Origin of the sequence: Proteus faecis (genome assembly GCF_030286765.1) — a bacterium.
GTDB lineage: Bacteria > Pseudomonadota > Gammaproteobacteria > Enterobacterales > Enterobacteriaceae > Proteus > Proteus faecis.
Genome location: NZ_JASVWV010000001.1, coordinates 57,672 through 115,342 on the forward strand (window position 1 = coordinate 57,672; position 57,671 = coordinate 115,342).

Consider the following 57,671-nt stretch of genomic DNA (forward strand, 5'->3'; position numbering starts at 1 on the left):
CATCCATGAATAACCATTAACTGAGCCACCAGCACCAGAGCCAAAGGCAAGGCAATCTGCGCCTTGTTTAATTAATAAATTATAGAGATTGCGTTCACGAGTCGTTTTCGCCCAATGACTATTACTGATCTGACGCCAACCCGCATTCGCCATAAAATCACAGCCTTGAAGATAGAGTGAACGCCGTTCTATCGGTGTTGGTACAATTACTCGCTGATTTTCGACTGCTTTACCTAATGGTGTATTGGGTAATAAATTTAATGCATAGAGATCGACCCCATCCAAACCAATATCATGAGCAATAGTGAGATCTTCTTGCCAATTCACCGTATTTTGCCCCGGTAATCCAAATAGCAGGTCACACACTACAGCAGCGCTATCTCGTAAGCAGAGTCTTTTCATAAAATTAGCGGCTTCTTCTCCGGTTGATGCTCTTGCCATTCGTTTACGTATTTTGCTGTTAAATGTTTGAATACCAATAGAAAAACGGTTTACTCCCGCATCTAAACAAGCATCAATTCGATTATCATCAAAATTTAAAACACGGCCTTCAATCGTTATTTCACAATCTGACGCCAAAGGAAGTGATTGGCGCAAATGCGTGATCACACGGTAGAGATCTTTTGCTGATAATGCAGAAGGGGTTCCACCACCAAAGTAAATGGCATGAATTGGTGCTGATTGATAAAGTAAGCTATCTGATTCAGCCGATATCTCACGCAATAATGCGTCGGTATAGCGTTTACAAGCTTCTTCGTGGTAATTATTTTGATAAAAACCACAAAACGTACAATGAGTGGCACAAAAAGGAATATGGATATACAACAAACGTTTACATGCAGGTGTTTTACTTTCTAATAAGACTTGCCATGTTGATTGTTGTTCTTCTTTCGCTATAGGTACAGAGCCTCTCCATGGCATCGTGGCATGTCTATCACGAAAAGGGCTATCACCCTCAAGCGCAAAATGGGGAGTAAGATCGATTTCAGTCAAAGATTGTGTGCTATGTGTTGAGACTAACTCTTTCATTATTAAATCATTCCTACTTATTATTAATAGGATCAGCGGGGTAAAACTGTTGATGCAATAACTCCACGCTCCCATAAAGAAGATGAGCTATATGTTGTAGTAACAACCAATGTTTCTTCTTTAGGTGAAACATTATTAGCAATAGCACATTGATAATATGAGAGTGCTAATTATTATCATTCGCTTTATAGTTTAAGATTTAACATTCATCAACCTAAAAATGGCAAATAGAATACATTTTTGATTTAAATCAAGGTAAGAATTAAGAATGTAATTTTATGCACATTGATTCCTAGGGGAGCAATTGATGAGTTTATAGATACTGAGAACAAGCTTGATATTAGTCAGTATCCGAGCTAATCAATAATCAGAAAACGGTAAAGATCAAAATTTCAACCACTTAGTCTCAATTAATATGTTATTTTAAACATCATCAATACAGACTATTTTCATACTAAATAACAAAGAGAGTGTTGTTATGCCTATATGGGTTGATGCTGATGCATGTCCAAAAGTAATCAAAGAAGTGTTATATCGTGCAGCAGATAGAGAAAAAGTGATGATTACTTTTGTTGCTAATCAACGATTAACCATACCTGCATCGCCTTTCTTACGTACATTACAAGTTTCTGCGGGGTTTGATGTAGCTGATAACGAAATTGTCCGCCGTGCTAATAAAGATGATTTGGTTATTACCGCTGATATTCCATTAGCGGCCGAAGTCATAGAAAAGGGCGCAGTAGCTCTGAATCCAAGAGGTGAACGTTATACTGAAGCAACTATTCGAGAACGTTTAAATATACGTGATTTTATGGATACGATGAGAGCAAGTGGTATCCAAACTGGCGGGCCTGCAAGTTTAAGTCAACGTGATCGCCAACTTTTTGCGAATGAATTAGATAAATGGCTTTTGCAACAAAAGAAACACGCTTAATTAGTCAGAACTAAATGCTTTAAATAAACGATGAACGGACAGAACGGGCATAGTCATTATTGCCCGTTTTTCCTTAAGATAAACTTTATCTTATTTTATAATGCGATCAGACATAACGTTTTGTACCTAAAATACTCGGTTTCTTCCCTTTAAAAACATGAGGACCATCCATCGTTAATTTAAGCTCATCGCCATTACGCGTTAACCAAGGCGTTGCTTCGCTACCAGCCCTTGATGTTACACCTGATGGTTTTAATGTAATGCTATCTTGATCAATTTCAATAATACCAATCACATAGGTATAAATCATATTATTGAAAAAGCCTTTCTTATACTCACAAGAACATTCAACCACTTGATTACCATATTCCATACGCATTGTTGGTTTTAATGAAGCGACAGACACACAACCATTGCTAATAGCAGAATAAACACTACAAACCAACGCAACTTTACCGCCCATTAATTGGGAAATAGCGGGGTTAATTTCAACGGTTTCGCAACCGGGTTGTTCTTGACTCACACTCACTACATCACCGGTATGGAAAACAAAAGGATCTGAATTAAAAGCACCACTTTTATCTGGCGCTTGAATAATAGACATTTGACCATTCGGACGTAAAATGCCTACACGAAGATCTAAATCATCATTATCTTTTCCATCTCCATTATCTATCCATGTTGCACTCACTAAAATACGTTTAGGTGCATCATGACCTTTTTGTAATGAAACACGATGGCTACTATCTGGTTTAGTCAGCTTCACGATGCTTTTTTGTATATTCACGGGAGCTGGTGGAGGCGTAACAACAGGTGCCGACTCTTCAACTTCAACACCATAAAGGTTACATAAACCGGCAAGTCCAGAGGCAAAACCTTGCCAAACAGAACGAACTTTATTTTGACCATTTCGAACATAGAGCTCTAAAACGATAATGCCAGTCTCTTGTGAAAATTGGTTTGGTACTAATTCAATAACTTCATTATTTATTAATACTTGTGCTTTTAATTGCTGAACAACAGCAAAACCGCCAGCACTACCATCTTGCGTTAATGTGATGGCTATTTTGGTAATATTTGCAGGTAAACGAGAAAAATCAAAATCAATACTATGAATAACTGTTGAACCTTGGGTTATCGGTGAAATAAATGAAGCTGCACCAGAGGCATGATGAGGTGCATTAAAGAAAACCATATCGTCGTCATTAACGACTTTTCCTGATCCTGTTACTAAAAATGCAGTCAGATTAATATCAAGATTATCGCCTACTGCATGAGAGACTGTAACTTGTCCTTTATTTTCGCTGAGTGATCTATTTTCACCCGGTTGCAACGCTTTACTCATAAAACCGCTCCTTGATTGATAAGACTAACTGCAAGAAATTTAGGCTGCAATGTAATAATAACTTTAATTAATTATTTATTCGGTGATCTCATTCACTTTCAATTGATATCAAAAGCCAATGAATTTATTTATAATCTTAGGGAAATTTTCCCATCAAGACGAGAGGTAATGATGTCATTTTCTAAATCTATGCTTGCTTTGGCTGTAATGGCAATCTCATTTTCTAGCTACGCGGCAAAACAAGCTGATTTGATGATAGTTGACGGCACAGTTCTGACTATGGATCAGCAAAATAAAATCATTGAACAGGGTACTGTTGTCGTAAAAGAAAATAAAATTATTGCCGTTGGTGGCCCTGAGCTGTCTAAAGAATATCAAGCCAATAAAGTATTAGATGTTGATGGTGATATTGTCATGCCAGGTTTAATTAACACTCACACTCATGGTTCAATGACTGTATTTCGTTCATTAGCTGATGATGTGCCAGATAGACTTCATCGTTATATTTTCCCACTTGAAAGCAAAATGGTTTCTCGCGAAATGGTCAGAGTAGGTGCTGATCTTGCAAATATCGAAATGGTAAAAGGTGGTGTAACAACTTACGTTGATATGTATTATTTTGAAGATGAAGTAGCTAAAACTGTTGATAAAATGGGGAATCGTGCGGTATTAGGAGAGTCTGTAATTAATTTTCCTGTTGCTGATGCCCAAACACCCGAAGAGGGTATCCAGTATGCAGTAAACTTTATTAAAGAATATAAAGATCATCCCCGTATTATCCCAGCATTTGCTCCACATGCTCCTTATACAAATACCACAGAAAACCTTCAGAAAATTGCTAAGTTATCAATAGAACTGGATGTTCCTGTTATGATCCATTTAGCTGAAACCGATCGTGAACAAGAAGAAATCGCTAAACGTACTGGCGGTAAAAGTCCTGTTCAATATATGGCAGATATTGGAGCATTAAATAATAAAGTTATCGCCGCTCACGCTATTATGGTTGATGATAAAGATATTGATTTGCTGAAGAAATATGATGTTGGTGTTGCCCATAATATCAGTGCAAATACTAAATCAGCGAAAGGAGTAGCACCTGTTGTTGCGATGCTAGAAAAAGGTGTTCGTGTAGGTTTAGGAACTGACGGTCCAATGTCAAGTAACACGTTAACAACCATGAATGAGCTAAATCTTGTGGGTAAAATCCATAAATTAGAAAATAAAGATCGTGCTGCTATGCCGCCATTAACCGTTGTAGAGCTAGCAACTATGGGGTCGGCAAAAGCATTACATATGGAAGATAAGCTGGGATCTTTAGAATCAGGTAAACTTGCAGATATCATCGTTGTTGATACTAAATCACCTAATATGGTGCCAATGTATAGTCCTTATGCAGCATTAGTTTATGGTGCTAATGGAAGTAATGTTCGCCATACCATTGTTGATGGAAAAATCTTAATGGAAGATCGCCAATTATTAACCGTAGACGAAAAAGCCATTATTAAAGAAGCGCAAGATTTCTCTAATAAAGTACGTAAAACTGTTATTGACAGCGGTGAAGTTGTTAAATAACAATCGATACCAATATTTTTATACTTGGCAGTTTGATTTTAAACTGCCTTTTTATTGTTTATTACTAATATACTTCTCTTCTTTTTATCTAAATATGAGTATATAAAGATAGCAAAAACCCAATATCTTTCTATCATTAAGATAATCCTTATTATTTAAATACTCATTTAATAAAAAAACTAATGTACTGTTTTGCCTGTCTTTTTTTCTTCACACCATTATATCTTTAAGTTTATTCTGTTATCTAATCAATTACAGATGCAATACTATCTAAATATATTTGAACAACAATACATCTCTATTTTGCAGTTCTCTGCTCATCAACTATGGATAGAATGAAAATGATGATTAAACCCAATAAACGAGCACTATCGCTTTTTGCATTATCGATTGTTAGTGCAACCAATGTTTTTGCTAATGAAATCAGTTCAATAGATCCTGCTAAAACACTTAATTATGATGTGAAACTTAATCAAGCAACTATTTTCTTACGGGGTGCTGAACTCAATAATAACGTAACACTCAATTTACCCGCGGGGCAGAGTGAAGTTGTTTTATCTAATATTGCAAACAATATTGACCCTAAGAGCTTATCAATTAGCATTGATAATGACGATGTGATTATCAACACAATTAACGTTAAAAAAATTCCTATTGCTCCTAGTTATCCTTCTGCAATTACAGTGTTGATGGAAAAGCAGAAAGATATTAACAAGAAAATTGAAGAGCTCAACATCAATATTAAGGTCGGTGATGAACAGATTGTCTTACTAAAAGATCAATCCTTTTTTGGTTATGGCGAAACTCAGTCATTAGAACAATCATCACAAAAATTTGATTTTATTAGCCAAAAAATGACATCTATTTTAAATCAACAAAAAATAGCACGTGAAGAAATCGCTGAACTGACAGAACAACTTGAAGAATTAAACCGACAATTAGAAATTAATATGCCAGTTATTACCAAAGAGAAAACACAAATTGTTCTATCTTTAGACACATCAAAAAACCTAACCAGTAAAATGCATATTTCTTATATAACACCAGATGCTGGGTGGTCTCCTGCTTATGACATTCGAAGTCAAGGAATGGATAAGCCGATATTACTCACCTATAAAGCCGATGTTATTCAAAATACAGGCCTAAATTGGGATAAGGTAAAGCTAGTTTTAACATCGACAAATCCATCCTTAAATATTACTGCACCAACTTTATCCCCTTGGTATCTCGCTCTTTACAATGATAATGCGAAATTTAGAAGTAAAAGTATGAGCATGGAGATGGCTTCAGCACCTTCCCCTACAATGATGAGAGAAGAAAGCCATGAAAAACAATTAAATAAAGGTGTAACGCGATATGTAACAACTAATAATAATGGTATTAATTTAAGCCATGCAATCGCATTACCTTACACCTTAAAAAATAGCACAGAGCCTAATACATTAGTGATTAATCAAAAAGAAGTTGTTGCAGATTATCGCTACTTAACGACGCCAAAATTAGTTGAAGAAGTCTATTTACAAGCTGAAGTAAAAGATTGGGAAAACTTAAATTTACTCAATGGTCGTACGAATATCTACTATATGAATAGCTTTGTTGGCAATAGTTATATTAATACTAACGAATTAACGGAGTTACTTAGCATTCCATTTGGAATAGATAAAAACATTCAAATTAGCCGTATTAATAATGAAAAAATAAGAAAAGAGCCTATCTTTATTGGTACAACGATTGAACAAAAAGAGAGTTATACCATTAAAGTAAGAAATACTTATAATTCACCTGTAAAAGTAACTATTTATGACCAATTACCACTTAGTCAGGAAAACAATATTAATGTAACAGATGCTGTTTATAAAGATGGTGTACTTAATAAAGATACTGGCGAAATAGAATGGAATATCACATTAGGAGCAAAAGAGGAAAAATCATTACCTCTAAATTATACGCTTTCTTATCCAAAAAATAGGCAAATTATGGGATTGTAATTTCTCTTGTCTAAATTAAAAAAGTAAAATAGAAAAGGGTGCAATTGCATCTTTTTCTATTTTTAATAAGTGCTAATTTCTGAAGCGTTTAAATCATTCGCAATTGCCGTTAAACCTGTTAAATGTAAGTCCACACCAAGAGGGTAAATTAACACTAAACAAAAGCTAAAAAGGATATATTTTGTCACCTAGCCACCTCAATTATTCTGATGAAGAGGCATTCTAGTCGTCAAAGAAACGGAAACCTAATGACAAAAAAGCAATCTCTAATTTCCATTTTGGAAATAACATGTTTATTCCATCATCAAGAATAATCATGCTTTCTTAGGAATATACACTAAAATCCGATTATATTTTTCCAAATCAAACGCTAATGATGTGTAATCATAATGCTCTTTTCTATTTTCAAAATTTAGGATCCTTACACCATCACAAGGAGGATATATCTCATGTTTTTCCCACATTCTTTTAAATTCAGGGGATGAGCAATTTAGTGTAGCAATTAATTTACGAATATTTGGGTCGTTCTTTGTTCTTGCATGGTCACGACGAAAGCTAGCTAGCAATCTTTCAGCAATATTTTCCCAATCATCAATACGCGTTTTGTAACGAGGATCCATAAATAACAAGTAAAGATAATTACGATTTTCAACACTGAAGTCTGAAAAATGAAAATAAGCATCGGCCTTTTGATTATAAGCTAAGACATCCCAATGCAGATTTAAAACATAACAGAGATACTCTTGTGGAAAATCAGACAAAATTCGCAAAATAGTTTCTGGAACTTCATGCTCTGTTATTCCTGTTTCTGTTGGTTCCCTCATGTGCGATAACAAATAAAGATGTTGCCTTTCTGCACTATTTAAACGTAAAGCTGTGGCTAAACTATCCAAAAATTGGCTAGACACACCAATATCTCTGCCTTGTTCAAGCCATGTATACCAAGTCAGCCCAACGCCAGAAAGTGCAGCAACTTCCTCTCGGCGTAATCCAGGTGTGCGCCGACGTCTAGTGTTAGGTAGTCCCACAGTTTCAGGTGAAATACTTTGTCTTTTCGTTCGTAAAAAATCAGCTAATTCAGGGCGAGTTCGTTTTCTTTCAGTCATAGCCTATTGCTTTTAGTAATAGTATAAATGGTTAAATTGTATCAGGATAAACAACTCATTATAGTCTCATTTTTTTAATCATTGAGACAAAAATGAATACTCAACAACGCATCGCCTTATTTGTTCTACTATTAGCGGGATTTGTCACAATTTTTGATTTGTTTGTCGTCAATATCGCTATTGTGAATATTGAACAAACACTTAATGCAACGCTAACAGAACTAACGCTAATTATCGTGGGATATGAATTAGCCTTTGGTTTATTATTAATTACAGGAGGCCGACTCGGCGATATTTATGGCCGTCGGACCCTATACCGTATTGGTATGTTTGGTTTCACTTTAACATCTGTATTATGTGCAATTTCTCCTAATGCTATTTGTCTTGTTATTGCTCGTTGTCTGCAAGGATTAACAGCTGCGCTATTATTCCCCCAAGTTTACTCAAGTATTCGTCTAAACTTTGATGATACACAGGCCAAAAAAGTATTTGGTTTATTAGGAATGACACTAGGATTAGCTGCAATAGCAGGGCAAGCATTAGGTGGTTTTTTAATATCACTAAATCTTTTTGGGCTTGAATGGCGTACTATTTTTTTAATTAATCTTATTATTGGTATTGTTGCATTAACACTTTCTCATTATTTAACTCAAAGTGAGACCCTAGATTATATAAGATTGGATATTGGTGGTGTGGTTTTATCGGCTTTTAGCATAACGTTTACATTAATAGGATTTGTTCTTTCATCATTATTAACACCTAAATGGGTAAGAAAGTTTGGTGAACAGATTATTTATTGGGGAGCGGCTTGTTACGCTTTAAGCTATCTCTTTTTAATTGGCACTATTTATTATCTAATATCACCAGAAAATAGCTCTCTTGTTATCCCATTCTTATTCTTAGTGGGATTCACACAAGGCATGATAATGACACCTATGCTGAATTTAGTATTGGCAAAAGTTAAACCCGAATTTGTTGGTATTGCTTCAGGATTAACCGCGACATTACAACAAGTTGGTGCTGCAATAGGGGCAACTTGTGTTTCAATTATTTTACAATTTAGTCTTAGCCATACACTTTCAACAAATATAATTGAGCAATATAAGATAGCATTCCGTTTTAGTATGATTTTTAATTTCTCTATGGCTATATGTGCTACGCTACTATTAAGAAAAATAGTTTTTCAAAAATAAATAGATTAATTGTTAGATATAAAAAATGCCTTATTAAACATTTTTAATAAGGCATTTTTTATGTTAAGTGAATAGTGACTTTAACGTTACTATCTACTTATTATTTTTAAACCACTGCATGACTTCTTCATAACTTCCTTGGTAAATAATTTTATCTTCCTTTTTGCTTAATTGATAACGATACATAGGATCGTAATACTCTTTAAGTAGAGGGGTTAACCAAGAAAAATGCGCCTCTGTGTTGGACTCTTTTTTCTGTATATCTAAGGCATTATCTAGCAACTTAGTTAATTCCATTGCTCTTTGAGAACCCAATCGACGGCGAATAGCAAATAAACCATGATGCAAATAATCACTGTATGCTTGCCAACCTTTTTCTTCGCCATATGCTTCCAGATAATCATGTGTCATGCGATCAAAATATTCTGCCTTCAAACGTTCTATACGTCGCTCGAAGGGATCATCAACAACAACGATTGAAGCCTCAAGCATTTTTACTCGTAAACATTCAGGTAATCCATTAGCACCAATAGCGCGACCTTCATCCTCAAGCACCCATCGTGTATATTTCGGTGCTTTCTGTAACATTTCAACACCAAGATGATTTTCAAAGGTAGCTTGAGGAAATTGATCTTCTACAGTGCGACCAAAAGACGAACCTCGATGGTGCGCAATACCCTCAAGGTCAATACCTTCAGGAAGAGAACGCACTAAAGTCGTTTTTCCATTACCTGTACATCCACCAATTAAGATAATAGGCCGTTGAACTAATTCATTGCTCATTTCAATGATAGTCTGTCTTATTACCTTATATCCACCTTCAATTAAGGGATAATCTATACCTATTTCTTTAAGCCATTGCTGAACTATATGAGAACGCATTCCGCCTCGAGCACAGCAAATATAACCATTGGGAAATTGCTCACAAGCTTCACGCCAAGCTGCGATACGATTATCACGAATTTCACCACTAACCAAATGATGCCCTAAATCAACCGCTTTTTGTGATCCTTGTTGTTTATAACAAGTCCCAACGGCAGCACGCTCTTGATCATTCATTAAAGGTAAATTGATCGCATTAGGGATAGCGCCTTGATTAAATTCAATAGGCGCACGCACATCAATAATAGGTGTGTTATTAGCAAGAATATGTCGAATATTTTGAGCAGAAAACGCTGATTCCATAATAAAAATTGTAATATCTAGTCAGGCTGAAAGATTAGCTACTATACTCTTAAAATCATATAACGCCCATGATTACAGTCATATTGAAAACGATACTCCGCTTTCAATAAGAAAAATTTAAGATAATGCTATAGATTGATGAATGAAAAACATCTAACATCTATTCGATATGATGTTTTTGATTAATTCATTAAACAACTGTAAGTAAAAACACTATAGTGTTTAAACGAATAATAAAATTTATCTAAAAATGACAGGTACATTACCTTGGACATAATAAGAAAATATTATCGTGTTACTAGCTTGAGTATAATTGCATTGCTATTGTCTGGTTGTTCTCAAGGTCATTCTCCTTTTATTACTATGTTAGGTTCCTATTTTCCATATTGGATGTTATGTACCTTTATCGGCTTATTAGGAGCCTTGATCATACGCGTATTACTTATCTATTGGGGTATTGATGATAAATTGCCGTTCCCTTTAATTTTTTATTTTGCGGTATTGTTATCAATTTCTTTAACTATCTCTCTATTTTATTTTTCTTATTAAATTATGGATAAAAAAATCAAAAAAAACTGGCACTTTTAATCACTGTGATTGTTTTTACGATTACATTCATCTTATTGTGGAAAAATATTCAGTTATCAGCGTTAAATCCACTCAGCGAAGATGCAATAATTGATGCTAACAAAATTAATATATCATCAACGGTACCCGGACGAATTAGCGCTATTTATGTTAAAGAGAATAGTAAAGTCAATAAAGGGGACTTATTGTTTACAATCGATCCCACCATGTATGCATTAAGAGTTCAGCAAGCGAAAGAACAACTTATGATTGCTGAAGCAACATTAAGTAATAAACAGCGCATTATTATTGCAGAAACATCAAATTCAGAAGTTGCAGAAGCGCAAATAAAACGAGCTCAAGTCAATTTGTTATTAGCAACTCAATCTCTCAATAGATTAGAGCCGTTATTGGCAAAGGGATTTGTAACGGCACAACAAGTTGATGATGCAAGAACATTAAAACATGATGCAGAAGTTACATTAAAACAGGCACAAAAACAAAATGTCGCCTCAGAAGCCTTAATTAATAATACTGATTCAGAAATAGCATTAGTGAAATCGTTAAAAACCTCACTGGCAATGGCTGAATGGGAATTAAGTAACACTGAAGTAAAAGCACCAAGTAATGGTTATGTTGCTGGATTAGTATTGTCACCTGGTGAATTTGTTCTTTCTGGGCAATCTGTCTTTACCTTAATTAACTCAGACAGTTGGTATGCTTCAGCTTATTTTAAAGAAACAGATTTAAATAATATAAAAATAGGTGACTGCGTGGTTATCTATTCAATGATTGACAATAAACATCCTATTAAAGGTAAAGTAGAAGGCGTTAGCAGGGGGATCATGTCAACTGATCTTATTAATATTCCAAGGGACTTACCTTATGTGCCTAAATCACTGAATTGGGTTAGAGTTCAACAACGGTTTCCTGTTAAAGTGACTATCACTAATCCACCAGAATATCTTATGCGAGTTGGCGCTACAGCAACCGTTAATATAATAGCTAACGACGATGATTGTTAAACCCTCACTAATAGTGAAACAAGTCAAAAAAGACTTGTTACCCTTTGACTTTCGTTTAGCGACGACTTGGCGCATAGCATTGCTTTGCGCCTTAATGGCTGCTATTGCGATGATATATGAAATTCCCGAATCTGCCATAAGTTGCTATTTGATTATTTATTTAATCAAAGCTGATGCAGTACAAAATATATTATTATCTATTGGCGTTATTATTTTATGTTCCATTGTGGTGTGTGTTATTTTTTTACTTTTTAATCTCACCATACAAAACATTATTTTACGATTCTTTTTTATGGCTTTGTTTTCAGCAGTTTTTATGTATTTAGCCTCTGCAAGTAGCCTTGGTGATATTGGTAATTTAGTTGCTTTAGTTATCACCTTTTTAATGACTTTAATTGATGATATTCCCGTTGGAGATGTAGCAACTAGAGCTCTACTTTATGCGTTACTAATGGCAGTTTCTCCAATGTTATTGGTCATTTTATTTAATTATTTTGTTGGCATTAGCCCTAGAAAATTGTTGTTAAACAGAATTGCTACACGCTTTTCTACTGCAAGTGACTTCTTTTTAGGAAGAAAGGAGAGTCAACTCGATATCAGTGAGTTATTGAGTACACAAACAGAATGTAAACGCTATTTGATGTTTATTAAAATATTTTATTTACGAGGAAGAGAAGATATTCACTGGTTGGAGAATATGATTGACAACTCTTATCAAATATTGATTATGTCATTAACTTTTGATAAAAAAACGCCAACTTCTATACGTTTTCTTCTTTCTAAAAAGTGTTTATATCTTTTAGACTGCTTCAAACATCATCAAATAGAAAAAATAAAAGATAAACAACAAACTCAAAATACAATAAGTAAACTACACTTATTAAATACTTTTGATAACATTTTATTTAATAAGAGAGAATTTAAACCTGTAAAGAAAAAAACACCGTTTTTTGTCAGTGATGCGTTTACAAATCCTAACCATAAGTACTTTGCTATTAAAACCACGATAGCCGCAATTCTATGTTATATTTTTTATGATTATTTTAAATGGCAAGGTATTCATACTGCAATGATCACTTGTTATGTTGTGGCATTAACATCTGTCGGCGAAACTGTCCATAAATTAACATTGCGGATCACGGGATGTCTAATTGGGGCGCTAATTGGTATAATTTCACTGCTCTATATTATTCCTAATCTATCTGATATTTTTGAATTAATGGTCTTGATCTTTTTCTGCCTACTGCCCGCAGCTTGGGTTGCTGTAGGTAATGAGCGTATCTCTTATGCTGGTGTACAAGTCGGGTTAGCATTTTTATTAACAACATTACATGGATTTAAGCCTAGCTTTGATATGGATGTCGTATCTGATCGTATTCTAGGAATTTTGTTGGGTAATATTGTGATGTACATCATTTTTACAAAAGTGTGGCCAACGAGCATTATTAATACAATATATAAACAAATTAGCTCTATTCTAGATAATTACACTGAGTTAAGATATTCAACAAATAAAAATGATATGTTGGATTTAGTTTCATCCGTGAATGAAGCGATTACACAATCAAAAGACAATATAGACTTACTCATCTTCGAAAAAGAAGATAGAGAAAGAAATAAAAATATAATGTTTTTTTTCAGAGAATCATTAAATAAGATTTCTTACATTAGCTACCATAATTACGCTCATAAATTTATTTTTGAAGATAAGCGCTCTTATTTAGATATCAATAAAGAGCCAAAAGATGTATTTAAAAAATCCATTCTTAATAATGAAATGGAAACATTACCAACAAATGAAAGAGAGCTTGTGTTTAAACATTTAATAAGAGAAAAATCATAATGGTAAATTTAATCATTAATAATAAGAAAAATATTCTGTCATCTCTGTTAAGTCTATTACTTGTTGGTTGTATCGACACAAGCAGTTCATTTAAACACTATTCTCAACAACCTATTAATTATGATAATACAAAATATATTGCTTCATCCACTGAGCAATATTTATCGCCAACTCAAGAAAAAACGATTAAATCTAGTTATTCGTTGGCCGACCTTATCGATTTAGGACAACAAAATAACCCAGATACACGTATTGCATGGGAATTAGCAAAAAAGTCAGCGACTGATATTGGTATGGTAGAGAGTACATATTTGCCAATTATCACAGCAACGGTACTGGCAGGGTATCAACACGGAAAAATCGATTTACCTAAAAATCCTATCCTTGATGAGATAAAAACGTCTAATAGTGCTTTTATTCCCGCACTCACATTCAGATGGCTTATTTTTGATTTTGGTAAAAGAGGGGCATTAGTTGATGCAGCCAAACATACTTCCTTAGCAACAAGCCTTAATTTTAATCTAATGCATCAGAAAATTATTCATGATGTCTCTGTTGCATATTTTAGTTATGGTGCAGCAAGAAAAAAGGTGAATATCACCCAAAATGCCCTTCAGAGAAGTAAAGACATTTTATATGCTGTTGAACAAAAACGAATCAAGGGATTAGCAACAGTATTAGATGTAGCATTAGCTAAACAGCAGGTAGCACAAGTTGAATTACAAAATGTGTTAGCCAAAGGTCATGAAAAAGATCAATATCAAATTTTACTGTCTGCTATTGGAACATCGCCTTTTGAAAAAATAGCTGTTGATTATGCCGATGATAATTCTCTTCCTGATGATATATCCCCATTAACCCATGATGTAATTAAAAAAGCGCTTGCACAGCGTCCAGATGTTTTAGCGCAATATGAATTACAACAAGCCGCAATCAAGGCGGCTAATTCCGTCGAATCTGACTATTTTCCTAAAGTATATCTTGCTGGCGCACTTGCTGGAGGAACAGGTAGCTTTGATGTTCAGGGACTTCCTGAAATTAGCCAAAGAACTTCATCTTCCAATATACTGATTGGCGTCAGTATTCCATTATATGAAGGCGGAATGCGCCAATCGCGGATGGTAAATGCACAGTCAGAAATTAGGCTAGCACAAGAAAACTTACGCAAAAGCCAAGATATGGCGATAAAAGAGATCTCAATTAGTGAAAATGCTCTGAAATCAGCACTTGAGGCAAATAAAGCATCTAAAAACTTAGTAGAGACAACACAATTAACCTATACCGCAAGTGTGGAATTTTATCATAATGGGTTAGGAACCGTAACCGACATAAATACCGCAGAGATTGCATTATTAAATGCACAAATGTCTCAGATTGATGCTTATACCGGATCACAAATTGCGGCGGTTGATTTAGCATTTGCATTAGGTGAAATAGATAAAGCATTATCTAATTCGGTATCACGCTAAACTATTTATTCAAATTAAGTGACAAATATTTTTAGAGAATCGGAGATTGTGTGATATTTGAAATCATCAGAACAATTTTGCATTACGGCTTACACTTTTTAGCACCTATTTTATTAGGCTATCTTTTCTGGCGTAAAAATTGGAAGTTAGCCTCACTTCTTATGATAGGAACAATGGTGATTGATATTGACCATTTGCTAGCAACACCTATTTTTGATCCCAATCGTTGTAGTGTCGGTTTTCACCCATTACATACCGTTTGGGCTGCTTTGATTTATTTAGGTATATGGTTTTTACCATCATGGAAATTAAAAGCCGTTGCGGTAGGGTGTTTGTTTCATTTATTTACCGACTCGGTTGACTGCTATTTAGGCGGATTAAAACCAAATTTAACACTAACGATGAGTTGTGATAAAAATGAATTTTTATCTGATTTAAATGAGGATCTCCCTATAAATAGTGGCTACCAGCGCAGTATTGAACGAAAATTATTACAATAAACGGTTATTATCACTGAAAAAATTAGCAACTAACCACTGTGTTTGCGTTACGGTTTTAGTATTCATTTGGTTACTCATGCACTAGATTAATTCGCTTATTTTCTCTCTTTTAAGCCCCATAATCTGATGGTAATTGCAAAAAGCTTGATGTAGAGTGCTCAGTCTTTTTTTAATGAAAGTCTACTGGGGAGGCTAAATTGTTTATTGGCTTTGACTACGGAACATCAAATTGTTCTGTTGCAATTATGAAAGAGGGAAAACCCACTCTTTTGCCTTTAGAAGGTAATGATGTCTATATTCCATCAACCCTTTGTGCGCCAACCCGTGAATCTGTTTCTGAGCACTTATTTCGCCATTTAAATATTAAACCTTCCAGTGAAATTGGCGAACAATTACTAAGAAAGTCGATTGCGTTTAATCGAGAAGAAGATATTGAATTAGTTCCTGAAGATATTCTTTTCGGACAATCTGCGCTAAGTTTATACCTACGTGATCCTCGTGATGTCTATTACGTTAAATCACCCAAATCCTTTTTAGGTGCTTCAGGCTTACATGATATACAAATTAGCTTCTTTGAAGATTTAGTTTGCGCCATGATGGCAAATATTAAGCACCAAGCAGAAAAAAGCACACAAGAAGCGATCACAGATACCGTTATTGGCAAACCTATTAACTTTAATGGGTTAGGTGGCGAAGCTTCAAATAGACAAGCTGAAAACATTCTTATCCGTGCAGCTAAAAGAGCTGGCTTTAAGAATATTATGTTTGAATTTGAACCTGTTGCAGCCGGACTTGAATATGAATCGACGTTGACTAAAGACCAAACAGTATTAGTCGTTGATATTGGTGGGGGGACAACTGACTGCTCATTAATTCAAATGGGGCCAAGTTACCAAGGCAAAACTGACCGTTCAAACACATTACTTGCCCATAGTGGACAACGTGTTGGTGGTAATGATCTTGATATTTACCTCGCTTTTAAACAACTTATGCCACTATTTGGTATGACAGGATTAACGTCTTCTGGTATTAAATTACCTCTGAAACAGTTCTGGGATCCTATTGCGATTAATAATGTAGAAGCCCAAAAAGATTTTTATTCTCGTCAAAACCTTGCTGTGTTAAATCAGCTAAGACGGGACGCAAAAGAGCCCGAAAAAATAACGCGCCTTATTGAAGTCTATAATGAAACATTGGGTTACAGCATTGTTCGACGAGCTGAAGAAGCTAAAATCGCTTTATCAGATTCTCCTGAGTATATTGCTAATATCGCATTATTAAGTGAAACCTTAGAATTAACGATTGAACGCGAACAAATGGTTGAATCTATCGAATCACCAAAAAGTAAAATGATTGAGTTAGTTAATGATGCAGTGAAACAAGGGGGGATCAAACCCGACGCTGTTTTTATGACTGGGGGCTCTGCGCGTTCACCTATTTTATGCCAAGCCATTGAACAACAATTGCCAAATATTCCGATTGTTAAAGGTAATGATTTTGGATCGGTTACCGCAGGATTGGCACGTTGGGGCGAAGTCTGTTTTAAATAATCGGTTTTAAATAACTGATATTTTCAATATATTAAAGCGCTTTACATTTAATCTTTGTATTGATTAGATGTAAGGCGTTTTTCTTTATCAAACACGATAAAAACTCAATAAAAACACAACATTCGACAGGAGAACACATGTACCGCTTCCAAAATGATTATAATGAAATTGCACACCCTGCGGTCATGAAGGCAATCACTGATACGGTGGGGCAACGCTATGATGGATATGGCATGGATAAGCTTTGTCATCAAGCAGCTCAAACAATAAAACAGCGTATTCAACAACCTGATGCGGATATTCACTTTTTTAATGGTGGTACCATTACTAATTTAACTGCTATCTCTCATTTTTTACGTCCATACCAAGCGGTTATTTCTGTCAGTACTGGGCATATTGCCACACATGAAACCGGTGCTATTGAAGCAACAGGGCATAAAGTTATTACAACATTTTCCACCGATGGAAAATTAACACCCGCGTTATTAAAACCTATTCTTGCTGAGCATAATGATGAACATTGGGTTCAACCAAAGCTTGTTTATATAACAAATGCCACAGAGATTGGTACGGTTTATCGTAAAGCTGAATTACAGGCACTGCGTGATTTCTGTAATGAACATAATTTATGGTTATATCTTGATGGTGCACGTTTAGCAGCAGGATTAATGTCTGCACAAAGCGATCTGACTATCGAAGATATCGCCAGTTTAACCGATGCTTTCTATATTGGAGGCACTAAAATTGGTGCAATGTCAGCTGAAACGCTAGTGATTTGTCATCCGGCATTAAAATCTGATTTTCGTTTTAGCTTAAAACAAAAGGGTGGATTACAAGCGAAAGGCTGGTTATTAGGTGCGCAATTTGAAGCCTTATTTAAAGATGAACTCTATTTTAAATTAGGCAAACACCTAAATGACATGGCATCACAATTAACTGCGTTCTTTACTGAACAAGGTTTTGAATTTTTAGCTCCCCCAGAATCTAACCAGGTTTTTGTTATTTTGCCAAATACACTTGCAGAAAAACTAACACAACAATTTGTTTTCCATCGTGTTTTACTTGAAGATCCTAACTTAAGTTGTTTACGCCTTTGTACTTCTTGGGCAACAACACAGCAAGACATTGATGGATTTAAAACAGCATTTCTGCAATTAGTTTAAATTTTCTGTTTTAACTTATCTTTTATTTAATGCATTACACACTTATTAAGTGCGTAATGCATTTTTGATATAATCAGAATTTAATTACCTTAAATCTAAATATAATGCTGGAGAGACCCATTAATAATGTTATATTAATATCTCCGCTCTCAATATAAGTAGGGTAAAAGAATGAAGAAATTGACACTCCAAGAGATGACAGACGCCCAACAAATGCGAGTAAAAACCAGAATAGGTCAAGAGAGAAAGAAATTAGGGCGTGAATTAACCAATGCTGAAATGAACAAAGTCAAAGACTCCATTATTACCGAAATCTCCCTCGAAGTTGAAAAAGCTACCAAAAAAGCACAAGCCCTCAAGAAGAAGCAAAAACTAGCCCCAAGTGATGAAACCTATAGTTGGTCAGCTAAAAACCATACTCGGGGATATCGTTAATTACTTATAAAATAGCGCTAACTTTATAAATAAAAAATTAGCGCTATTAATTTACCCTGATATTGACGCAATGCAGTTATATTTCCATTGAATCAATTAATGAATATAACTTTTTAAAGGCGTGATATTTTTTGTTGTATGTTTTATGTTTTTCTAAATTGGGTGTATGACGTTTTTCTAGCTTAGGTTGAGAAAGAATAACCTGCGATGAATAAGCCGGGTTTACTGCTAATTGTGCAAGTCTTGCCGCGCCAAGTGCAGGACCAACATCACCACCTTGACGATAATCGAGATTTTTTCCAGTAATATCTGCAAGAAGTTGTCGCCAATATTCACTTCTGGCACCACCACCAATTAATGTAATATTATCAGCTGATTGGCCTGCATTTTCAGCAACTTCTATCCCTTGTCGTAATGCAAAACTCACACCTTCAAGAACAGCTTGGCACAAGTCAGCACGTTGATGCTCATGGGTTAATCCCCAAAAAACACCTTTCGCATTAGGGTTGTTATAAGGTGTCCGTTCACCAGAAAGATAAGGTAAAAACAACAGGGGACTCTTAGCAAAAGTAGCCTGTTCAACTTCGTCAAACATTGCACCTACACTCTCAATTCCTGTTAATTGACACACCCAATCAAGACATGATGCTGCACTTAGCATGACAGACATTAAATGCCAAGTATTAGGTAATGCATGACAAAAACTGTGTACTGCATTGTCACTATTTTGGAGAAATTTTTCGCTAACAACAAAATAAACACCTGAAGTCCCTAAAGAGAGCATTGCTTGGCCTGGTTGATAAACACCAACACCAATTGCTCCCGCCGCATTATCGCCAGCACCTGCAATAATAGGCACTTGTTTCATCTGCCATTTTTTAGCAATATCAGCCAATAGATACCCCGTTATTTGATTACCTTCAAACAATGTAGGCATTTGACGACGCGTTAATCCTGTCGCATTTAAAAGTTCATCACTCCAATCTCGCTTTTGCATATCTAACCAAAGCGTACCGGCTGAATCTGACATATCACTAGCAAAATTACCGCTCATCTTCCAACGTAAAAAATCTTTAGGTAATAAAACATGTGCAATACGTTGAAAGATTTCAGGTTCATGTTCAGCAACCCATTGTAGTTTTGGTGCAGTAAAGCCGGGCATAACTAAGTTACCAGTGATTTTTTTAAACTGAGGATATTGCGTCTCAAGCATTTGGCACTGTTTAAAACTACGACCATCGTTCCATAGGATGGCGGGACGTAGCACCGATTGTTGTGCATCAAGCAAAACGGCGCCATGCATTTGTCCGCTTAATCCAATCGCTTCGATTTTATCCATTGGATAACTGCGCCCAAGCTGAAGAATGGCTTCTTCCGTTGCTTGCCACCATTGCAGAGGATCTTGTTCTGACCATTGAGGGTGAGGGCGTGATATTGCTAAAGAAACAGAATGACTGGCAACAACGTCACCTTGCTCATTCATGATGATCGCTTTAACGCTTGAAGTACCTAAATCTAGCCCTAAATACATAAAGTTACCTCATGATCTGTATTTAATTAATAAACACAGCGGAAACTCCGCTGTGTTATTACGTTTTATGCCATTAACCAAAAATATAGCGATTGACTAAACTTTCTAACATTTCTTGGCGGCCACTTTGTAACTGTGGTGCTAAGGTATTGCTTTGTGCATATTTCGCCACTTCTTCAAGAGTTAATTTGCCTTGTAAGATATTTTGACCAAACTCCGCACTCCAACCTGAATAACGTTGTGCCGTAAATTTATCAAGGCCGCCATCTTGGATCATTCTTGCTGCAATGCGTAATGCCATTGCCATTGTATCCATTCCTGAAATGTGTCCATAGAAAAGGTCATATTTATCATTACTTTGACGACGAACTTTAGCATCAAAGTTTAAACCACCCGTTGTAAATCCACCTGATTTAAGAATTTCATACATCACAAGTGCATTTTCTTCTACGCTATTTGGAAATTGGTCTGTATCCCAACCTAATTGTGGATCGCCACGGTTAGCATCAACAGAGCCTAAAATCCCTAATGCAATAGCCGTCGCAATTTCATGATGGAAACTATGTCCTGCCAATGTTGCATGATTGGCTTCAATGTTGACTTTAACTTCTTTTTCAAGACCAAACTGTTTTAAGAAGCCATAAACAGTCGCAGTATCATAATCATATTGATGTTTTGTTGGCTCTTGTGGTTTTGGTTCAATCAGTAATGTACCTTGGAAACCAATTTTATGTTTGTGTTCAACAACCATCTGCATAAAACGGCCAATTTGCTCTCTTTCTTGGCGTAAATCTGTGTTTAACAGAGTTTCATAGCCTTCACGTCCACCCCATAAGACATAGTTTTCACCACCTAGCGCTTTTGTCGCTTTCATCGCTTCACAAACTTGTGTCGCAGCCCATGCAAAAACGTCAGGATCAGGGTTAGTTGCCGCGCCAGCACCATAACGAGGATGAGTGAAGCAGTTTGCCGTTCCCCATAATAACTTAACGTTAGTTTCTTCTTGTTTTTTCGCTAATACATCAGTAATAGCTGCCATATTAGAGATATATTCATTGATGTTATTACCTTCAGAAATCACATCTACATCATGAAAACAGTAGAAAGGAACATTGAGCTTATGAAAGAACTCAAAGGCAACATCGGCTTTGCGTTTTGCTTGCTCTAAAGCTTCACCCGGTGTTTGCCACGGTCTATCAAAAGTACCGATACCGAACATATCAGAACCATTCCAGCAGAAGTTATGCCAATAACAAGCCGCAAATCTTAGGTGATCTTCCATTCGTTTACCTAAAATAATCTCATTAGGGTTATAGTAACGAAACGCTAATGGGTTATCGCTTGTTGTGCCTTCATATTGAATTTGTTCAATTTTATCAAAGTAAGACATGGAACCGTCCTTATTTAGTATCAAGTTGTAATTCTGAATGTGATCCAAGCTCAGCAGTCATCTCTTCCTGCTCTTCTGGTGTTAATTTGGCAATGCCAAAGCCCGTGAAACCCCACAGCATGGCAAAGAAGATGCCACTCCAGCACAATACAGCCCAAGGTAAGTAACTTAAGGTTGCAACACCTAAGGTACCTGCCATATAAGCCCCTGCGGCTGTCCACGGTAAAATGGGTTCAAAAATAGTGGCGGAGTCTTCTACGGTACGAGCGAGGTTTTTAGGGTGTAAGCCTCGTTCGATGTAGGCACCGCGTAACATTTCGATAGGAATAAGAATTGAGATTTGTCCATTACAAGTCACGCCAATCATGGTTAACCCGCAAACAATCGTGGCTAAGATCATTGAACCTGTTGAGTGAACCATTTTTAACAATGCATGGACAATCACTTCTAATGCGCCGCTTAATGATAAGGTACCGGCAAAAGAGAGGGCACAGAAACAGATAAGCAGGGTGCTCATCATCGAGTTCATGCCACCACGATTTAATAAGTTACCTAATAATTCAGGAACCTCTTTCCCTTGGATCATTGAAACATTAAAACCATCAACTGCACTTTTTACGATGTCATGTAATCCAAAGCCTTGAATAAGATAAGCGTTAAACATCGCAATTGCGGCAGAGGCTAACATTACTGGGATAGTGGGCTTTTTCGTTACTGAACCATATAAAATGACTAATACAGGAATGAGAAGAATTAAATTGAAGTTATAAACATTCTCCAGACCATTTGTAATTAAGGTCACTTTTTCTGGTACACCTTGACCTGCTAAATCACCATTCATGCCATAAACAATCATCACAATTGCCGTTAAAATCAGTGAAGGCAGTGTGGTGTAAAGTAAGTGCCAAATATGTTGATAGAGGTCGATCCTCGCAGCCATGGCGGCAAGGTTGGTATCACCAGATAATGGTGAAAGTTTGTCACCAAAATAGGCACCCGCGACGACAGCACCAGCTGTTGCTGCAAGGTTTGCATCCATACCAACGGCAACCCCCATAAAAGCAACACCAATGGTTCCTGCTGAGCCCCATGAAGTTCCCGTACAGACTGACACTAATGATGTAACCAATAATGCAGTAACATAAAGCATTTCTGGGCTGATCATTTTTAATCCGTAATAGATCATCAGAGGAATGGTACCGCCAATCATCCATGTGCCTATTAACAAGCCCACACTGATTAAAATCAGCAATGCGGGCATAGTCTTAGCAATTTTTTGTGAGATAGCCGTTAAGATCTCGTCATAGCGATATCCTAATCGTTTTACTAATAGCGCAGCTACAACTGTAGACAGCACCATTAACGGCTCTGGTGGTAAATCAAAAGTGGCGTAGCCTCCTCCTAATAGCACCACCATGGTGAATATCGGAAAGAGAGATTCGAGTAATGTAGGTGTTCTCGGACTGTTTATCGTTTGCGTTTTCATTGTAATTTATTCCAAACTGGCGTGAGGTAAGGTACGAATAAGCCGAGTGAAAACGGTTTCTAATATTGAACGAGGTGTCGCGATATTAATGCGGAAAAAACCATCCCCAACCGCACCAAAACCACGCCCCCAACTCATTTCCACTTCAGCTAATGAAACAAACCAATGTCTTAGTTGTTCTTCAGATAACTGCATTTTTTGGTAGTTGATCCATAGCATGTAGGTGCCATGACTTTGAGTGATAACCCAATCAGGAAAATAACGTTCACATTGTTCTTTTACCCAACGACGATTATCAGCAAGGTACGTTTTTAATTCACCAATCCACTGTTGGCCTTGTAAGGTATAAGCTTGTAAAAAAGCGGGAACTGAAAAATAGCCAGGATTATGAATACCCGCAGCAATTAAGCATTGCTTGAATTTTTCACGATATTCAGGATTGGCAATAACGATATTGGCAACTTCAAGACCCGCTAAATTGAATGTTTTAGCGGGAGAAGTACACATAAAGGAGTGTTGTTCTACATAAGTATTTACTGATGAAATAGGGTGGTAACTTGCACCATCGAAAACAAAATCTGCATGCACATCATCAGAAATAATAAAAACCTGATATTTTTGTGCAAGTTCCGCTATTTTTATTAAATCACTTTTTTGCCATACCGTTCCAGTTGGGTTATGTGGCGATAGTAAAATAAAACAGACAGACTGTTTAAACTTACTTTCTAAGTCATCAAAATCAATTTCATAATAGCCGTCATGATAAATCAACGGGCTTTCTAATAGTTCACGTTGATTGACACAAACAGCATTACTAATAGGATGATAAGCTGGTGATAAGGTTGTGACTTTATCACCAATGGATGTGAAGTTTTGAATATAAAGCGAAACCGCTTGAATAATACGGGGGCAAAAAACAATAGAACTAGGCTCTACAATCCACTGATATTGCGTTTTAAACCAGTTTGCAGCAACGTTATTCCAATCTTCACTAAGGTCGGTATAGCCATAAATTCCTTTAAGATTAAATTGTGTCAATGCATTGACAATAAAATCTGGCGCAGGAATATCCATATCTGCAACAGATAACGGAATAACATTAGCGTTACTATTACACCATTTTGCACTATAGGTATTTTGCCTAGAAATTAATTTATTAAAGTTATTCTGATACATGAAAAATCTCCTCGGCAAGCGTGTTTAAAAACAAAATACTCGTTGTTAGTAGCATTGGTTATTCCTATTTTTTACTTTGCTATTACGAAATTTGGCTTGTGTGATAGTAATCACATAGCGATGAAAGCAAGTTCTAGCAAAATTAAAGCTGTGGTTTAATGCGTAGCTGGGGGATTAGGTAGAGTAAAATGAAAAAAGATAAATACTTTCGTATTGTGCTGTTATTCAACGCTAATAAAGTCTATGACCGACAAGTGGTTGAGGGTGTTGGAGAATATCTTCAAGCATCACAGTGCCATTGGGATGTATTTATTGAAGAAGATTTTCGTACTCGACTTGATAATATTAATCATTGGGTTTGTGATGGTATTATCGCTGATTTTGATGATCCGATTATTGCGAAACATTTAAGCCAATCATCGTTAGCAGTCATTGGCGTAGGGGGTTCTTATCATCAAGAGGAAAATTATCCCCTCGTACCTTATATCGCCACGGATAATTACGCATTAGTTCAACAAGCCTTTTTACATTTAAAACAAAAAGGGCTGAAACACTTTGCTTTTTATGGCCTACCAGCAAAAAATCATCCTCATTGGTCTAATGAACGTGAGCATGCCTTTCGTCAATTAGTCACCCGCGAAAAATATCCAGGCATTGTTTATAACGGTATGGATATTACCCAAGAAAATTGGCAACACGCGCAAAACCGTTTATCAGATTGGATACAAACTTTACCACCACAAACTGGGATTATTGCTGTCACCGATGCAAGAGCACGACATTTACTGCAAGTTTGCGATAATTTAAATATTAATGTGCCTGAAGAAATCAGTATTATTGGTATTGATGACGAAGATATGACACGTTATTTATCGCGTATTGCATTATCTTCTGTTGTGCAAGGCTCACGACGAATGGGATATTTAGCCGCGAAGTTACTACATCAAACGCTAGAAGGGCATGTAACAGAGAAACAGCAAAGAATATTAGTTCCTCCCGTTAAAATCGTCGAACGTCGTTCAACCGATTTTCATTCTTTTAATGATCCCACCGTTGTTCAAGCAATGCATTATATTTATTACAATGCCTGTAAAGGGATAAAAACAGAGCAAGTTTTAGATGCCGTTAATATGTCGCGTTCCAATTTAGAACAACGTTTTAAAAAGGAGATTGGCAAAACAATTCATACCGTTATTTATGAAGAAAAGCTCAAACGCGCTCAAAACTTATTAGCCACAACAACACTAGCAATCCAAGAAATATCTGTGATGTGTGGCTATCCGTCTTTGCAATATTTTTACTCTATCTTTAAAAAAGAATTGGGGATGACGCCAAAAGAGTTTAGAGATGAATAAGAAAATATAACAATAAAATAAAACACTTATCGCTTTCTACTATTTGCCCACGGATCACAATCTGGGTGATCGATAACTTCAATCACATCATCAATATCTGCTTCAAGAGAATCAAGATAAAGCGCTTCTACTTCAGCACGTGCCCACGGTGTTCTGCGCAAAAACTTTAAACTTGATTTCACGCTAGGATCACTTCTAAAGCAGTTAATTTTGATGAGTTGTCCTAATTTAGCCCAACCATATTTTGCTACTAGCGCATTTACTTGCATTTCAAGAGTAACGCCATGTAACGGATCTTTAGAACGATGTCCTGTCATGATTTTCTCAAATACGTTTTAGTTATTTCAAAGGTAAGAAGCGGTGCAGAGTACAAGAAAGCCATAGCAGTATCAATAAAAGGAACCGAATAAAATAAATATGGCATGTATTCTAAAGCCAAGCCATTAAACTAATCTATTTAATAAGCGTTAATGGCTTGGTTACTGCTAATTACTTCTTACGTGAAAAAGCAGAAAAAGAGTGAATCACTTTTTTAGCGCTAATTATTTTATCTAGTTGTTGTTGCAACTGTTTATCATCCATTGTTGCGCGATCATGTTGACGAAGATGTTCAGCCCAAGAAGCCACCATAAAAGTTTCCATATAGGTTTGAACGTTATTTTCTGTAATCGCATCAGATGAAACAAATAGCCCCCATGAATAACCGCCATCTCTTAAACGAACCATTTTTAATCGATTCATCAAACTTAGGAATTGCTCACGGTGATTGACTTCAATTTGATAATTCACGGTAATTAACACAGGACCTTTATCTGTTGTAATATCAATCAGTCCATCATCCAAAATAAAGTGTTCTGAGTGCTGTAAGTTGATGTTGTCATGTTCCAATTTGACACGCAAAACACATAACCAAACTAAAATAATCCCAACGGTTGCACACAACAAAGCTACCGTCACTGACGTATGTGACGCAATTTGTCCCCAGATAAGGGAACCTAACGCCATTGAGCCAGAAAATACGGTTAAATAGAGCGCAAGACCTCTCGCACGAACCCAATTAGGCAATGCTGTTTGTGCTGAGACCATTAATGTGGAAAGGGTGATTATCCAGCTAAATCCAGCAAGCATACTGGCAAAAATAGCTAAATATTTTGAAGTCGCACTAGCGAAAATAAATAACACCAATGCAGTCCCCACAGTGCCAACAGCAATTAGTGTGCTGGTACTCCATTTTTCACGCAATGTTGATAAGCTAAATGCACCAACCACTGCACCAATACCAATGCTGGTGGTAAGTAAACCGTATAATGTTGCATCGCCATGTAGTGATACCCGAGCGACTAGCGGTAACATTGCCCAATAAGCACTCGCAAAAATAAAAAAGCTGGCGGCTCTTATAATCGTTTTGATTAATGCAGGACTATAACGTGCATAGCGTAAACCGGAGATCATCGCAGCCACAACAGATTCAGCAGGGAGTTTTTCCTCTTCTTTTTTCTCACCTTCCCACCACCAGACAGCAAGAATAATGGCGATAAAACTCAATGCATTTAGTAAAAATGGTAAATAAAGGCCAACTTGAGAAATCAAAATACCTGCAAGTGCAGGGCCTATTGCACGGCTAATATTAATTCCCATACTGTTTAAGGCAATACCCGATTTTAATTCTTGTGGCTCAACAATACTTGGCACAATCGCTTGCCATGCAGGGCCTAAAAATGCCGCACCAGAGCCCAAAATAAAGGTAATTAATAATAACCAGCCAATGCTGATAACATCGAAATACACCAAAACAGCCAATAATGAAGCTGCACAGAGCATTAAGATATTGACGAAAATAAGCAATTTTCGTTTATCAAAAATATCAGCAATGGCTCCTGCTGGAAGTGCCAATAAGAAAACAGGTAATGTGGTCATGGCTTGAATAGCGGCAATCATTACGGGATCAGGGCTTAGGTTTGTCATCAACCAACCGGCACCCACATCATTCATCCAAGTACCAATATTAGAAAATAGCGTTGCCATCCATAATACGAAAAAAATACGATTACGTAAGGGCGACCATGCAGAGGCGCGTTGCGTTGCCATCGTCTTATCTCTCTTTGTTTGAAATGGCTGGCAAATATTCACCAACCATCGTTATGATAAAAATTAGAATGCAAAGCAAGAACAGCCTAAAGCGCCCCAAAATGCATTATCATCTGAAATAGGAATGGATGATTGGCGAGCGATATCATGTTGATGCCCATGAACATGACAGGCACCACAGCATTGATGTAGCTGATTTAACACCGCTGTTTTTGTCTCTTGTTGTAAGTAAGAATAATGACCTGGTACTTTGATCACCGGTGACCAATCAGGTAATACAGGAATAGAAGGCGGTGTTAATGATGAAAAATCACCATTTGCATATACAATTTTGCCATCTACGACGGTTAAAAGTGATTCAATTGCTTTGATCTCGTTTTCCGGCACTCGAAAATAATCAGCAGAAAGGGCAATAAAGTCGGCAAGTTGGCCTGCTTTAATTTGGCCTTTTTTACCTTGTTCATTGGAGAACCATGAACTCCCCATCGTCCATAACATAAGCGCGGTATCTTTGTCTAAACGATTATCGCCGTCATACATTTGCATGCCACCTACAGTACGCCCTGACACTAACCAATAAAGCGCTGTCCACGGATTGTAACTAGCAACACGAGTTGCATCTGTACCTAATCCAACAGGAACTTGTGCATTTAACATTTTGGCGACAGGGGGTGTTTGTTTCAGTGCTTTTGTACCATAACGTTGTGCAAAATATTCGCCTTGAAATGCCATGCGATGTTGAATTGCTAATCCACCGCCAAGTGCTTTAACGCGTTCAATATTTTTCTCACTGATGGTTTCAGCATGATCGAAAAACCAATGTAATCCATCAAAAGGGATCTCTTTATTAACTTTTTCAAAGACATTTAGCATACGGCTAATGGATTCGTTATAAGTGGCATGTAAACGAAATGGCCAGCGATGTTCGACTAAATGACGGATTACTTTTTCTAATTCAGCTTCCATGTTTTCAGGAAGATCCGGTCTTGGCTGTAAGAAGTCTTCAAAATCTGCCGCAGAAAAAACCAACATTTCACCCGCACCATTATGACGATAAAAATCACTGCCATCACCGGGTGATACCATTGATGTCCATTGTTGGAAATCTTCAAACTCTTGCTTTGGTCTTTGGGTAAATAAATTATAAGCAATACGAATCGTTAATTGGTTATTTTTGGCAAGCTCATCAACAACTTGATAATCTTCAGGATAATTTTGAAAACCACCACCCGCATCAATAGCGCTAGTTACACCAAGACGATTTAATTCTCTCATAAATTGGCGGGTTGAATTGACTTGATATTCAAGCGGTAATTTAGGGCTTTTTGCTAATGCAGAATAGAGCAACATCGCGTTAGGTTTTGCTATCAATAATCCGGTCGGGTTGCCATGTTCATCACGCTGAATTTCACCACCAGGAGGATTTGGGGTCTCTTTGGTATAACCAATCGCACGCAATGCAGCTTTGTTTAGCAATGCGCTATCATAGAGGTGTAATACAAAAACAGGCGTATCAGGAGAAACCGCATTAATTTCGTCTAGCGTTGGCATACGGCGCTCTGCGAATTGAAACTCGCTCCAACCACCAACAACACGTACCCATTGCGGTGACGGTGTCACTTGGGCTTGAGCCTTTAACATATCAAGAGCAATAGAAAGAGAAGGGACGCCTTCCCACCGTAATTCTAGGTTGTAGTTTAATCCACCGCGGATCAGATGAAGATGTGAGTCATTAAGCCCAGGAATAATAACGTGGTTTTTTAGATCGATGATTTTTGTTTCTGCATTTTGAAACTGCATCACTTCATCATTTGAGCCAATAAAAAGAAATTTACCTTGATAGACAGCTATCGCTTGAGCGAGAGGATTTTCTTTATCAAGAGTATGGATCTCGCCATTGATAAATATTTCGGTCGCGAAAGTTTTATTCATGATTTTTGATTTCCTATTTAAAAGGAATTAACCCTTTATTAAATAAAAGGTGTGATCGTACCGAGCTGTATTAGTAATACAGCTAACTATTTATTTTTAATAATAAATTAAAGATAAGAAGGTCAGTTTTTTATATTTATTCCAGCAGGTTTATTAAATTGTAGCTTAAGTTTATTTCATTGCCATTTAAAACATTTGCTTTAAGGGAACAAAAAAAATGAATAAGATAAAGATGAAGTAATTAATTGATATTTAATTGAATTATAAGTTTTTCACCCGAACATGTTTCACAAGCGAGGATCACAACACCCAAAAACTTAAGAAAAATACAAACTCAAAAATAGAGAAGTAACTATCAGTGAGAAAGAATATAAAGCGTTGGTTCAATATTTTAATATAGAAAATAATCATATTAGTAGGGCTTAGAGATGATGATACATATACTTGGAATAAAGTTATTAGTCATATATCTAATTTAACATAATATACATTATGCGAACCTTGATATCTAAATACAGGTAGGGACTAAAATATCTGTTTTTGTCTGGTTGATTATGTTACTTCTTTTTAAACTAAAGCTCATTCGCCAATGCTTTTTCTAGATCTTGAATATAGTTTTTTTGTCTTTTCTTCAAACACCACTTTACAAAAGGTTTTAATAAAACCTTTATATAGACTCATCCAGTTTATCCAGTGATGAATGTGTCTCGCGAATCATCGAAGCTCTTTCCCAATGCGCGACACCTGATGGAGGGAATTTTAACAACCTCTACATCTTGCACGAAGCAATAAACATTCCCCTGACAGTTATTAACTACCATTTGACGCCAAACAAAAATATCACCGTGTATTACTTCTATAATTACCCACTTATTCATTGATACAGACGTGATCACATGGTTAACAAATTGAATCTTAACTGGCCTGAATTTTTAGAAAAATACTGGCAAAAAAAACCTGTTGTACTGAAAAATGCATTTCCTAATTTTGTCGATCCAATCACTCCAGATGAACTAGCAGGTCTGGCAATGGAACCGGAAATCGACAGCCGCCTTGTCAGCCTCACTGGCAACAAATGGCAGGCAAGTCATGGGCCATTTGAAGACTTCAGCGAATTGGGCGAAGAAGGATGGTCACTACTGGTACAAGCAGTTAACCATTGGCATATGCCAGCAGCTGAACTGGTGAAACCGTTTCGAGTGCTACCAGAATGGCGTCTTGACGATCTGATGATCTCCTATTCCGTACCGGGAGGTGGTGTCGGACCTCATATTGATAACTATGATGTTTTTATCATTCAAGGAATGGGACGCCGTCGTTGGCGCGTAGGTGACGCCCTACCAATGCGTCAATTCTGTCCGCATCCCGCATTACTACATGTTGATCCGTTTGAGCCAATTATTGATGTGGAAATGGCACCAGGCGATATTTTGTATATTCCACCTGGATTTCCTCACGATGGCTTCACCTTTGAAGATACCATGAATTATTCCGTCGGTTTTCGTGGACCAAATGGTCGTGATTTGCTGAGTAGCTTTGCAGACTACGCACTAGAACAAGATCTAGGTGGAATAAATTATGGCGATCCAAACCTAACGATACGCGATAATGCAGGAAAAATGGAGACTTATGAAGTTGAACGCCTGCGCGCTATGATGATTGAAATGATCAATAAGCCAGGTGATTTTGAACAGTGGTTAGGCCGTTTTGCAACCACTCCGCGCCATGAGCTAGATGTTGCACCTGCAGAACCGCCATATCAGCCAGAAGAAGTATTAAGCTCATTGAATGCTGGCGAAAAACTAATCCGACTAAGCGGACTGCGTGTCCTACGCATCGAAGATAATTTCTTTGTGAATACAGAATATTGGGCGACCAAAGAAACGAAGGGAGCAGATGCATTGTGCCAGTTTACAGAAGTTGGCGTAGATGAACTCGGTGAAGCATTGAAGAACCCAGCCTTTGTTGCGGAATTAACCGAATTTATCAACCAAGGATATTGGTACTTCGAAGAGTAAGTGATATTGGTTGGATACAATAAAGCACCTACACCTGCTTGGGGTGCTTTATTTTTTCGTTTCCGCCCTTCTTACTTAAGTCAGATGATGCCGATAATTACAACAAAAAACCTCACCTTAGTGAGGCTTCTATTACCCTAAAAATAGTTAATAAACTCTTTTATATCAGCCTATTCCCTTTTTCATCGACAACATTTTGTCCATCTTCTTTTGAAAAGGCACCTTTCTGTGCTTTTGGAAGAATATCTAAGACGACTTCTGAAGGACGGCATAACCGAGTTCCTAAGGGGGTCACAACAATAGGTCTATTGATTAATATTGGATATTTCAACATATAATCAATAAGTTGTTTATCAGTAACATTAACATGATCAAGATCTAATTTATCATAAGGTTCAACATTCTTTCGTAATAGTGCTTTAACCGAAATTCCCATATCAGCAATCAGTTTCTCTAAAACATGCTTAGAGGGTGGCGTCTCAAGATAATGGATAATTTCAGGCTCTACACCACTGTTTCGTATCATTTCAAGCGTGTTTCGTGATGTGCCACAATTTGGATTGTGATAAATTACAATGCGATTCATTTTTTCACCACTAATTCATTAATGTAAGTCTAAGTGCTAATGCAATCAGTGTTACCGTAAGTACGGGAATAGTCATAACAATACCTGTTTTAAAATAATATCCCCATGTAATGGTCATATTTTTTTGCGACAAAACATGCAACCACAATAATGTCGCTAAACTTCCTATTGGCGTAATTTTAGGGCCTAAATCTGCACCAATAACATTCGCATAAATCATCGCTTCTTTAATTAAACCAGAGGCATTACTACCTTCAATCGATAAGGCTCCGATAAGAACTGTTGGCATATTATTCATAATTGATGATAAAAATGCGGTGATATATCCCGTTCCGAGTGTTGCAGTCCACACACCTTTGCTTGATAAGAAGTCAAAAACTTCAGATAGATATTGAGTCAAACCAGCATTACGTAATCCATAAACAACAAGGTACATGCCAAGGGAGAAAATCACGATTTGCCAAGGTGCTCCACGTAAAACTTTTCGAGTATTAATCGTCTTTCCTCGTGCCGCAATAAACCACAAAATTACAGCACCAACAGCGGCAATAGCACTAATTGGAATACCCAAAGGTTCCAGTATGAAAAAACCAAGTAATAAAAGAAGTAATACCAACCAACCAGCTTTAAATGTTTTCACATCTTTGATCACTGTCGCAGGCATCGCTAACTTAGAGGTGTCATATTGCTGAGGAATATCTTTGCGAAAAAACCAATGTAACATAATTAATGTTGCAATAATTGCAGCGATATCAACGGGAAGCATCACTGACGCATATTTCGTAAATCCGATATTAAAGAAATCAGCAGAGACGATATTAACTAAATTTGAAACAATTAAAGGCAAGCTTGCTGTATCTGCAATAAATCCTGCTGCCATAACAAAAGCTAATGTTGTTCCTTTACTAAACCCAAGCGCTAACAACATTGCAATCACAATGGGCGTTAGAATAAGTGCGGCACCATCATTGGCAAAAAGTGCCGCAACGGATGCGCCTAACAGGATAATATAGCTAAATAAAAGACGGCCTTTACCACCGCCCCATTTTGCAACATGGAGTGCGGCCCATTCAAAGAAGCCACTTTCATCAAGAATAAGGCTAATGATAATAACAGCAACAAATGTAGCGGTTGCATTCCATACAATATTCCAAACCACGGGAATATCTTGGAGATTAATGACGCCTAGTAATAATGCGATTAATGCACCAATTGTTGCACTCCAACCGATCCCCAATCCTTTTGGTTGCCAAATAACAAAAGTGATTGTCAAAACAAATATTAATACTGCAATAAACATACAAACCTCTTTCAGAAAACTCATTAAAAGCTTTCTACTAGAAAAAATTAATCAGCCAGTTTGCTCAATGCATCAACACCGAGTGCCACACCTCTCCCGTGCTACAACATAATGCGGGATCAAAGACTTCTAGCTTTTTCATATCGACACTTCATATCTGCTTTTTCATATCGACACTTCATATCTGCTTTTTCATATATATTAATTTAAAATTTTTTATTCAGAACAACAACTCACTGACCCCTTCTTTTCAATAGATTGAAGTAAATCTGCTATTTTGCTTTTCTCTGTTTCATAGGTGACTTCAATAATATTTTTCACCCACGGTAATAAGGTAGGAGACAAACGATAATGAACCCATTTCCCGTGTTTAGAATCAAGTAATAGTCCACTTTCTCGCAACATAGCTAGGTGGCGAGAAGTTTTCGGCTGGGATAAATTTAGTGCTGTATAGATGTCACAAACACACAATTCACCAGATGCTTTAAGTAACAACACAATATCTAGCCTTGTTTGATCACTTAATACCTTAAATAATTGCAACGGTTCCATATTTGCTCCTTTCTTTAAGAAATTCTAACCTACTCTCGGAATACAAATCTGTCAAACCATATATGTTAAAATAGTTATTTTCTTAATCTCACATCATCAAATAAGCATATCCCGTTGACTTATATCAAATGAACCAAAGTTAAATGAATCGATTCATCTCATTGATGAGCTACTTCCTTGACTTAATAATCAACGAGGTGAGAATGCACTAATACTTTAATTTATTTTAATAATAATCTGATATTGGAAGGTTTATCATGAGCTATCGTATATTTGATTACTTGGTACCGAATGTTAACTTTTTTGGTCCTGGTGCTATCTCTGTTGTTGGTGAACGTTGTAAATTATTAGGCGGTAAAAAAGCCCTGTTGGTAACAGATAAAGGCCTGCGAGCGATAAAAGATGGTGCCGTAGATAAAACTATCGGTTATCTAAAAGAAGCGGGTATTGATGTTGCCGTATTTGATGGCACTGAACCTAACCCCAAAGACACGAATGTGCTTGAAGGTCTTGCAATGTTCCGCAAAGAACAATGCGACATGATAATTACAGTGGGAGGTGGTAGTCCACACGACTGTGGTAAAGGTATCGGTATTGCAGCCACTCATGAAGGTGACCTTTATAATTATGCTGGTATTGAAACACTAACAAATCCACTTCCACCGATTATTGCTGTGAATACGACTGCCGGTACAGCAAGTGAAGTCACTCGCCACTGTGTTCTGACCAATACAAAAACTAAAGTTAAATTTGTTATTGTAAGTTGGCGTAACCTCCCTTCTGTTTCTATTAACGATCCATTGTTAATGATTGGCAAACCCGCTGGACTCACTGCCGCAACAGGTATGGATGCGTTAACTCACGCAGTTGAAGCTTATATTTCTAAAGATGCTAACCCTGTTACAGATGCTTCAGCTATTCAAGCAATTCGTTTAATTTCTCGTAACTTGCGTCAAGCTGTAGCCTTGGGAACAAATCTGAAAGCCCGTGAAAATATGGCTTATGCTTCACTTTTAGCTGGAATGGCATTTAATAACGCAAACCTTGGTTACGTGCATGCAATGGCTCACCAATTAGGTGGTTTATATGATATGCCTCATGGTGTCGCTAATGCAGTGCTGTTACCACATGTACTACGTTATAATCTGATTGCTAACCCAGAGAAATTTGCAGATATTGCTGAGTTTATGGGGGAAAACGTCGCAGGATTATCCGTGATGGACGCAGCAGAACGTGCTATTACAGCTATCGCACGCCTTTCTGCGGATATTGGTATTCCGCAACATTTAGGTGAATTAGGTGTGAAAGAATCTGATTTCCCATATATGGCGGAAATGGCTCTTAAAGACGGTAATGCATTCTCTAATCCTCGTAAAGGTAATGAAAAAGAGATCATTGAAATTTTCCGTCAAGCATTCTAATAATGCGCTAATAAACATTAACCCACTATAATGTGGGTTAATTTAAGAATTTTCTCTCCATTGTTCCCGAATATTCCGATCCTAGTATAAATACGATAAGTTTATTTTTATATTGTCCTTTATATCGGAGTTTATAAAAATGAATATCACGTTAAAAAAGATTGGAACACTGTGTGTCGCTTCTGTTCTGCTTTTTTCACTTGCGGGTTGTTCTAGCATGACAAAACGCGACCGTAATACAGCAATTGGCGCCGGTGCAGGTGCTATCGGTGGCGCTATTTTAACAGATGGTAGCGCATTAGGTACCATTGGCGGTGGTGTCTTAGGTGGTGTTATTGGCCATCAAGTCGGTAAAAAATAACTGACATTGCCTTATTCAACTAAGCTGGGTTTTCTCAATAAACCCAGCTTCTGGGTTGTTAATTGTTCTATCTTTCCCTTCTTATCTTGCAGTTAAAAACAAAAATCTTATTTATTATTAAAGATAAAAATCTTTCATATAAGAAAAGGATATGATTTTTAGCCTGATTTATCTCAAAGCCGTGTTTTAAACTTGACTCTTTCTAGTGATAGTCTTTTACTTTCAATTACTATGACTATTGAGGGGAAATTAAATGATTATTTTTATCACAGGTGCTTCTGCTGGCTTTGGTGAAGCCATTGCTCGTCATTTTATCAGCCATGGACATAAAGTTATTGGTACTGCTCGTCGTTTGGATAAACTTAATAGCTTACATAAAGAGCTAGGTGAACAATTTTATCCATTGCAACTCGATGTTACAGATAAAAAAGCAGTCAGTGAAATTTTCAAACAATTACCCGAAAAATGGAGTGAAATTGATGTGTTAGTCAATAATGCTGGCTTAGCCTTAGGTTTAAATACCGCGGATAAAGCAAGCCTTGATGACTGGGATACAATGATCGAGACAAATAATAAAGGTTTAGTTCATGTCACTCGTGCTATTCTTCCTTTTATGGTTGAAAGAAACAAAGGCCATATTATTAATATCAGTTCAACAGCAGCGTCTTGGCCTTATATGGGTGGTAATGTTTATGGCGCGACTAAAGCCTTTGTTAAGCAATTTAGCTTAGGATTGCGAGCAGATCTCCAAGGCAAAAAAGTCCGCGTGACTGATATTGAGCCAGGGCTTGTTGGTGGTACAGAATTTTCATTAATTCGTTTTAAAGGTGATAGTGATAAGGTTGAACAAACTTATGCAAATGCAAATGCGTTAACACCTGAAGATGTGGCAGAAGCGGTGTATTGGACAGCAACATTACCTGCTCATGTGAATATCAATACACTAGAAATGATGCCTGTGAGTCAGTCATTTGCAGGGTTAAGTGTCCATCGTCAAAATTAAACACACTGAAAACGCATTTTTTATTAAGGTATCAGCTATAATTATTAAGATATAATAGTCATTGAGAGCAATAGCTACATAACTTTAGAGGATAGCAACCATGATAAACACACTAACTAAGAAACAGGTCATCAGAACCATGGTGTTCTCCTTATTTCTTGGTTTATCAGTGTCTTCTTTTTCTTCTGTTGCCGCTTCGACTAATGTAACCATTAATGGCGATGGCTATGACAATGTTTTAGATAAAGAACAAGCTCGACAAATGAAAGAAGATTGGGATCAAAAGCGAGAGCTTCGTACCCAAATCAATCAGCGGGAAAAAATCGAATTTAATAAAGTAGATAAAGCCATTGATGAGCGAGATGCTTGTCTGAAAAGCGCGAATGTCTACGCATATTGGGAACCAGAAACGCGTCGTTGTTTAGATAGTAATACTGGTCGCCCTGTTAACCCGTAAGTAAATAGTGTAAAACAGTGATGTTTTTGCCCGCTAAAACAAGGAGAGAATAATATGAAAAAATATGTATTTGCTGTAATGGCCACACTGGTTGCGTTTGCACCTTTAGCCGCGAATGCAGGTTGTGATGAAGTCGTTGAGTCTATTCAACAAAAAATCGTTAATAATGGTGTGCCAGCCGCTAACTTTACTTTAACTGTCGTTGAGAACGACCAAGTTGCACAGACAGAAGGTAAAGTTGTCGGAACTTGCGAAAATGATAGCAAGAAAATTATCTATACTCGTCATTAATCTATAGCTGATAAAATCTTGTGATTAAAAAAGGGCGCAATATTAGCGCCCTTTCTCTTTGTCACTATTTATCAATGACTACTTTTCTAATTTATCAACATGTTATCTATTATCTAATTTGTTTTATCTTATTTAGTCTTAACTTTATGTGTCATTTTTATCATTAGTTATGCTTGTGACTAAATCAGAAAAAACAAAAACACCCAATGAATTTACTCATCAGGCGCTTAAAAGTAACAAGTTTGGTATCGTTTAAAAACAGATAGCAATCCACTTGATTACTTATTTATATTCTCTCTTAAGCAGGTACAGCGATTTCTAACTGACTTAAATCGAGGTAACAAGAGAGATCACGTTCTTCAGGACGTAACAAATACGGGATTTCACCAATCAACGGTGCAGGAATATGCTGAGACAGCCTTTCCACAATTTTCGCGTAATAAGGTAATCCTGGATTTATTCTGTTCGCAACCCAACCTACTAATTTTACACCATCATTGATAATAGATTGCGCAGTTAATATTGAGTGATTGACACAGCCTGGTTGAATACCAACAACCAAAACAACTGGGATTTGTTCTTTCACCACCCAATCAGAATAAAAGGTATTATCATCGAGTAAATAACGCCAACCACCATTACCCTCGATAACAACACACTCTGCTTTTTTACTTAAATTGTCTAGCTCATTTGAAATTTTATTAAAATCAATTTCATTTTCACTAATATAACAATTATCAAGCAAAATAGGATTAATTTCGTCGTAGCGAACTTCAACTGGCGATGAATTATGAATAATCATAGCATCACGATTACGTTCACCCTCAGCCGTTTCATGCAATTCTGTTGCAATAGGCTTATAACCCACTGCCGTTGACCCGCCACGATTTAATGACTGAAGAAGTGCTCGGGTTACAACAGTTTTACCCACGTTGGTATCTGTCCCCGTAACAAAAAAGCGTGTTAACATATAATTTACTTCCGTTATGACAGATAAATCAGGTTCATAAAAAATGACAGAGATTAGAGTTTAGGGTAACACTGTTTCGGGTGGCTTGAGATAGCTCAATTTTTTAGTTAATTGGTAGAAAATAGAGAATTCGTTAATGATCAATTGATGTATTTACGCTTATAAAACACTTTTGTTACGGTTTATTTTACCTGATTTATCCTTGCATCAACTCAATTAACAAAGAGCCATTGTAGAGTGCTTCTTTTACGAGCGAAGCCGCAGGCAAAGTCCCCTTGTTTCTTAACTCTGTTTCTTCAATAATCAAAGACTGAGCATAACGTGGCATGACATGCTGTTGAACTTGGTTCAAGATCAAAGGAAAAAGAATGGATTTAGCGCGACAAAGCGGTGAACCAATTAATATTTTTTGTGGATTAAAGATATTAATCATCACAGCCAAAATAAAACCTAATCGCTGAGCCACTAAATTAACAATTTCGAGCGCGGATTTATCGCCAATTAATATTGCATCACACAATGTCTCAACAGTAATAGGATATTTGTTTAGCAACGAAGTGGGATCTTCTTGAGCTAATAGTTGGGCTTTTTTGATTAATTGAGGAATGGCAATTTCTGTTTCTAAACACCCTGTTGCCCCGCAATAACAGCTATTTTGAGAGTCGATAACTTTAGTGTGCCCGATTTCAACAGCGCTATGACTGTTAGAATGCAATGTTTTTCCATTGCTTATCACGCCAGCTCCAACAATATCATCGATAACAATTTGCAGAACGTCTGAATTGTTTTTTGCCGCACCATATAAATATTCGGCCATTGTCCATGCAGTTACACTATGCTGTAAAAATACAGAGACACCCGTTTTTTCATGGATTTTATCGGCAAGTGGTATGTCTTTAATATCATAATAAGGCGAGCTATAAATAACACCGCTAATGGGATCAACAATGGCATTCATTGTAATGCTAATAGCCGTTAGTCTTTCAACATGTGATTGATAACGTTCAAAGAATTTATCAATGGCAACTAAAAAGTGATTAAGAAAATCATCGCTATATTCTTTGGGAAAATCGAACGTATCTTCAGTAACCAGTTTGCTGTCTAATTCTCTTAAACTAAAAAGCAAGTTACCTTTATTAACGCGGATACAGAGAAATTGCCAGCCTTGGCTTTCTAATTTTAATCCGACTGCTGGTCTGCCACGGAATCCAACATCAGGAAACTCCGTTTCATGAATAAGATGCGCTTCAACTAATTCTCGCGTGATCTTAGTAATACTTGCTGGCGCAAGCTCTGCCTTTTTCGACAATGAAATACGAGAAATGGGACCATGCTCATCAATCAAACGAAAGACTGTGCCAAGATTGAATTGTTTTACGTGATCGATGTGGCTAGGTTGATTCCCCATTGAATGCTTCCTTAATTAAAGAGCCATAATTAATTCGAGGCTCCAAATAATTCATTACCGATTATGTCGTCAATTTGTGATAATTGTACAATACTTACATAAAAATCGTGATCAAAAACACAGATAAATCAAGATTTTTGGTGATCTAGGATATTTTTCAACAGCAATTGCGTTAATCGATTCGCCGCTGCAGGAATAGCACGTTTATTATGTGAAACTAACCAAACCTCAGAGAACGCCTGAGAATTTGCAAAATGTAGATAATGCACCCCATCAACTTTCATTCGCGTAAATGATTTTGTCACAATAGAAATCCCAAGCCCAGCTGCAACTAACCCTAAAATCGTCATGGCTTCACCCGCTTCTTGTGCAATAGTTGGCGTAATTCCTGATAGACTAAGTAATTGAATAATCTCATCATAAAGTGCCGTACCGACATCTCTTTCAAAGAAAACAAAAGGATATTGGCCGATATCCTGAATATTGACCCCTGTTTCTTTGTATGCAAGTAAAGGATGCCCTTCGTAAACCGCCAAAATAAAAGGCTCACGAAATAACAGCTGGTGGTGCAAATTTTCGGGTAATGTCGTGTTTCGCATGATCCCCAAATCAATACGCCCAGTCAGTAACGGCGATATCTGTTGTTTTGTATTCATTTGATGCATATGAATACCGACTTCTGGGTAATTTTCTCTAAACTGCCGCAAACTTAAGGTGACTAAATGCATAAAAGGCGTTGTTGAAGTAAAACCAATTGAAATCTCACCTAACTCACCTTTTTCCATTCTAGCGGCGCGCGTTGCGGCTGCGTTGACCTGCGCCATTATTTGATATGACTCTTTTAAAAACATTTGTCCTGCGGGTGTTAACGAAACGGAACGGTTAGTTCGCTCTAAGAGTCTAGCGCCTATTTCACTTTCAAGCGCTTGTATTTGTTGGCTTAAAGGAGGTTGAGAAATATTTAACCTTTCTGCTGCTTTACCAAAATGAAGTTCTTCTGCAACAGCAATAAAGTAACGTAAATGCCTAAGTTCAATATTCATATTTCTCTCATATTGTTATTGATACTTTAAAAGTCTTATTTCCAATAATTAATATATTAGACAAAAAAATCAAATATTTTTAACATTGACATAAATCAAATTTAAGTAATGGAAGTTTAATCAATATGGACACTCACGAAATAGACAGTAAAAGTGTGAGCTTAGGCGCTGATATTTCAGACAATAGATCAACTGCTCATCGCCAATCTAATCCTAAACACTATATTCAGCGTGATGATGCGCTATACATAAAAGTGACAGTGTCATTTTTTATGGTCGGGTTAGCGACATTCGCTTTACTCTATTTTGTGCAACCCATATTGCCAATATTATCTAACGAGTTCTCCATCAGCCCTGCAACCAGCAGTTTGGCACTCTCACTTTCAACCGCTTTAATGGCGTGTGGATTATTAATCACAGGCCCACTTTCAGATGCCTATGGTCGTAAAAATGTCATGGTTATCGCGCTGTTTTGTGCCGCATTCTTTACATTATTAAGTGCAACCATGAATAGTTGGACAGGCATTTTAATGACGCGAGCTTTAGTTGGGCTTTCATTAAGTGGTGTTGCAGCAGTAGCAATGACATATTTAAGTGAAGAAATTCACCCCGCTTATCTCGCATTATCAATGGGTTTGTATATTAGCGGGAACTCTATTGGAGGAATGAGCGGACGCGTTATTACAGGGGTATTAAGTGATTATTATTCTTGGCGTTTATCCGTTGTTATTCTAGGTATATTTGCTCTTTTCGCTGCAATTACTTTCTGGAAGATATTACCTGCTTCACAGCACTTTAGACCGACCGCATTAAAACCTCGTAATCTTCTTATTACCACTAAATTGCATTTTAGGGATAAAGGACTGCCTTTATTATTTATTGAAGGTGGTTTATTGATGGGTGGTTTTGTTACTTTATTTAACTATATTGGCTATCGTTTATTAGATGCACCCTATTCATTAAGTCAAACTACTGTGGGGCTGATTTCTATCGTCTATTTAAGTGGTACCTATAGTGCTTCTAAAGCGGGCTTATTAACCACTAAATACGGTTTAGGCAAGGTCTTTATTGCTGGCATTTCAATGATGTTAATTGGCATATTGATTACTTTGATTGAATCACTGCCCATTATTTTTATTGGGATGCTTATCTTAACGACAGGTTTCTTTGCGGCACATGCCGTCGCAAGTAGTTGGGTTGGTCGTCGCGCAAAGCGCGGAAGAGCCCAAGCCTCCTCCCTTTATCTTTTTACTTACTATGCGGGCTCTAGTCTTGCAGGTACCGTAGGTGGATTATTCTGGGTGAGTTTCGGTTGGCTTGGCGTAGGTTTATTTATCGCCCTATTAATGACTATTGCGCTTTTAATTGCATTGCGTTTAAACAGCACACTTAGAAATTAATTGTTGGCATCAATAAAAAGTAATAGTTAATTGATAATTAAGAATATTGATTACACTTTCCCCCTTTTTTAAGATGGCGATGACAAACCAACCACAAAGGATAAATATAATGAATTATTTTAAAAAACTACTTATGGCACTTTCCGTTTCTTTTATTTTACTCTCGACAACAACTATCGCTTCTTCAGAATGCCCGCCAACACACCCTGATTGTGGTGATGATATATGGGTACAAAATCAATAAACATGGTGTTTTGTGTTAACTAGGTGTTTATTTGCTAAAACCACTCTAGTAGCTGGATGTTGATTTGTTAGAACCTTATTAGATTTTAACTTTTAAACATCATTATGATTAAGAATTTCCCTTTAAATTGTAATAATGACCATTTTACGGCATACTGTGTTTATATACAGTATGCCGTATTTTCCTCATTTTTCCCTATTAGACCAATGTACTTTTCACTGAAGTTAATGTATCGTTTTAAGTAAAGGTCTATTGTATGTTGTAACTAAATAAGGATGTGAAAGTGAACAAATATGATTTAATCGAGCAATTTAATCATTGCTTTAAACTGTTAGAAACAGAGATTGAGGCGTTGTCGGCTTCGCTTAGAACGCTCACTTTATTACCTTCTGCTGTATTTGAATTACCCGATGTGAGCAAAGAAGAAGAGCATGATGAAGTTGATTACGTTACAGTGTCACCAAGTTATAACGAAGACGCGCTGGATCTTACCTTAAAACTTATTGCTAACCTGTTTATTTATGATAATGCCCCACATATTAGTAGTAAACGCGCTATTCGTTTACCTGGTGTGCTTTGCTTTAGTGCTGATAACCAAACATTTAAGTCTGTAAAAAAACAAGTTGAGCAAATTAATTTATTAAAAAAACAGCTTTCTAATATAGTGACTAAAGAGTCTGGTGTATCGAAAGAAGAACGCTTTGATTTCGTCCATAATCAATTAAAAGGCTTAATTACACTCAATGCTTATCGTACCCTCACCCTACTCTCTGATCCAGATACGGTGCGTTTTGGTTGGGCAAATAAGAATATTATTAAGAATTTAACGCGTAATGAGGTATTAACCCAATTAGAAAAAAGCCGTGAGGCTAATCGTGCAGTTCCTCCTTATACTAGTGAACAATGGGCTGAACGTCTGGACAAAGAGATCATCACTCTTTCTCAATTACCTGAAAATGCAAAATTAAAAATAAAGCGTCCTGTCAAAGTGCAACCTATTGCGCGAGTTTGGTATTCAGAACTTCAAAAACAAGTGCAATATGCATGCCCCTTGCCTTTATTAGCTTTCTATATTGATAAAGAGAGCGACTTTAAACCTGTTATTGGCGAACTTCCTGATTATGATGCCAATAACATTCAAATTCGTCATCGCCCTAAAGCTAAAAAGCTACAATTAATTATTCCAAGAATGCATTTGTATCTTGAAAAGTAGAAAATATCTTATTTTTCAATAAGTTTAATTGAGCTTCCTTGAATAATTCGCTGAAGATAATCATTAAGCTGAACAAAGTGATTGTCTTCAATATCTAAATAAATTGTTATTATCATATTGTTTTTTAATGCAAAAATAATCTCTTTGCGTTCAAGGGTGATTTTTTCAAGCGAATTAATGGCTTCAATATCAGATAAATGGGTCATTAAACCAATTGAATTATCTATATCTTCATCTTCTTCATCAAATCTTGAAAGAATAATGAAATGATCAGGAGAAACAGCATCATCCCCTATTCCGATAATGGTAACATCATCTTCGACATAGCAATTAACTTCTGTCGCCGTAAACCTAATTTCTTCAATCATTATTTTTCCTATAAGATCTAAAAATCCCGCCATTATAGCGGGATTTAATATCGGTTAAATAAGCGTGTTTAACACTTATTTTTTCATGCTACCAACCATATCTTCTGGACGTACCCAGCTATCGAATTCTTCCGATGTTAGGTAGTTCAGTTTCAATGCAGATTCTTTTAGCGTTAAACCTTCTTTGTGCGCTTTCTTCGCAATTTCAGCGGCTTTATCGTAACCAATATGAGTATTTAATGCAGTAACTAACATTAATGATTCGTGCAGTAGTTTATTGATACGTTCACGATTTGGCTCAATACCAATTGCACAGTGCTCATTGAAGCTACGCATACCATCAGCCAGTAAACGAACTGATTGTAAGAAGTTATCAATAATCATTGGACGATAAACGTTCAGTTCAAAGTTACCTGATGCGCCACCAATATTGATTGCAACATCATTACCCATTACTTGAGCACATAACATTGTTAATGCTTCACATTGTGTTGGGTTAACTTTACCTGGCATGATTGAACTACCTGGTTCATTTTCTGGGATTGCGATTTCGCCAATACCACAACGAGGGCCAGAAGCTAACCAACGCACGTCATTAGCAATCTTCATTAATGATGCAGCTAAACCTTTTAACGCACCATGTGCATGAACTAATGCATCACAAGTTGCTAATGCTTCAAATTTATTAGGCGCTGTTACAAAAGGCTGGCCTGATAATTCAGCGATACGTTTAGCAACACGCACAGCATATTCTGGATGGGTATTTAATCCCGTACCTACTGCTGTACCACCTAGCGCTAATTCACAAACATGAGGAACTGAATCATCGATATGTTTGATACTATGCTCAAGCATAGCAGCCCAACCAGAGATCTCTTGACCTAATGTTAGTGGTGTCGCATCTTGCAGGTGTGTACGACCAATTTTAACGATATCATGGAAAGCTTCTGCTTTCTCTTTGAATACTTTCAGCAGTGATTTTAATTCTGGCAATAAATCCTGACGTAATGCAATAACAGCAGCGACATGCATGGCAGTTGGGAACACATCATTTGAACTCTGACTTTTGTTAACATCATCGTTCGGATGGATTTTGCGCTCCATGCCACGGATACCACCAAGTATCTCACTACCACGGTTAGCTAACACTTCATTCATATTCATGTTTGATTGAGTGCCAGAACCGGTCTGCCAGATTGCTAATGGGAATTCAGTTGGGTGTTTACCTGCAAGCACTTCATCTGCAGCTGCGATAATTGCATCAGCGCGCTCTTTGGGTAATAAACCTAAATCCATGTTAACACCTGCGGCTGCTTTCTTCGTGAGAGCAAGCGCATGGATAAGCGCAACAGGCATTTTTTCAACTGAAATACGGAAGTGTTCAAGAGAACGCTGCGTTTGAGCTCCCCATAACTGGTCAGCTGGTACTTCGATTTGTCCCATTGAGTCTTTTTCAATGCGAGTGGCTGCCATTTCAATCTCCTTAAGTACACAGAATAATTGATTAGTTCCGAATCACTTTCTAGTAAATAACTCGGATACCAATATCATGCCATAAACAGAATAATAAATATGAGAGCTAAAGCGAGCTTATGAAAATTATAACAGAATGAAATCTGTTGATTTTTTTAAAAGTACGGTTAGCAATCTTATTTTATTGCTAAGGTTATTATTTAAGCCTTCATATTTATATCTACATTTATTATGATCTATTGTTATTAATCATAAATAGAATTACATCACAATTAAATGTTGTCCAAATCTAAAAATGAGCAAGAAAAAAGCACTTTAATCCTGATTTAAACTATCTTATAAATCATATTCATTTTGCTTTAAACTCATTATGTTAGCAATTAACTAAGTAAGTTCTGATTGCGATTTTATTCCACTAAATCTATATTTACAGTTAGTATAGATGGCGATACATACATGTAGATTATCTATATTTAAATTTAGTAAAATTTATTACCAATTTATCGGGTTGTTTAAGGGTTACAAAACAGCCTTTATAACGTACATCTCCAGATGTACACAGAGGATGGACTAGAATTATGAAGAAATCGCTTGTCGCTGTTGGTGTTATCGTCGCACTCGGTGTTGTTTGGACTGGTGCGTCATGGTACATGGGCAGCAAAATTGAAAGTCGCTTACAGGAAGAAACGAAACTAGCTAATGAACAATTGGCTCAACTTGCTAAAAATGCACAGTTTGATGCTGATGTTAAACTTGAAATTCGTGACTATAAAAAAGGGGTTTTCACCTCTAATGCAGACTTTGCTGTCGTGATTTCAAAAGATGCTAGTGATGCAAGCCAAGAAAAAAAAGTAGAAGAAATTATTTTCTCTACTGATATTGACCACGGTCCATTCCCTCTTTCTGATCTGGCTAAATTTAATTTAGCGCCAAAATTAGCAGCGATGGATAATACGTTGGTTGATAACAACTCAACAAAAGAGTTATTCAAATTAACTAAAGAAAAATCTATTCTTAATGGTCACACCTCTTTAGCTTTCGATGGTTCAGTATCCGGTACCGCGACACTAAATTCTATCGATTTTGCTGAAAATGGTGGCACAGTTAAAACGACACCTATCACTGTTGAGTATTCATCAGACAAAGATGCAACAAACTTTGCAACCAAAATTAAAGGTGATCAAGTTGTTGTGACTAAAGATGGTGAAGAAACTTTCACAATTAAAAATATCTCTGGTTCTCTTGTTGGAACAAAAGTTAATAACGATCAGTACTTATTTAATGAACAAATATTAAATTTTGCTGAAATCGCACATACCAGTAAAGACAAAGCATCTGATTTCTCACTGAAAGATTTTTCTCTGACGACAAAAAGTGATATCAAAGATAAGCTCTTTAACATCTCTCAAACTTATGACTTTAAGTCACTGAATGTTGCAGGACTAGAATTTGGTGCTGGTAAATTTGGCTATTCCATTGATAAAGCTGATCCAGATGCGATGTTGTTATTAACCAAAGTTTATAACAACTCATTGTTACCATGGAATAAAAATCATTTCGACAATTCAGAAATGGTTGAACAAGCCGTTCGTGATGTTCTAGAAAAAGGCTTAGTTTTCCGTATTGATGAAGCTTCTTTAACCAATAAAAGTGGTGCAAGTAAGTTAACCTTTAACTTAGACTTAAATGCTTTTAACGTTAAAGTATTAGAAAGCCAAGAGAAATCACCAGCAGAGTTATTTAACTATCTGTTTAAAAACATCGATTTTAATATTGATTTATCTCTTCCAATGTTAGCTGAATTCCGTAACACCACTCAATATCTTGATGCTGCTCGTTACCAAGAAACCGCATTGACAGATGAAGAGAAAAAAGAGATTGAAGCAACAACAGCGACTGATATTGAACAGTTAAAAGCTGAGTTACAACAAAATATCAATCAAATTTCTCAAGACGAAAAAGATGCATTACCATTGATGTTACTTGCACAGGATGGTAAAGCATTAAGCATGAAACTGAACTATGCTGCAGATAAATTCACCATGAATGGTAAAACTTATACTTTTGATGAATTTATGGAAGTCACCCAAGCACCTCAAATGTTGGGTTTAGCAGCCATGTTATTCGGTATGGGCGCATCATCTTATGATTATGATGATTCTGATTATTCAGAAGAAGGTTATCAAGAAGAAATGACCGAAGATCCAGCCATTATCGAAGAACAAGACATCTTAATTCCTGAGCAACCAGCACAAGCTCAATAATTAACTTTTTGTTAGAACGGTCAGTCGTTAAAACAATAAATACCCCATTTGTAAAATAACATAATGGGGTATTTTTTTAGCATCGTGTTTTAATTAACAATCGCGATCTTTAGCTGGAATATGGTGATGACTCCATTCATCTTTGCAACAAGAATCAATAGCTTTATTAATTATTCCCGCAAGAGTATTTACAGTGGAAATAATAGAAGTGAGTTGTGTGCAGACCTGATTACAGTTAGATGTTTTTTCATCCGGTTTAGGAATATCCGGTAACGTCAAGCTATCACAGAGTATTTCTTGTAATACTAATGAAAATTGCGCAATACCTGTAGTATAGATATATGAGCGCCCTCCTGTCTCTCTTGCTAAACGTTGATATTCTCTTGTGATACTATCTCTATCAGCGATACTTGGGAAACGATCTAAATTCGTTATTTTATTATCAGGTGTTCCTTGATAGGTATATACTTTGACTTTTTCGTTCTGAGCTACAGAGATAGCTTCATCATTTTTTCTAACCGCATCATTTGTAAGAACACCACCGCCCCCTTCCATTCCTTCATCACCCAACACAAAAATAGCGCGGCGGGCACCGTCACGCCAATCAAAATACTTACTTAAATCAATTACTGCACGACATAAATCCTCTTTATTGCCGGCATGATCACGCCCATCAGCTTCTTTAAATGGTTTTCTTGCCTGTAAACGACTTTCAGGAACTCCTAGCGCTTTTAAATAGTCACTGGCTGATTGATCAAATTTAGTATCATCCCATGTACCTTCTATACCTAAAAAGGTCACTCTCAGTTTTGATGGACATTGTTCAAGTGCAGTTTGTATTGCATCATCCACTTCTTTACTTAAATCCGACGATTCATCAGACATTGAACCACTGGTATCAATCACGACAACTAAATCTAACGCAATCACACCATCACCAGTAACGACTTGTGATCCATAAGTAAGATTATTTGAGGATGAAGGTGGAAGCATTTTGGGCATTAGTTGATCTTTTATTTTATTATTTTCAAAACTAAAATCAGAATTCTCATTCATATTTATTTTCCTTAATTTTAAATAAATAGGTATCTATTAAAAAATTATTTTGTAAATAATTACATCTAATTAAATATATCTCGCTAACAGCGCCCCTATTATGGCGATAATCACCTATCATTTATTCCTTATTTAATAAAAGGGATATTCTATTTTTTAGTTCCCTTTTATTCTCTATAAATAATTTAAAATAAAAACTAACTTTATTATTTTTATAAAAATAATATTTTCATTTTTTATCTAAAAAACACCTTAAACAAAAATAAGCATTAATTTATTAAACAAAATCATAATAAATTGATATTTAATATATTTTTTATATCCGTGCTTTCATTTAAAACTATCAAAATAACTGATAGGACATTTCAATTATAATGATTGATCTTTTTTCAAATTAACATTTAATGTATCAATCTGTCTGATAATACACGTCAATTAAATTGAATGTAGTAGCTAATAAATAAACACTTCTTTTTTCCATCTTCTATTTTTCAACTAAAAAACGAGAAAAAACTGCATTTTTAGTTTTAAAAATAGCCAATTTAAGTTTATTTGTTAGTGCATAAAATAAAAATCAGTCATAATAATCTGCAACTTATTTATATTTACCCAATTATAAGAAAATCACTATAAACGATAGATTTTCATTGTTTCTATTAAAAAGGAAAATACACGTGATTGACACACAGTTGCCTTTAACCGACTTACATCGTCATTTAGATGGTAATATTCGTCCACAAACTATTTTAGAGTTAGCAAAACAACATAATATTGCACTACCTGCTTATGAATTAGAAGCATTGCGACCTCATGTACAAATCACAAAAAACGAGCCAAGTCTTGTTAGTTTTTTACAAAAATTAGATTGGGGTGTAGCAGTTTTAGCAGATTTAGACGCATGTCATCGTGTTGCTTATGAAAACGTGGTGGATGTAGTTAATGCAGGTATCGATTACGCTGAATTGCGATTCTCACCTTATTATATGGCAATGAAACATCAGTTGCCGGTTGAGGGTGTCGTGGAAGCCATTATTGATGGTGTACAAAGCGCACAGCAATCACACGATGTAGATATTCGTTTAATCGGTATTTTAAGCCGTACCTTTGGTGAAAACGCCTGCCAACAAGAATTAGATGGCTTACTAAAACATCAAGATAAAATTACAGCACTTGATTTAGCCGGTGATGAATTAGGTTTTCCAGGCCATTTATTCCAACCCCATTTTAACCGTGCTCGTGATACTGGCTGGAATATTACAGTTCATGCTGGTGAAGCAGCTGGTGCAGAAAGTATTTGGCATGCAATTAAAGAATTAGGTGCAAGTCGTATTGGTCACGGAGTGAAAGCAATTGAAGATCCACGTTTAATGGACTATCTTGCCGAACATCAGATTGGTATTGAGTCTTGCTTAACATCAAATATTCAAACCAGTACGATCAATTCGTTAGCAGAGCATCCTTTAAAAACATTTTTAGAGCATGGCATTATTGCCTCTCTTAATACCGATGATCCTGCAGTTGAAGGTATTGAACTAAAACATGAATATACTGTTGCAGCACCTGCAGCGGGGTTAACACCAGAGCAAATCCGCCAAACACAAATTAATGGCTTAAAAATGGCCTTTATTAGCCAAGCCGAACGTGATGCATTAATTAAAAAAGTGAGTTCACGTTAATATCTAATCATTTATTGATTAAAACCATCTGTTTATCAGGTGGTTTTTTTATTTATTAAAAATGGATGGAATTCTTAATAACTCTTAGACTAGAATTAATTTTCAAAGGGTAATTATTAAGGAAAAACTATGTGGAATATTCATCCAACAAGGGGGCAATATAAATTATTAGCACAATATCTATCACCGCTTGATGCTTCGATAGAAGCGGGTTTTCTTCAATCAGAAGGCATTGATGTGATCCTTTTAGATGAAAATATTGTTTGGAATAACCAAGTATATGCTCAAGCAATTGGGGGCGTAAAATTACTCGTCAACGATAAAGAATTTGAACAAGCTCAGACTATGCTGAATGAACTTTACCAAGGTAAATATACTATTAGCGACCAGCTAGAACCCATCGAGTGTGAATTAAAGGTTGATGTGAAAAATCATAAATCCGACTATTTAAATATGGGATTTGTTTTCTTAATTTATCTTATATTCGGCTTACCACTTCCTTTTAAATCTCAACGACCTTTATTAGCCGATAAAAAAGAAAATCATGACCATCATAGCCAATAAAAAAGCACCGATAAAAAAGTAAAATCGATGCTTTTTTCTCATTTAGTTCACTATTAATATCTGATTGATCTTATTGATTATCCACCAGCTTAAATACGCTCTTTCTTTTCGGCTTTTTTAGTTTGATTGGCATAACGCTGTGCTAATACCGCACAAACCATTAATTGGATCTGATGGAATATCATTAGTGGTAATAACATTACCCCAACGGTTGCGGCAGGAAATAACACATTCGCCATGGGTACACCATTTGCTAAGCTCTTTTTGGAACCACAAAAAACAATGGTGATCTCATCTTCTTTATTAAAACCAAGCAATCTTGCACTGTACATATTCACAAAAATCACAATCGCTAACAGAATACAACTCACTACAGTAATCGTTAATAGCGACCAACCATCAATTTTATGCCAGATCCCCTCAACAACGGCCTCACTAAATGCCACATATACCACCAGCAAAATAGAAGAACGATCTGTTCTATTAACTAATTTTTTATGATTATCAACCCAACGGCCAATTAAAGGTCGTGATAAGTGACCAATAATAAAAGGTACCATCAATTGTAGTAAAATAGACTGAATAGCACCGGCTGTATCAAAGTCACTCGCAGAGCCTTGCGTTTGCATTAAAAAACCGACTAATAGCGGTGAAAGAAAAACACCAAGAATGCTGGATGCAGATGCACTACAAATAGCCGCAGCGACATTTCCTCCAGCAACAGAAGTAAAGGCAATCGCAGATTGCACCGTCGCTGGTAATGCACAAAGATATAAAAAACCCATATAGACAGTCGGTGACATCCATTCAGGTACAATAACTTGTAATCCGAGCCCTAAAATAGGGAAAAGAATAAAGGTACTAGCAAATACAGTAAGATGTAAACGCCAATGCCCAAGCCCTGCCAATATCGCTTCTCTAGAAAGCTTCGCGCCATGTAAAAAAAACAGCAGTGCTATCGCGCCGGTCGTAAGATATTGGAATAAAACTTTAATATCGCCTTGTGCGGGTAGGAGTGTTGCAAGCGTCACCACACAAATCATAATCATGAGAAAAGGATCGAGTTTTAATTTTTGCCACCAAGACATTAGATTTAGCGCTCCCTTTGGCTTATAACGTAATAGTTTGTTTTAAACGATTAGAAATTTCGCCAGCTTCAATCAAACGCATAATGGCTGTTGCTTGTATTGGCGTAACGGGATTTTCTTCACCCAATGTAATTGCACGATAAATTTGTTGATAGTAAGCGGGATAATCACCAGAAAGTGTAGTAAGTGTCGTTGTCTCTAACTCACCAGACTCTGATAGTATTGTTAATTCACCATCATTATTATCCATTCCCCAATTATAAGTTTGGTTAGGAAGATAACCCGCTTTTAAGGCATCTTCTTGGGTATCCAAACCATACTTAACATAGCTTCCTTTTGTTCCATGAATAGCAAAGATAGGTGTTGGAGACGCAACTAACATCGAAGCATGAAGGACAACTCTAAGATTGTCATATTCTAGTAATGCATGAAAGTAATCGGCATTTTTTGCATTAGGGCGTAATTGTGCAATATTAGCCGTAATTGCTTTAGGTTCACCAAATAGACAAACCGCTTGGTCAAGAACATGAGGGGCGAGATCGTACCAAAGCCCACCACCAATTCCTGCATCTTCTCGCCAACGTTGACGTACTGTTGGACGAAAACGATCAAAATGCGCTTCATAGGCACGGATATCCCCCAGTGTTTTATCAGCTAAAAGTTTTTTAACGGTTAAGAAACCGGAATCCCAACGGCGATTATGAAAGACGGAAAGAAGTTTACCCGCATCGTTTGCTTGCTGAGTCAATTTTTCAGCTTCTTCCAGTGTCAGTGTAAACGGTTTATCAACAATGACATGTTTCCCTTTTTTCAGAGCCTGTGAAGCCAGTGAATAGTGAGTATTATTCGGTGTTGGAATAATGATTAAGTCAATTGAGGGATCGTTAATAAGTGCTTGAGGGTCGGCATAAACCGTCATATGAGGAAAATCTTGTTTTACTTTATTTTCATCAGAGCTTGAAATTGCACTAAGATTTAAGCCATCGGTTGTTATTATCAGTGGCGCATGAAAAGTTTTACTTGCATAGCCATACCCGATAATTCCAACATTGAGTTTAATTGCCATAACCCTATCCTATTTTTATATGCTTTTTTAACAAAAATCACTTTCACTTTTGTAGCTAAATAAATAATAACAAAGTTTGTGATAATATCCCGTTTAGTTCTATACATACGAGTAGGAATAATTAATTAATGAAATTTGATCTCAAAGCAAACACGCAGAATAACCTTTCAGGAAAAGCGCATATTACCGGGTGGTTGCTTGCGCCATTGGCTTATATGATCTTGTCAGTTATCGGTTCTGGGTTAATGTCTGTTCTCTATGTTATTAAATATTTTTCAGATTTTTCGATCCTCCACCAGCTTCCTTTTCATTTGATATCAAGTTGGTATCTTTCCGCGTTAACAACGTGGGTAATGTTTAGTTTTACACTTTATCTACTAAGACAATTTTTTTATCGTGCTAAAAACTTTCCGCGCCTGTTTATTTTTTGGTTGCTTATCAACTTACTATTAGCCATTAAGAGCTTTGGCTTTGCGCCTGTTGATGACCAAACCGCATTACAATCCCTTCTATGGTCTGTTTTCTCGACTGTCTGCTTTGTGCCCTATATCAAGTACTCTAAACGTGTCCGTGAAACTTTCACACAAGTTCGATAACTTCACGTCTTTACCCTTGATATTATATACGCTTGTTTAGCCTCTTTATTTCTGGAGGCTTTTTGTTTCTCTGTTTAACAATTTTGGCATAACAATGACTGATTACTTGCTTCTATTCGTCGGCACCGTATTGGTGAATAACTTTGTACTCGTCAAATTCCTTGGTTTATGCCCATTTATGGGTGTATCAAAAAAATTAGAAACTGCGATTGGTATGGGATTTGCGACCACCTTTGTTATGACACTCGCCTCGATTAGTTCTTGGCTGATGGATAATTTTATTTTAGTTCCTTTGGACTTACTTTATTTACGCACACTGAGCTTTATTTTAGTTATTGCAGTAGTTGTACAATTCACTGAAATGGTTGTAAGAAAAACAAGCCCGACACTCTATCGTTTATTAGGGATCTTCTTACCTTTAATTACCACAAACTGTGCTGTATTAGGTGTAGCATTATTAAATATCAATCAAGCTCACACATTTATGCAATCTGCCGTTTATGGTTTTGGTGCCGCCGTCGGTTTCTCTTTGGTAATGGTATTATTTGCAGCTATTCGAGAACGTTTAGCCGTCGCCAATGTACCCGCACCCTTTAAAGGTGCTTCAATTGGTTTAATTACCGCAGGTTTAATGTCTCTCGCCTTTATGGGTTTTAGTGGTTTGGTGAAACTGTAATGAATTCTTTATGGATAGCAATTGGCGTACTCGGTGCGCTAGGTCTTATCTTTGGGCTAATTTTGGGATATTCCGCACGTCGTTTTAAAGTGGAAGAAGATCCTATTGTCGAAAAAATTGACGCAATATTACCGCAAAGCCAATGCGGGCAATGCGGTCATCCAGGGTGTCGTCCTTATGCAGATGCTGTTGCAAACAATGGTGAAATGATTAACCGTTGTGCACCAGGTGGCGAACAAGTGATGTTAAAAATAGCGGAATTAATGGGTGTTGAGCCTCAACCACTCGATGGTGATGAAGAAGCATTAAATCCAATTAGAAAAGTCGCCTTAATTGATGAAGATAATTGCATAGGATGCACTAAGTGTATTCAAGCGTGCCCTGTTGATGCCATTGTGGGTGCAACACGCGCTATGCACACTGTTATTGAAGACTTATGTACCGGATGTGACTTATGTGTTCCTCCATGTCCTACTGATTGCATAACTTTAATTCCTGTCAAAGTCACAACCTCAAACTGGAAATGGGATTTAAATACAATCCCGGTAAAAAACATTCCCGCAGAGCCGGAAGAAACACCAGAAGATGAACCGTCATTAAAGACGGAGGATAACGCTCATGTTTAATCTCTTTTCGTTATTTAAAAAAGATAAAATCTGGGATTTTAAAGGCGGCATTCATCCTCCTGAAATGAAATTGCAGTCAAGTCGTACACCAATGCGTATAGCGCAATTACCTAATGAAGTCATTATTCCTATTCATCAGCATTTAGGTGTACCGGGCCAACTTTGTGTCAGCGTAGGCGAACATGTATTAAAAGGTCAACCGTTAACACGAGGAGTTGGTAGGACATTGCCTGTACATGCCTCTATCTCTGGTACAGTTACAGCAATAGAACCTTTTCCAAGTACTCACCCTTCTGGATTACCTGAAATTGCAGTAAGAATTCAATCTGACGGTAAAGATGAGTGGCGTGAACAATTCCCTCTTGTGGATTATCAATCACAAAGTAAAGAGGTTTTACTCACTCGCATTCATGAAGCAGGCATTGCGGGATTAGGTGGAGCTGGATTTCCAACAGCCACAAAATTAAAAGGTGGTGGCAATCTTATTAAAACACTTATCATCAATGCAGCAGAGTGTGAACCATATATTACTGCCGACGATCGCTTAATGCAGGAGCATGCTGATGAAGTGATTGCAGGGTGTCAGGTCTTAATTCACCTTCTCTCTCCAGATGAAGTGCTAATTGGTATTGAAGATAATAAGCCTGAAGCCATCGAGTCATTAAAACACGCCTTAAGTACAGTACCTGATGAAAAACGTATTTTCATTCGTGTTATTCCAACAAAATACCCATCAGGTGGTGCTAAACAACTCACCAAAATCTTAACGGGCAAAGAAGTACCATCTGGTGGTCGTTCATCTGATATTGGCGTTTTAATGCAAAACGTCGGTACTGTTGTTGCCATCAAACGTGCCATTATTGATGATGAGCCATTAATTGAACGTGTTGTCACCGTCACAGGTAATGGCGCTAAAACACCAGGTAATTTTTGGGTGCGTTTAGGTACACCTATTTACTCATTACTAAAACAAGCGGGTTTTGTTGCAGGCTCTGAACAAATGGTGATTATGGGTGGACCATTAATGGGCTTTACCTTACCAGACTTAAATGCTCCTGTTGTTAAGATAACGAACTGCCTACTTATTCCTTCAGCTGAAGAGATGGATACAAATAACCTTGAAGAAGCCTGTATCCGTTGTGGTCATTGTGTTGATGCTTGCCCTAGTGGTTTATTACCTCAACAACTTTACTGGTTTAGTAAAGGTAAAGAGCATGAGAAAGCACAACAACATAATTTATTTGATTGTATTGAATGTGGTGCTTGTGCATTTGTTTGCCCAAGTAATATTCCGCTAGTTCAATACTATCGCCAAGAAAAAGCAGAAATACGAGAAATTGATGCAGAAGCAAAACGCGCGGCAGAAGCCAAAGCACGTTTTGAAGCGAAGAAAATACGTATGGAGCGTGAAAAACTTGAGCGTGAAGCAAGACATCAACGCGCAGCAGTTAAACTTGATGATAAAGATCACGGTGAAGTTCAATCAGCACTTTCTCGTGTAAAAGCGAAACAAAGTATCGGCAAAATTATTTCTGTTAAAGCGGGAGAAGAGCCTGATAACGCAGCTGCTATTGCCGCACGTAAAAAACGCAAAGAAGAAGTCAGAGCAAAACAAGCGGCTAAACTAGCACAACAAAAAGCACTAGAAACCTCAAGTGAGAATGTAGCAAGCAAGAACGAAGATGCTGATCCGCGCAAAGCTGCTGTTGCTGCCGCATTAGCTCGAGTTAAAGCCAAGAAAGCACAACAAGCGCAAACAGAAGCAACAACTAATGAAACACCTGTGCAAAATACTGAAGTGGAAGAAGTCGATCCGCGCAAAGCTGCTGTTGCTGCCGCTATTGCCAGAGTAAAAGCGAAAAAAGAGACTCAACAAACCCAATCAACAGTTGATGAAGCACCTGAGCAACATGCTAAAGCGGAAGAAGTCGATCCACGCAAAGCTGCTGTTGCGGCCGCTATTGCTAGAGTAAAAGCAAAAAAAGAAGCTCAACAAACCCAATCAACAGTTGATGAAACGCCTGAGCAACATGCTAAAGAGGAAGAAGTCGATCCGCGTAAAGCTGCTGTTGCTGCCGCTATTGCCAGA

The 57,671-nt window shown here is 36.8% G+C and carries 51 protein-coding genes and 1 pseudogene (2 of these 52 cut by a window edge); 29 read left to right on the forward strand and 23 right to left on the reverse strand.

Annotated features, from left to right (window positions below; all coding sequences use genetic code 11):
• Nucleotides 1-1,029 carry the 5' portion of a heme anaerobic degradation radical SAM methyltransferase ChuW/HutW gene (hutW, locus tag QSH13_RS00250; RefSeq protein ID WP_286038664.1) on the reverse strand. 318 nt of this gene lie to the left of the window's left edge, so the window shows 1,029 of its 1,347 coding nt (coding positions 1-1,029); the start codon lies at nt 1,027-1,029; its stop codon lies off the left edge, out of view.
• A 478-nt stretch (nt 1,030-1,507) separates the two neighbouring features.
• On the opposite strand from hutW, the gene QSH13_RS00255 reads away from it, so the two are divergent.
• The gene (locus tag QSH13_RS00255) at nt 1,508-1,963 is read left to right on the forward strand and encodes a YaiI/YqxD family protein (protein ID WP_109397421.1); all 456 of its coding nucleotides are present in this window, start codon (nt 1,508-1,510) and stop codon (nt 1,961-1,963) included.
• Nucleotides 1,964-2,069: 106 nt separating this feature from the next.
• Here the strand turns inward: QSH13_RS00255 and QSH13_RS00260 are convergent, their stop codons facing one another.
• Entirely contained in the window at nt 2,070-3,308 is a 1,239-nt protein-coding gene (locus tag QSH13_RS00260; protein WP_109397420.1) for a TerD family protein, read from the reverse strand.
• 171 nt (nt 3,309-3,479) lie between these two features.
• Between QSH13_RS00260 and QSH13_RS00265 the strand changes: the two genes are divergently transcribed.
• Together QSH13_RS00265 and QSH13_RS00270 are read left to right on the forward strand one after the other, a co-directional pair.
• A complete protein-coding gene (locus QSH13_RS00265; protein ID WP_109397419.1) occupies nt 3,480-4,880 on the forward strand; it encodes an amidohydrolase in 1,401 nt (466 codons plus the stop codon).
• Nucleotides 4,881-5,221: 341 nt separating this feature from the next.
• Entirely contained in the window at nt 5,222-6,868 is a 1,647-nt protein-coding gene (locus tag QSH13_RS00270; protein ID WP_286038665.1) for a DUF4139 domain-containing protein, read from the forward strand.
• A gap of 65 nt (nt 6,869-6,933) precedes the next feature.
• Here the strand turns inward: QSH13_RS00270 and QSH13_RS00275 are convergent.
• Both QSH13_RS00275 and QSH13_RS00280 read right to left on the reverse strand, forming a co-directional pair.
• Nucleotides 6,934-7,056 (reverse strand): annotated as a pseudogene (locus tag QSH13_RS00275) (multidrug transporter subunit MdtL); the annotation flags it as partial.
• 126 nt (nt 7,057-7,182) lie between these two features.
• Complete coding sequence (locus QSH13_RS00280; protein WP_109397415.1) at nt 7,183-7,974, reverse strand: helix-turn-helix transcriptional regulator; 792 nt, start codon at nt 7,972-7,974, stop codon at nt 7,183-7,185.
• Nucleotides 7,975-8,066: 92 nt separating this feature from the next.
• Here QSH13_RS00280 and QSH13_RS00285 point away from each other — a divergent pair, with 92 nt between their 5' ends.
• Nucleotides 8,067-9,167 carry an MFS transporter gene (locus QSH13_RS00285; protein ID WP_286047511.1) on the forward strand — a complete coding sequence of 367 codons (1,101 nt, stop codon included), beginning with the start codon at nt 8,067-8,069 and terminating at the stop codon, nt 9,165-9,167.
• A gap of 93 nt (nt 9,168-9,260) precedes the next feature.
• Here QSH13_RS00285 and mnmH read toward each other — a convergent pair whose 3' ends face one another.
• The gene (gene mnmH, locus QSH13_RS00290) at nt 9,261-10,352 is read right to left on the reverse strand and encodes a tRNA 2-selenouridine(34) synthase MnmH (RefSeq protein ID WP_286038667.1); all 1,092 of its coding nucleotides are present in this window, start codon (nt 10,350-10,352) and stop codon (nt 9,261-9,263) included.
• A gap of 390 nt (nt 10,353-10,742) precedes the next feature.
• Between mnmH and QSH13_RS00295 the strand changes: the two genes are divergently transcribed.
• From QSH13_RS00295 to QSH13_RS00330, 8 genes are all read left to right on the forward strand, one after another.
• Complete coding sequence (locus QSH13_RS00295) at nt 10,743-10,901, forward strand: hypothetical protein (RefSeq protein ID WP_235376282.1); 159 nt, start codon at nt 10,743-10,745, stop codon at nt 10,899-10,901.
• Between the two features lie 44 nt (nt 10,902-10,945).
• A complete protein-coding gene (gene mdtN, locus QSH13_RS00300) occupies nt 10,946-11,944 on the forward strand; it encodes a multidrug transporter subunit MdtN (RefSeq protein ID WP_286038668.1) in 999 nt (332 codons plus the stop codon).
• Entirely contained in the window at nt 11,934-13,787 is a 1,854-nt protein-coding gene (locus QSH13_RS00305; protein WP_286038669.1) for an FUSC family protein, read from the forward strand. The genes mdtN and QSH13_RS00305 overlap by 11 nt, the downstream gene beginning before the upstream one ends.
• Nucleotides 13,787-15,256: a TolC family protein gene (locus QSH13_RS00310; protein ID WP_109406316.1), complete on the forward strand. Its 1,470-nt coding sequence runs from the start codon at nt 13,787-13,789 to the stop codon at nt 15,254-15,256. The genes QSH13_RS00305 and QSH13_RS00310 overlap by 1 nt, the downstream gene beginning before the upstream one ends.
• Before the next feature lie 50 nt (nt 15,257-15,306).
• Nucleotides 15,307-15,756, forward strand: a complete 450-nt coding sequence (locus QSH13_RS00315; protein ID WP_109397408.1) for a DUF6122 family protein — start codon at nt 15,307-15,309, stop codon at nt 15,754-15,756.
• Between the two features lie 197 nt (nt 15,757-15,953).
• Nucleotides 15,954-17,306, forward strand: coding sequence for a molecular chaperone (gene yegD / locus QSH13_RS00320; RefSeq protein WP_109397407.1), 1,353 nt, complete (start codon nt 15,954-15,956; stop codon nt 17,304-17,306).
• Nucleotides 17,307-17,443: 137 nt separating this feature from the next.
• Entirely contained in the window at nt 17,444-18,469 is a 1,026-nt protein-coding gene (locus tag QSH13_RS00325) for a threonine aldolase family protein (protein WP_286038670.1), read from the forward strand.
• A gap of 171 nt (nt 18,470-18,640) precedes the next feature.
• Nucleotides 18,641-18,904, forward strand: coding sequence for a YjbD family protein (locus QSH13_RS00330; RefSeq protein ID WP_023582219.1), 264 nt, complete (start codon nt 18,641-18,643; stop codon nt 18,902-18,904).
• Between the two features lie 76 nt (nt 18,905-18,980).
• Here the strand turns inward: QSH13_RS00330 and xylB are convergent, their stop codons facing one another.
• The 4 genes from xylB to QSH13_RS00350 all read right to left on the reverse strand — a co-directional run bounded on the left by xylB (nt 18,981) and on the right by QSH13_RS00350 (nt 24,487).
• The gene (gene xylB, locus QSH13_RS00335) at nt 18,981-20,435 is read right to left on the reverse strand and encodes a xylulokinase (protein WP_286038671.1); all 1,455 of its coding nucleotides are present in this window, start codon (nt 20,433-20,435) and stop codon (nt 18,981-18,983) included.
• Nucleotides 20,436-20,508: 73 nt separating this feature from the next.
• Nucleotides 20,509-21,825 (reverse strand): xylose isomerase, encoded by a 1,317-nt coding sequence (gene xylA, locus QSH13_RS00340; RefSeq protein WP_109397404.1) that lies wholly within the window; start codon nt 21,823-21,825, stop codon nt 20,509-20,511.
• Nucleotides 21,826-21,835: 10 nt separating this feature from the next.
• Complete coding sequence (gene nhaC / locus QSH13_RS00345; protein ID WP_286038672.1) at nt 21,836-23,311, reverse strand: Na+/H+ antiporter NhaC; 1,476 nt, start codon at nt 23,309-23,311, stop codon at nt 21,836-21,838.
• A 6-nt stretch (nt 23,312-23,317) separates the two neighbouring features.
• Nucleotides 23,318-24,487 (reverse strand): MalY/PatB family protein, encoded by a 1,170-nt coding sequence (locus QSH13_RS00350; protein WP_286038673.1) that lies wholly within the window; start codon nt 24,485-24,487, stop codon nt 23,318-23,320.
• A 188-nt stretch (nt 24,488-24,675) separates the two neighbouring features.
• Here QSH13_RS00350 and QSH13_RS00355 point away from each other — a divergent pair, with 188 nt between their 5' ends.
• On the forward strand, nt 24,676-25,842 hold the full coding sequence (locus tag QSH13_RS00355) for a XylR family transcriptional regulator (RefSeq protein WP_286038675.1): 1,167 nt from the start codon (nt 24,676-24,678) through the stop codon (nt 25,840-25,842).
• 26 nt (nt 25,843-25,868) lie between these two features.
• Here the strand turns inward: QSH13_RS00355 and QSH13_RS00360 are convergent, their stop codons facing one another.
• The 3 genes from QSH13_RS00360 to QSH13_RS00370 all read right to left on the reverse strand — a co-directional run bounded on the left by QSH13_RS00360 (nt 25,869) and on the right by QSH13_RS00370 (nt 29,862).
• Complete coding sequence (locus tag QSH13_RS00360) at nt 25,869-26,159, reverse strand: VF530 family protein (protein WP_109397400.1); 291 nt, start codon at nt 26,157-26,159, stop codon at nt 25,869-25,871.
• 172 nt (nt 26,160-26,331) lie between these two features.
• Nucleotides 26,332-27,930 (reverse strand): MFS transporter, encoded by a 1,599-nt coding sequence (locus QSH13_RS00365; protein ID WP_286038676.1) that lies wholly within the window; start codon nt 27,928-27,930, stop codon nt 26,332-26,334.
• 63 nt (nt 27,931-27,993) lie between these two features.
• Entirely contained in the window at nt 27,994-29,862 is a 1,869-nt protein-coding gene (locus tag QSH13_RS00370; RefSeq protein WP_286038678.1) for an amidohydrolase, read from the reverse strand.
• A gap of 896 nt (nt 29,863-30,758) precedes the next feature.
• Here QSH13_RS00370 and QSH13_RS00375 point away from each other — a divergent pair.
• On the forward strand, nt 30,759-31,880 hold the full coding sequence (locus QSH13_RS00375; protein ID WP_109406325.1) for a ribosomal protein uL16 3-hydroxylase: 1,122 nt from the start codon (nt 30,759-30,761) through the stop codon (nt 31,878-31,880).
• Between the two features lie 160 nt (nt 31,881-32,040).
• On the opposite strand, the gene arsC is transcribed toward QSH13_RS00375, so the two are convergent.
• The 3 genes from arsC to QSH13_RS00390 all read right to left on the reverse strand — a co-directional run bounded on the left by arsC (nt 32,041) and on the right by QSH13_RS00390 (nt 34,318).
• Nucleotides 32,041-32,466, reverse strand: a complete 426-nt coding sequence (gene arsC, locus QSH13_RS00380; protein ID WP_109397396.1) for a glutaredoxin-dependent arsenate reductase — start codon at nt 32,464-32,466, stop codon at nt 32,041-32,043.
• Nucleotides 32,467-32,476: 10 nt separating this feature from the next.
• Nucleotides 32,477-33,766, reverse strand: a complete 1,290-nt coding sequence (locus QSH13_RS00385) for an arsenic transporter (protein ID WP_286038679.1) — start codon at nt 33,764-33,766, stop codon at nt 32,477-32,479.
• A 216-nt stretch (nt 33,767-33,982) separates the two neighbouring features.
• The gene (locus QSH13_RS00390) at nt 33,983-34,318 is read right to left on the reverse strand and encodes a metalloregulator ArsR/SmtB family transcription factor (protein WP_109406327.1); all 336 of its coding nucleotides are present in this window, start codon (nt 34,316-34,318) and stop codon (nt 33,983-33,985) included.
• A gap of 257 nt (nt 34,319-34,575) precedes the next feature.
• Between QSH13_RS00390 and dhaT the strand changes: the two genes are divergently transcribed.
• From dhaT to QSH13_RS00415, 5 genes are all read left to right on the forward strand, one after another.
• Nucleotides 34,576-35,739, forward strand: coding sequence for a 1,3-propanediol dehydrogenase (dhaT, locus tag QSH13_RS00395; RefSeq protein ID WP_109406328.1), 1,164 nt, complete (start codon nt 34,576-34,578; stop codon nt 35,737-35,739).
• Between the two features lie 139 nt (nt 35,740-35,878).
• Nucleotides 35,879-36,100, forward strand: coding sequence for an osmotically-inducible lipoprotein OsmB (gene osmB / locus QSH13_RS00400; RefSeq protein WP_006536908.1), 222 nt, complete (start codon nt 35,879-35,881; stop codon nt 36,098-36,100).
• Between the two features lie 253 nt (nt 36,101-36,353).
• Nucleotides 36,354-37,103: a bifunctional NADP-dependent 3-hydroxy acid dehydrogenase/3-hydroxypropionate dehydrogenase YdfG gene (ydfG, locus tag QSH13_RS00405; RefSeq protein ID WP_109397392.1), complete on the forward strand. Its 750-nt coding sequence runs from the start codon at nt 36,354-36,356 to the stop codon at nt 37,101-37,103.
• Between the two features lie 100 nt (nt 37,104-37,203).
• Entirely contained in the window at nt 37,204-37,560 is a 357-nt protein-coding gene (locus QSH13_RS00410; RefSeq protein ID WP_109406329.1) for a DUF1283 family protein, read from the forward strand.
• A gap of 54 nt (nt 37,561-37,614) precedes the next feature.
• Nucleotides 37,615-37,851 carry a DUF1161 domain-containing protein gene (locus tag QSH13_RS00415; protein ID WP_099075341.1) on the forward strand — a complete coding sequence of 79 codons (237 nt, stop codon included), beginning with the start codon at nt 37,615-37,617 and terminating at the stop codon, nt 37,849-37,851.
• A 298-nt stretch (nt 37,852-38,149) separates the two neighbouring features.
• On the opposite strand, the gene bioD is transcribed toward QSH13_RS00415, so the two are convergent.
• The 3 genes from bioD to QSH13_RS00430 all read right to left on the reverse strand — a co-directional run bounded on the left by bioD (nt 38,150) and on the right by QSH13_RS00430 (nt 41,272).
• Nucleotides 38,150-38,821 (reverse strand): dethiobiotin synthase, encoded by a 672-nt coding sequence (bioD, locus tag QSH13_RS00420; protein WP_109397390.1) that lies wholly within the window; start codon nt 38,819-38,821, stop codon nt 38,150-38,152.
• A gap of 196 nt (nt 38,822-39,017) precedes the next feature.
• A complete protein-coding gene (gene mlc, locus QSH13_RS00425) occupies nt 39,018-40,229 on the reverse strand; it encodes a sugar metabolism global transcriptional regulator Mlc (protein ID WP_109397389.1) in 1,212 nt (403 codons plus the stop codon).
• A 128-nt stretch (nt 40,230-40,357) separates the two neighbouring features.
• On the reverse strand, nt 40,358-41,272 hold the full coding sequence (locus tag QSH13_RS00430; protein WP_109397388.1) for a LysR family transcriptional regulator: 915 nt from the start codon (nt 41,270-41,272) through the stop codon (nt 40,358-40,360).
• A gap of 125 nt (nt 41,273-41,397) precedes the next feature.
• On the opposite strand from QSH13_RS00430, the gene QSH13_RS00435 reads away from it, so the two are divergent.
• From QSH13_RS00435 to tus, 3 genes are all read left to right on the forward strand, one after another.
• Complete coding sequence (locus tag QSH13_RS00435) at nt 41,398-42,672, forward strand: MFS transporter (RefSeq protein WP_109397387.1); 1,275 nt, start codon at nt 41,398-41,400, stop codon at nt 42,670-42,672.
• 109 nt (nt 42,673-42,781) lie between these two features.
• On the forward strand, nt 42,782-42,916 hold the full coding sequence (locus QSH13_RS00440; RefSeq protein ID WP_267128368.1) for a hypothetical protein: 135 nt from the start codon (nt 42,782-42,784) through the stop codon (nt 42,914-42,916).
• Nucleotides 42,917-43,199: 283 nt separating this feature from the next.
• Nucleotides 43,200-44,129, forward strand: coding sequence for a DNA replication terminus site-binding protein (tus, locus tag QSH13_RS00445; RefSeq protein ID WP_109397386.1), 930 nt, complete (start codon nt 43,200-43,202; stop codon nt 44,127-44,129).
• 8 nt (nt 44,130-44,137) lie between these two features.
• On the opposite strand, the gene QSH13_RS00450 is transcribed toward tus, so the two are convergent.
• Together QSH13_RS00450 and fumC are read right to left on the reverse strand one after the other, a co-directional pair.
• A complete protein-coding gene (locus tag QSH13_RS00450) occupies nt 44,138-44,497 on the reverse strand; it encodes a hypothetical protein (RefSeq protein WP_109397385.1) in 360 nt (119 codons plus the stop codon).
• 75 nt (nt 44,498-44,572) lie between these two features.
• Nucleotides 44,573-45,970, reverse strand: coding sequence for a class II fumarate hydratase (gene fumC / locus QSH13_RS00455; protein ID WP_109397384.1), 1,398 nt, complete (start codon nt 45,968-45,970; stop codon nt 44,573-44,575).
• A gap of 578 nt (nt 45,971-46,548) precedes the next feature.
• On the opposite strand from fumC, the gene QSH13_RS00460 reads away from it, so the two are divergent.
• A complete protein-coding gene (locus tag QSH13_RS00460; RefSeq protein ID WP_109397383.1) occupies nt 46,549-48,234 on the forward strand; it encodes a YdgA family protein in 1,686 nt (561 codons plus the stop codon).
• Between the two features lie 93 nt (nt 48,235-48,327).
• Here the strand turns inward: QSH13_RS00460 and QSH13_RS00465 are convergent, their stop codons facing one another.
• Nucleotides 48,328-49,290, reverse strand: coding sequence for a vWA domain-containing protein (locus QSH13_RS00465; RefSeq protein WP_109397382.1), 963 nt, complete (start codon nt 49,288-49,290; stop codon nt 48,328-48,330).
• A 674-nt stretch (nt 49,291-49,964) separates the two neighbouring features.
• On the opposite strand from QSH13_RS00465, the gene add reads away from it, so the two are divergent.
• Nucleotides 49,965-50,966 (forward strand): adenosine deaminase, encoded by a 1,002-nt coding sequence (add, locus tag QSH13_RS00470; protein ID WP_109397381.1) that lies wholly within the window; start codon nt 49,965-49,967, stop codon nt 50,964-50,966.
• A gap of 129 nt (nt 50,967-51,095) precedes the next feature.
• Nucleotides 51,096-51,530 carry a putative signal transducing protein gene (locus tag QSH13_RS00475; protein ID WP_109397380.1) on the forward strand — a complete coding sequence of 145 codons (435 nt, stop codon included), beginning with the start codon at nt 51,096-51,098 and terminating at the stop codon, nt 51,528-51,530.
• An 89-nt stretch (nt 51,531-51,619) separates the two neighbouring features.
• Here QSH13_RS00475 and QSH13_RS00480 read toward each other — a convergent pair whose 3' ends face one another.
• Together QSH13_RS00480 and QSH13_RS00485 are read right to left on the reverse strand one after the other, a co-directional pair.
• Nucleotides 51,620-52,618, reverse strand: a complete 999-nt coding sequence (locus QSH13_RS00480) for a bile acid:sodium symporter family protein (protein WP_109397379.1) — start codon at nt 52,616-52,618, stop codon at nt 51,620-51,622.
• Between the two features lie 22 nt (nt 52,619-52,640).
• Entirely contained in the window at nt 52,641-53,684 is a 1,044-nt protein-coding gene (locus QSH13_RS00485) for an oxidoreductase (RefSeq protein ID WP_286038680.1), read from the reverse strand.
• Between the two features lie 128 nt (nt 53,685-53,812).
• Between QSH13_RS00485 and QSH13_RS00490 the strand changes: the two genes are divergently transcribed.
• The 4 genes from QSH13_RS00490 to rsxC all read left to right on the forward strand — a co-directional run.
• The gene (locus tag QSH13_RS00490; protein WP_286038681.1) at nt 53,813-54,280 is read left to right on the forward strand and encodes a DUF2569 domain-containing protein; all 468 of its coding nucleotides are present in this window, start codon (nt 53,813-53,815) and stop codon (nt 54,278-54,280) included.
• A gap of 94 nt (nt 54,281-54,374) precedes the next feature.
• Nucleotides 54,375-54,956, forward strand: coding sequence for an electron transport complex subunit RsxA (gene rsxA, locus QSH13_RS00495; RefSeq protein WP_006536930.1), 582 nt, complete (start codon nt 54,375-54,377; stop codon nt 54,954-54,956).
• Nucleotides 54,956-55,582: an electron transport complex subunit RsxB gene (gene rsxB / locus QSH13_RS00500; RefSeq protein ID WP_109397377.1), complete on the forward strand. Its 627-nt coding sequence runs from the start codon at nt 54,956-54,958 to the stop codon at nt 55,580-55,582. The genes rsxA and rsxB overlap by 1 nt, the downstream gene beginning before the upstream one ends.
• Nucleotides 55,575-57,671, forward strand: the 5' portion of a protein-coding gene (rsxC, locus tag QSH13_RS00505) for an electron transport complex subunit RsxC (protein WP_286038682.1). The gene runs 300 nt beyond the window's last position; the window shows 2,097 of its 2,397 coding nt (coding positions 1-2,097); it begins with the start codon at nt 55,575-55,577; the stop codon falls past the right edge of the window. Before rsxB ends, rsxC begins: the two co-directional genes overlap by 8 nt.

What these genes read in the sequence shown, in the direction of transcription:
- QSH13_RS00255 (WP_109397421.1), top strand. Translation starts at nt 1,508, where the DNA reads ATGCCTATATGGGTTGATGCTGATGCATGTCCAAAAGTAATCAAAGAA.
- QSH13_RS00260 (WP_109397420.1), bottom strand. Translation starts at nt 3,308, where the DNA reads ATGAGTAAAGCGTTGCAACCGGGTGAAAATAGATCACTCAGCGAAAAT.
- QSH13_RS00265 (WP_109397419.1), top strand. Translation starts at nt 3,480, where the DNA reads ATGTCATTTTCTAAATCTATGCTTGCTTTGGCTGTAATGGCAATCTCA.
- QSH13_RS00270 (WP_286038665.1), top strand. Translation starts at nt 5,222, where the DNA reads ATGATGATTAAACCCAATAAACGAGCACTATCGCTTTTTGCATTATCG.
- QSH13_RS00280 (WP_109397415.1), bottom strand. Translation starts at nt 7,974, where the DNA reads ATGACTGAAAGAAAACGAACTCGCCCTGAATTAGCTGATTTTTTACGA.
- QSH13_RS00285 (WP_286047511.1), top strand. Translation starts at nt 8,067, where the DNA reads ATGAATACTCAACAACGCATCGCCTTATTTGTTCTACTATTAGCGGGA.
- mnmH (WP_286038667.1), bottom strand. Translation starts at nt 10,352, where the DNA reads ATGGAATCAGCGTTTTCTGCTCAAAATATTCGACATATTCTTGCTAAT.
- QSH13_RS00295 (WP_235376282.1), top strand. Translation starts at nt 10,743, where the DNA reads ATGTTATGTACCTTTATCGGCTTATTAGGAGCCTTGATCATACGCGTA.
- QSH13_RS00305 (WP_286038669.1), top strand. Translation starts at nt 11,934, where the DNA reads ATGATTGTTAAACCCTCACTAATAGTGAAACAAGTCAAAAAAGACTTG.
- QSH13_RS00310 (WP_109406316.1), top strand. Translation starts at nt 13,787, where the DNA reads ATGGTAAATTTAATCATTAATAATAAGAAAAATATTCTGTCATCTCTG.
- QSH13_RS00325 (WP_286038670.1), top strand. Translation starts at nt 17,444, where the DNA reads ATGTACCGCTTCCAAAATGATTATAATGAAATTGCACACCCTGCGGTC.
- QSH13_RS00330 (WP_023582219.1), top strand. Translation starts at nt 18,641, where the DNA reads ATGAAGAAATTGACACTCCAAGAGATGACAGACGCCCAACAAATGCGA.
- xylB (WP_286038671.1), bottom strand. Translation starts at nt 20,435, where the DNA reads ATGTATTTAGGGCTAGATTTAGGTACTTCAAGCGTTAAAGCGATCATC.
- xylA (WP_109397404.1), bottom strand. Translation starts at nt 21,825, where the DNA reads ATGTCTTACTTTGATAAAATTGAACAAATTCAATATGAAGGCACAACA.
- nhaC (WP_286038672.1), bottom strand. Translation starts at nt 23,311, where the DNA reads ATGAAAACGCAAACGATAAACAGTCCGAGAACACCTACATTACTCGAA.
- QSH13_RS00350 (WP_286038673.1), bottom strand. Translation starts at nt 24,487, where the DNA reads ATGTATCAGAATAACTTTAATAAATTAATTTCTAGGCAAAATACCTAT.
- QSH13_RS00355 (WP_286038675.1), top strand. Translation starts at nt 24,676, where the DNA reads ATGAAAAAAGATAAATACTTTCGTATTGTGCTGTTATTCAACGCTAAT.
- QSH13_RS00360 (WP_109397400.1), bottom strand. Translation starts at nt 26,159, where the DNA reads ATGACAGGACATCGTTCTAAAGATCCGTTACATGGCGTTACTCTTGAA.
- QSH13_RS00365 (WP_286038676.1), bottom strand. Translation starts at nt 27,930, where the DNA reads ATGGCAACGCAACGCGCCTCTGCATGGTCGCCCTTACGTAATCGTATT.
- QSH13_RS00370 (WP_286038678.1), bottom strand. Translation starts at nt 29,862, where the DNA reads ATGAATAAAACTTTCGCGACCGAAATATTTATCAATGGCGAGATCCAT.
- QSH13_RS00375 (WP_109406325.1), top strand. Translation starts at nt 30,759, where the DNA reads ATGGTTAACAAATTGAATCTTAACTGGCCTGAATTTTTAGAAAAATAC.
- arsC (WP_109397396.1), bottom strand. Translation starts at nt 32,466, where the DNA reads ATGAATCGCATTGTAATTTATCACAATCCAAATTGTGGCACATCACGA.
- QSH13_RS00385 (WP_286038679.1), bottom strand. Translation starts at nt 33,766, where the DNA reads ATGTTTATTGCAGTATTAATATTTGTTTTGACAATCACTTTTGTTATT.
- QSH13_RS00390 (WP_109406327.1), bottom strand. Translation starts at nt 34,318, where the DNA reads ATGGAACCGTTGCAATTATTTAAGGTATTAAGTGATCAAACAAGGCTA.
- dhaT (WP_109406328.1), top strand. Translation starts at nt 34,576, where the DNA reads ATGAGCTATCGTATATTTGATTACTTGGTACCGAATGTTAACTTTTTT.
- osmB (WP_006536908.1), top strand. Translation starts at nt 35,879, where the DNA reads ATGAATATCACGTTAAAAAAGATTGGAACACTGTGTGTCGCTTCTGTT.
- ydfG (WP_109397392.1), top strand. Translation starts at nt 36,354, where the DNA reads ATGATTATTTTTATCACAGGTGCTTCTGCTGGCTTTGGTGAAGCCATT.
- QSH13_RS00410 (WP_109406329.1), top strand. Translation starts at nt 37,204, where the DNA reads ATGATAAACACACTAACTAAGAAACAGGTCATCAGAACCATGGTGTTC.
- QSH13_RS00415 (WP_099075341.1), top strand. Translation starts at nt 37,615, where the DNA reads ATGAAAAAATATGTATTTGCTGTAATGGCCACACTGGTTGCGTTTGCA.
- bioD (WP_109397390.1), bottom strand. Translation starts at nt 38,821, where the DNA reads ATGTTAACACGCTTTTTTGTTACGGGGACAGATACCAACGTGGGTAAA.
- mlc (WP_109397389.1), bottom strand. Translation starts at nt 40,229, where the DNA reads ATGGGGAATCAACCTAGCCACATCGATCACGTAAAACAATTCAATCTT.
- QSH13_RS00430 (WP_109397388.1), bottom strand. Translation starts at nt 41,272, where the DNA reads ATGAATATTGAACTTAGGCATTTACGTTACTTTATTGCTGTTGCAGAA.
- QSH13_RS00435 (WP_109397387.1), top strand. Translation starts at nt 41,398, where the DNA reads ATGGACACTCACGAAATAGACAGTAAAAGTGTGAGCTTAGGCGCTGAT.
- QSH13_RS00440 (WP_267128368.1), top strand. Translation starts at nt 42,782, where the DNA reads ATGAATTATTTTAAAAAACTACTTATGGCACTTTCCGTTTCTTTTATT.
- QSH13_RS00450 (WP_109397385.1), bottom strand. Translation starts at nt 44,497, where the DNA reads ATGATTGAAGAAATTAGGTTTACGGCGACAGAAGTTAATTGCTATGTC.
- fumC (WP_109397384.1), bottom strand. Translation starts at nt 45,970, where the DNA reads ATGGCAGCCACTCGCATTGAAAAAGACTCAATGGGACAAATCGAAGTA.
- QSH13_RS00460 (WP_109397383.1), top strand. Translation starts at nt 46,549, where the DNA reads ATGAAGAAATCGCTTGTCGCTGTTGGTGTTATCGTCGCACTCGGTGTT.
- QSH13_RS00465 (WP_109397382.1), bottom strand. Translation starts at nt 49,290, where the DNA reads ATGAATGAGAATTCTGATTTTAGTTTTGAAAATAATAAAATAAAAGAT.
- QSH13_RS00475 (WP_109397380.1), top strand. Translation starts at nt 51,096, where the DNA reads ATGTGGAATATTCATCCAACAAGGGGGCAATATAAATTATTAGCACAA.
- QSH13_RS00480 (WP_109397379.1), bottom strand. Translation starts at nt 52,618, where the DNA reads ATGTCTTGGTGGCAAAAATTAAAACTCGATCCTTTTCTCATGATTATG.
- QSH13_RS00485 (WP_286038680.1), bottom strand. Translation starts at nt 53,684, where the DNA reads ATGGCAATTAAACTCAATGTTGGAATTATCGGGTATGGCTATGCAAGT.
- QSH13_RS00490 (WP_286038681.1), top strand. Translation starts at nt 53,813, where the DNA reads ATGAAATTTGATCTCAAAGCAAACACGCAGAATAACCTTTCAGGAAAA.
- rsxA (WP_006536930.1), top strand. Translation starts at nt 54,375, where the DNA reads ATGACTGATTACTTGCTTCTATTCGTCGGCACCGTATTGGTGAATAAC.
- rsxB (WP_109397377.1), top strand. Translation starts at nt 54,956, where the DNA reads ATGAATTCTTTATGGATAGCAATTGGCGTACTCGGTGCGCTAGGTCTT.